We start from the raw sequence: 57,671 nt of genomic DNA on the forward strand, positions 1-57,671 counted from the left end.
GCCCCCGCCCCCGCCGCTGATCCGGTGACACCGGCAGCACCAGCCGTACCGGTCGTCGTCCCAGAGCCCGAGGCGCAGATCTTCTGGGGACGCTATAAGTCGCTGGGTTCGTACGGCGCGGACACGACGTTGACGGCGCTGGTGCAGCAAGGCAGCGAACAGGTTCCCCTGCCGGGTACGGGACCTTTCGCGATGACCCGCGCGCCGCAGACGGAGATGGTGATGCCCACCTCCGGCCTCTTCAAGTTCGGGCTTCAGGCGGCGCAAGCGTTCGTGGTCAATGCAACGACGGGCGCGGCGACAGAGGCGCAGATCAGCAGTCCGCTACTGTCGATCGACTTCGGCACGCATGCCTTTCAGACGAGCATGAGCCTCAGCGCAAACAGCACGAGCTATGCGATTTCGGGAAGCGGCAGCGTGACTCCGGACGGCAAGCTCGTCAGCGAATTCGGCGTTTCGCGGGCGCTCGTCAGAGGTGTGCTCGCAGGCAAGAATGCCACGCAGGCGGGCTATCTATTCCAACAGTCTCTCGACGGGAGCAGTACGGCCTATGGAGCGACCCAGTGGTCCCGGTAGTAGGCCTTGGCACGCTGGACCAAATTCGCCTCACGATATTCGTCCTGATCTCACTGCTAGGCTGTTTGCTGGCGACCGGAGCATGGTCGCCTGAACCATATCGCCGGCTCGGCTACGCGCTCGACGACTGGCAGCAGAAGCAATTGATCACGGCCGCACCGGACTCGCGCATCGCTCTCGTCGACATCGACGAGCGATCGCTCGATGCGATCGGGCCGTGGCCGTGGCCACGCGCCGTGATGGCGCGGCTCGCGCAGACGCTCTTCACGCGTTATCACGCGAAAGCGGTCGGCCTCGACATCATGTTTCCCGAAGCGGGACCGGACGACGGCGATCGCGCACTGCTCGACGTCGCGCATCAGTATCCGCTCGTGTTCGCGCAGGCATTCGCACTATCGGGGGGAGAGGGGGCGCCTCATGCGGGGCATGTCGGCGGCGCGCTGCCGGCAGGCACACACGTCGCCCATGCGCCGGTGGCGTCGGGATTCGTCGGCAATTTCTTTAGCGATCCACAGGTCTGCGTCGGGCATGTGACACCGCACGCCAGTGTGGACGGGGTGGTCCGTTCCGTCGCCCCGGTGATCCAGTACTCAAACGCCGTCTATCCGATGCTCGCATGGCAGTTGATCCATTGCCGCAATGCGAGCACCTTGCCGCTCGCATCGCTCGCCAGCCTGCCGATTGACTCGCAAGGCCTGATGCATGTGCCGTTCCGGCATTCGCTTCAATCGCTCGACGTGGTATCCGCTTTCGATGTGCTCACGCAAAGGGTGCCATCTTCCCTGCTGGCGCACCGTTATGTGCTGGTCGGCTCGTCGGCGCTCGGGCTCACGGATCACGTCGCATCGCCGATCGAACCATGGTTGCCGGCGGTCATCGTTCATGCCGAACTGCTTGGCGAACTGCTCGATCTGGGCTCGCACGACGATACGCAAGCGCAGGCGGCCTGGCTACCGATCGTCTGGGCGGCGTGCTCGATCGTGATCTTCGCAGTGCTGTTCCGCCAGCAACGCGCGACGATTGCACTGGTGTTGATCGTCGTGACCACGTCATTGTGGCTTGGCCTGCTGGCTTCGACACGCAGTGTGCCCATGCAACTGGCCGCACTGCCGCTGGTTCCCGCGGCGGTGTTCCTGCTGGTGCAGGCGCCCGTCGAGTGGATTTACTCACAGGCGGCGATGCGATCGTTCGAGCGCCGCTTCAGCCACTATTTGCCGCCGACGGTGCTGCGCGAAATCATCCGCGAGCGGGGACACGCGACCTTCAGGCCGGAGCGTCGCCAGATATCTGTGTTGTTCGTCGATATCGAAGGCTACACGCGGCTCGCCGAGCAGATGCCACCCGAGCATCTGCTCGCGATGACGGAAGTCGTGCTGACGCGTCTGACAGGCTGCGTGCACGACACGGAAGGAACGCTGGATAAATACATGGGCGACGCCCTAATGGCATTCTGGGGCGCGCCGCTCGCGCAGCCCGACCATGCGGATCGCGCACTCGATTGTGCGAGCGCGATGTTGCGCGAGTTGGCGGCGCTCAATCACAGTGGGCTTCCTGTGTTCGACGGTAGGACGATTCGCGTTCGCATCGGCGTGAATAGCGGACCCGCGGTGGTCGGTGAAATCGGCTCCAGTTCGCGTAAGTCCTACACCGCGATTGGCGACACGGTCAACGTGGCGTCGCGGCTCCAGGAGTATGCGAAGACGCTCGAAACCACATTGCTGATCGGCCACGAAACTGCGCGGCAGAGCGAACGTCATCGTCTGAAGACCTGCTCTCAGGTGGCACTGCGTGGGCGCGACACCGCCGAATGGCTTTATACGATGCACGAAGGCGATACCCATGCGATTCATTGAGCGGCGCATTCACGCGCTGCCGTCGCGTGGTTCATGGCGCGCAATCGTCGGACTGGCGCTGCGTGCGCTCGGCATCGTAGTGACAAGCGCACTGGTATCTCACGCAATGGCGCAGAACCCGGAAAGTCTCTTCGATCAGACCATCGATGAAGATCTGCAAGCGCAGGCCGAGGTTGCGATCAGTGACGGAGATCGCCAGCGCGCGCTATTGCTGCTGAATGAAGTGGTACGGCGTGACCCCCGCCAGGCAGGCGCGCTACTCGATGCGGCGATTCTGTATTGCCAGTTGGGGGAGCGCACCCGCTCGCAAGAAACGCTCGCGCGTATCGAAGCAAAATACGACGTGCCACCCGCCATCGAGAAGCTGATCGTCTTCTATCGCGCGAGCGCGTGCACACCGAGTGGCCCGCGGCCGCAGTTGATCGCGAGCGTCGGAGCGGGCGTCACTTCGAACGCGAATTTTGGACCGTCGAATCCCGTCGTGACTTTCGCGCCCAGTGCGCCAGTCAATTCGCTGACCCTCGCACCCGAAAGCCTTGCGCACGGTGACCAGTACATTGAATCGGCGGTGCAGGGCGAGTTGCCGATCTCGTCCGTGCCGGGTCTGACACTGCTCGCTGGACTAACCAATCGTCAGTACCGCAGTCAGCACAGCTTCGACCAGCGCTCCGCGACGATCGGTCTGGCCGACAGGACTAGTGTGATGCGTGGCGAGCTTTATAACCAGCTCACCGCAGACATGCTGTGGCTCGGCACGCGCGTCTATCAGCGCGATATCGGCTGGCACGCGAATTTCTGGCTGCCGCCGTCGGCATGGCGGTCGATGCTCGCGCGCGGCGGCCTCGATCTGACGGTGCTGGATTCCGCCTATCCCGGCAACTCGCTCTATGACTCGGTGTATGTCGAAGTGCGTGCGGCGTTCCAGGCTCGCATCGGCGAGCGCGCCTCGGTGCAACTATTCGTCGGTCCGGCATGGGACAAGCCGTTGAACGGACGGCCCGGCGGATCGCAGCACGGTTATTCGGCCTGGCTGTCGGCCGATTACGACATGGCCCGTCATGGCCAACTCGAAGCAGTCTTGCAGCAGCGAACGCTAATCGACGCGGATGCGTATGACCCAGTATTCTTCGGCACGCTGGGTCGGCACCAGACCCTACGCGCGGCATCGCTGCGCTACACGTTTCCAATGGTGCGCGGCTGGTCGGTATATGCCCAGGCATCGGCAGGGCGGATCTCCAATTCGATTTCGCTCTTTGCGTACTCCGTGTACAGCGGCTCGCTCGGTCTGTCGTGGAAGTACTAACGCGACAATTGCCGCGCTAATCGCTAGAATAGATCTACTTCACCGCCAGGTTCGCGCAATGAAAAGTCCGATCATAATTTCTGAGTCGAATACCGCAACTAGCCAGGACCAATCCGTGTGTCTGGAATGGCAAGGGTTCCAGCATCAGTCGTATGACTCGGTCGACAATCTGCTGCGCGAGTTCACGCATGCCGCATCGACCCATGCATCGACCCATGCAACGAACGAGGCCGCCGCAGTCGAGGTCACGGTGGTGGGCCAATTCGATGGCTTGCTGCCGCTGAGCCACTATCTGTTGTAGGGCGTACCGCTGGCCGCGGATACGCCTTTCCCATCCCCTTCTACGCCAGCACCTGCGCGAGCGACTTCGAGTAGGCCGCGGCGATCGCGGTCCAATCTCCCTCTGCTTCAACACGGCGGCGCGCATTGCGCGTCATCGCATCACGCTCCGCCTGCGTCAATTGCAACATCGCTTCAATGCCATCGGCGAAGTCGTTGGCTTCTGCGCAAAGGTATTCGTGGCCGGCGCGATAACCGAGGCCGCGCGCCCCAAATTCGGTACTCACCACCGGCAGACCCACAGCAGCGTATTCGAGCAATTTCAGGTTGGTCCCTGAGCCGGAAACTACCGGGTTCAGGCCCAGGTCGCTGATTTCAAGCCACGTAGCCTTTTCTGCATCGCTGACCACATCCACGAGACCGACGTTGGACGGCAGCTCCCAGGTCTGGGCCGAGTGGCATACCGAACCCAGCAACACGAAGTGGACCGAAGGCAAGCGCGTGGCTGCTTCGACGATCAAGCGCGCGGCATCGATGTTCGGGCCGTGCGCGCTGCCCATGAAGAGGGCCAGCGGATGCGCGACACGCAGCGCCGCGCGGCGGCGCTCTATCTGCGCGCCCGCCCGCAACCGCGTCGCCGCAACGTCGATGCCGTTCGGAACGACGATCATCTTCGCGGCATCGTCTGCCGTCCCGTAGAGTTCGCCCATGCGTTCGCGATCCCGCTCCGAGCACGCGGTGACGAGCGCCGCGTCGAGTACGGCACGGCGCTCCAGCGCGAGGACCTGATCGACGGCCCATTGATGTGGGCCGTAAATGTCGGCCTTCAGATCGGCTTCGACATTGTGCGCTTCGTAGACGAAGGGTTTGGACGTGACTTCGCGCAATGCGGGCATTGCGTACGGATGAGAGCACACGATCAGGTCGGCGCGTCGCGCGAGTGCGTCGATCGCGTCTAGCCATTCGGGGGCCGTGGTTGGATGCATGGCGGCCGCGATATCTTCAGCGGAAGCGCCCAGCGAGCGTTCGAGCTGATACTCGGCCTCAGTGAATTCCTGTGACTTCGGCACCAGTTCCTCGGTAAAGCCATCCGCGAGATTGCGCGTACCTCGCATACCCACTGGCGCCAGATTGACGAACTGCACGTCGAAGTGTTCGGCGACCCGTTTGTACAGCCCATGCAGGCGCAGCTTGCCGCCACTGATCACCGGGGTGATCGGATAGGTATTGAGCACGCCAAGCACCGGCTTCGTCCGCCTGGTGACGATCGCCGGGGCGGCGACTGTTGCGTCGGCTGCCTGGCTGTCGGAAGCCACTTGTCGGCCGGCAGCGAGCAGCGCATCGCACAGCGTGGTCCAACTCAGATGCTCAACGCTCTCGCGCCCGGCCAGTCCCATATTCCGCGCTTCGGCAAGATCGCCGCAAACCCGCCGCAACGCGCCGGCGAGCGCAGCCGCATCCGGTTCGACGACCAGTCCCGAGCGCTGATGCTCGATCAGTTCGAGCGGACCGCCCGAATCCGTAGTGGTGATGACCGGCTTCGAGGCCAGCATCGCTTCGAGCGTGATAAGCCCATAGTCTTCGTCACGCGGCACGAACGGCACGCAGACTGCGCGCGCATACTCCTGCGCGAGCTGAACATCGGTAACGCGTCCGAGAAAACGAATGCCGCGATGGCCAGCGGCGGCCGCGCGCAAGCGCGCTTCATCGGGTCCGCTGCCCGCAATATGCAGTGGCACCTCGACCTTGCTCTGCCGGTAAGCCTCGATGATCAGATCGATACGCTTGGCCGGGTCCAGACGGCTGGCGCTGAAGATGGCTTCCTGCGGGCCAGGCGCGAGCCCCTTCAGACCGGTCGGATGATGATGGACCGCGACCTTCACGCCGGCGGGGAAATAGCCTTCCCGCGCCGCGACCACCTGCGAAATCGCGGCATAGTGAACGATCTTGTCAGGCCGCAGCGCGATCGCGTCGAGCAGGCGTATCACCGCACGCGTGACGGGCCCTGGAAACGCCCAGCAAGCCGCTTGCGGCGCGCGCTGCCACGCTGCGTCGAGCGCGTCGAGCAGTTCGTCGAGTTCGAGGTTCGCCGCATCGCGCTTGACGAGCGCGTCCACGATACGCGCCGGCATGCCGAGCGCGAGCAGTGCGTCGGGTTCGAACTGCGTCGGCATAGCCGATGGGTAGCAGTCGTACAGGCCGCGCAGCGTGTGCTGGAGATAGACGACGTGATTGCGATGTCGAATCGCCCAAGCGGGGTACTTGGTGCTGATCACCATGTCGAAGTGATCGAGATCCAGTCGCAAGAACTGCCGATAGCTGGCCAGCAGTTCGCCCATGTTGCCTTCGCGGGTGGGCAGTTTCATCAGTTCCGCCACGATTCCCGGCCGTGCGTTCAGCGCGTCGAGCAAGCCCCACCACAGGTTCTCAGCGCCGCCAATCACAAAGGGGACCGGGCTCGGCGCGACAATCGCAATTCTCATGGGAGATCAGGTTAGAGAGGTTGGGTAAGCTGCTCGATCACGCCGCGCCACGAAATGTTCGCCGCCCGGTAGGCTTCGAGGCCGCGTACGCCGGCGTCGGCTGCCTTGCGCGGATGTTGCGCGAGCCAGTCGAGGCGCTGGGCGAGCGCCTTGGCGTCGGGTGGCTCGATCCAGCCCGTTTCGCCGTCGCGAACGAACTCCAGCGGTCCGCCGGAGTCGGTGCAGGTAATCACGGGTTTCGACGACAGCATTGCTTCGAGTGTGATGTATCCGTAGTCTTCATCGAAAGCCGGAAACACCACGGCCAGCGCGCGTGCGTAAAAGGCGCGCTTTTCGGCCTCGGTCACATGTCCGATCAGCGCGACGCGGCTACCCACGTCATGTTGTTCAATAAGCCGCGCAAGCACCTCGCGCTGACCGCCGTCGCCTGCCAGCAGGATCTTCAGCGGCGAGTGCATATGACGCGCCGCTTCGATCAGCAACGATTGCCGCTTCAGCGTTTCCAGGCGACTCGGAAAAAATACATACGGCAAAGCCTGTTCGCAGCGGAACGACTCCGCGTCTGCGGGCGGATGATAGAGCGGCGTCGCTTCGATCCGGTTGAAGTCGCGCAAGCGTTCGGCGACACGCCGCGAATTCGCGAACACCAGGTTCGCGCGCGAGAGCGCGGCGTTGTCGAACGCGATCACCTGAGCGCGCAGCTGCTTGAGTTCAGCGGTTGCCTGCGCGGCATCGTACAGTTCATAGACCGCGCGATGCTGGTGCATGACCCACACCCGGTGATCCGGGTGGCTGATTCCGTAGCCCGGAAATTGCAGGCTGATCACCTGGTCGATCGTGACGCCGTTCGGACGGATGAAGTCGAGCGACTGCGCGTGTTCCATCGCTCGCGCGATGTCCTTTTCCGGCGAAAAGCGAAACGGCAGACGCAGCAGCTCCACCTCATGTCCCGCCCGCTGCAACTCACGGACTACGCCGGCAATGTGATACGAGGCGCCCCCATGCATGAATGGCACCATGTTCGCGGTCACCAGAATCTTCACGCCGGCGCTCCTGCTGCGGTCCGTTTGCGTCCATACACCGCGAAGTCCTGCGGGCCGCAGAGATGGCCGTTGACGCGCTCGGTTAGCGGATCGTTGCCCGGCACCTTCGCTTCTTCCGGGTATGGGCTGCTGCGAATGATGTCAATCTCTTTGAAGTGGTGATACTTCAGCAGGAACGTAATCGCGCTCGGCGTTATCGGGTTGCGGTGCGTGAAGTCGTGATAGAAGGTGTGACTGCCAACCAGTATGTTCTCCGGGTTCGGCGTTTCGAACAGGACCGAACCGCCTTCCACCAGCACCCGGTAGCTTTCCTGCACGAGCGCGAACAGATAGTCGAATGGCAGATGCTCGATGACATGAAAACCGGTGACTGCGGCGACCGAGCCTGTCGGCAAGCTGCGCAGGTACTTCAGCGCGTCCGTATTGCGGGCATCGAAGCCTTGGGCAACGCAGGCTTTGACCATGACCGGGTTGACGTCGACACCAGTTGCTTCGTGGCCTCGCTCGCGCACATACGAGAGCCATTCGCCCCGACCGCAGCCGATATCCACGATCTGATGCGTGAGTCTGACCGCGCGCGGCACATTCGTCGCGAGCCAGTCGTCGTAGATCGCCAGCTTCGCGCGCACGCTCTCACGCGTGCCGCGATTCGCATCTTCGAATGCAAGGTAATAGGCGTCGATGATTTCCGGCGCCACTGTGTGGTCTTTTCGAAGCTGTTCCTGCAGATCGTGCACGCGTCGCGATAGTTCTTCGGACTGAGCAGATAGCTTTTCGGACTGCGCAGCCTGGCGCATGACCGCGCCGACGGTGTTTTCGAAGCGGCCTCGCCACGCGACCAGTGAACGGGAGAGCAGGCGCCGCGCATAGACGCCGTCGGCGTATCGCCCGGCTCGTGACGCCAGCGCGCTGAGTCCCGCATGGCGCAGCACCTTCTGCGCGAGCGTCACGCCAATGGCGAGCCGGAGTCCCGGCACCTGCACGCCAGTGCGCCTCCCTTCTTCCGACATGCGCAGCTTCGCCAGCAGCACGAGCCGGCTGGCGCCCTTCTTCAGTTGACCGACGTAATTGGCTCGGCCCGCTGGATCGGACTCGCGGCGTAACACGAGCCGATAGGCGCCATCGACGAAAACCTCGTCCTCGGCAATGATCAGCTGTTCGATCGATGCGGGAGCGCAAAGGCCGGCGACATCCAGTCCGGCTCCGGCGGGCGATACGGCATGCCCCAGCGCAGCCGTTGCAGTTGTGTCGCTCGGGCCGGCATGGGCAGCTGCTTCCGCCTTGACACGCGCAATCAGATCTTGAAGTACTGCGTTGGTCATGATTCTCGTAACGTGGGTTGTTCCAATTCCCGTACAGGGTATTGAGCAAATTGCGCCGGCACGTAGCACAGTCCGGAGAAGGGCACATGCTGAAAGCCGGCGATTTCGAAAGTCGCGGCGGCGTCCCACCAGTGCTGGCAATCGTGCACGTGGGTGTCGTCCGAATGCAGGGCGACCGTGACCGTATATTTGCCAGGCGCGAAATTCAGCGGCAGCGAAAAGCGGCAACAAACGCTATTGCCGGCGGAGAAGTGCGCCTGCTTGCGCAACAACGCGGTATTGGTGCCGAACACGTCCTGGCCAAAACGATCGCGAATCAGAATGCCGACTGATAGCTGGACATCCTGGTCAGACTCGCATTCGAGGTCGATCGTCACTTCTTCGCCGGACGCAAATCGCATGGCCGGTCCGAAGTGACCTGACAGCACCACGTTGCGCACGCGGGTGCGCAACGCACCGTATGATTCCGGCGTCGACTGGTTGGCTTGCGGCGCGTCGCTATCGATGCCCGCAATCAGCCGGTAATAGATCTGCGCGGCTTCTTCCGGCAAACCGTCGTAGACGACTTCGCCGCCCGAAAGCAGGATGGCTCGATCGCATAGCAGCTTCACGGAGTTGATGTCGTGCGACACATACAGGATCGAGCCACCAGCGTCGCGAAATTCGCGAATGCGCTTCAGACACTTCTGTTGAAAGCGCGCGTCGCCGACCGCGAGCGCTTCGTCGACGATGAAGCACACCGGGTCCGCATGAATCGCTACCGAGAAGCCGAGCCGCATGATCATCCCGGACGAATAGGTACGCAGCGGCGCGTCGATGAACTCAGCCAGTTCGGAAAAGGCGACGATCGCGTCGAAACGTTGTTCGATCTCTTCGCTCGTCATGCCGATCAGCCGCGCATTCACCGCGATGTTCTCGCGACCCGACAGCTTGCCGTCGAAGCCGGTGCCGAGTTCTAGCAGACCCGCGATTCGCCCCCGCCGCACGATCGACCCGGCATCGGGCAACAGCACGCCACTCACGAGCTTTAGCAAGGTCGATTTGCCCGCGCCGTTCTGGCCGAGCACGCCGATCGCCTCGCCCTGTCCCAGCGAGAACGAAACGTCCCGCAGTGCTGCATGCACACGATGCCGCGGCTTGCGGGAAAAGCTTTCTATCAGGCGGTCAGCGGTGCGGTTGTAGATCTTGAAGCGCTTCGAGAGCCGTTCGATCTCCAGAACTGGTGGACCGTTCTGCGCGTGTGTCGTCACAACGTATCCCTCAGTTCAGATTGCAGACGGGTCAATAGAAGGCGCCCCGCGAGCAGGCTGAGCACCGCGGCGCCGAACAGTGCGAGCAGTTCTTTCGGCTGCGGGTATTGATGCCAGACGATGATCGCGTGCACCGAGTCGATGGCCCAGAAGATCGGACTGAAGTGCAACCCCTTCGCGGCCCACGGTGGCAGGATCGAAGCGAGGTAGACGACCGGCGTGAGCCAGAAGCCGAATTGCAGCACCACGTTCAGCACGTTCTTGATGTCGGGAATGAACACGTCGAGCGTACCGAGGACGATGCCAATGCCGTACGCGAATGCGCTTAGAAGCAGCGCGATGACCGGCAGCATCAGCCATTGCACGCCGATCGGATGACCGATGACGAGCAGGAACATCGCGAAGAACGCCATCGTGATCGCATATACCGCCCACTCGGCGAGCACGATATGCATGGGCATCACCCACAGATCGACGCTTATCTTGCGGATCAGATGCGCCTTCGAGCTATAGACGGGGGTGAGCCGGTTCAGCAGGTTCGCGAACAGGTTCCACGTGAGCAGGCCGCCGATCAGATAGACGGTGTACAGATAGGGATCGGCATCCGCGCCGATGCGCGTGCGCATGAATTGGGAAAACACCGTGCTGAACAGCACCACGAAGGTCAGCGGCTGAATCAGCAGCCAGGCGGCACCCAGCGTATTTTCCCGATGCCGGTCGATGAGATCCTGACGCGACAGCAGCAGGACATGCGCGAGGCTTGTTCTTAATGTATGCATGAAACGGATTCGAGGTGGATGACGGCGCCCGTCGGAACCGGCTTCGTCAGGCGACGACCTGCCGGTAGACGGCGAGCGTTTCCTCGGCAGTGCGCCGCCAACTGAACGATTGCGCACGGGCGGTGCCGGCCGTGATCAACCGCTCACGCAACGCGCGATCGTCGATCAGCGCCTGCATCGCTTCGGTAAATCCTTCGACATCGGTCGGCTCGCGCATGATGCCGGCATCACCTGCCACTTCCCGAAGCGCGTCGGCCGTCGAACACAATACCGGCACGCCAGCCGCCATGCCTTCGATGATGGGTAACCCGAACCCTTCATAGACGGATACATAGACGATCGCGAGCGCGCCCGCGGTCAGCAGCGGAATGTCGTCGTCGGACACATAGCCGAGCTTGCGCACGGAGCCTTCACGCAGACCCGGTTCAAGTGCGCGGTGCAACGCGTCCGTCAGCCATCCTTCTATGCCGATCAGCACGAGCGGGAACTGGCGCCGGACCGCGGCCGGCAGGCGCGCATGCGCGGCCAGCGCGGTGTGCAGATTCTTGCGTGGCTCCAGCGTGCCCACGGCCGCGAAGTACTGGCCATGTGCGAGACCGTGGCGGCTCAGTACTTTACTGGTCGCTTCGGAGGAATGCGGCTGGAAACGCGTCGAGACGCCGTTATACACGACCTTGATCTTCTCGGGCGCGACTGGAAAGCAGGCCTGCAATTCTTGCCGAACGAACTCCGATACCACGATGACCCGATCCGCGCGTTCGAGCGCGCGCGGAAAGTTCGCCCGCAATAGCGCGAGACGTTGGGCAGGGTGGTACTCCGGATAACGTACCCACGAGACATCGTGAGCGGTGATCACTGTCGGCCCGCGAAAGCGGAACGGAATGAAGTTCGGATCGTGATAGACCTGCGGAGCACGCCGCCGCCGGATGCCCGAATCGAAACGATACTGCTCGACGTGTGGCATGAAACGGTATGCGGAGGGCAAATACTTGCGCGCAAAACGTTTGGCACCGGCTGCCGCGATGGTGCGCCACGACTTCGTTGCTCGTGCATCTCCCGCGGCGGGCGCTGTCGTGCCGTTCTCATGCGACGAAGACCAATGCGTGCCGTAAAAGAACCGCACGCTATGTCCCCGATGGACGAATTCGCGAGCCAGATTTGACGCGTACTGGCCAATACCCGTAAGCGGCGTGAGTAAAGCGCGCCCACCCATTGCGATGTCGAGCTGAGCGTCGGAATAGTTGTTGTCGAGCAAGGTACTGTCTGCAATAAGGGTTCTGGGAGCAGCGCAAGTATCGGGTTTGTTTTCGCGAATAGATGTGACGGCCGTCACATTTCACGCGCAATTGATCGAGCAGAATGAGCGCCTTCAGAACGGACCGGCGCACGGGGTGTCGGCCAAAGAATGACCACACTAGAAGTGAATCGAGAGGCGTTGCGAGACCGGCGTAACGAGCAAAGATGACCAGTAAAGTCAGAGTGCCGTCGAATGAAATCATTCAGGCGTTGTTAGGCTACCGCCGCGTGTTTCGCACGCTAGGCGCATTTAGCATGCTCATCAATCTGTTGATGCTCGTGCCGTCCATTTACATGCTGCAGGTATATGACCGCGTGCTGCCAAGCCGCAATGGCGTCACGTTGGCGATGCTGACGCTGATGATGCTCGGCATGTACGGGTTCTCGAGCGTGCTCGAATATGTGCGCAGCTTTATCGTGATCCGCATCGGCGGCAAGCTGGACATGCACCTGAACAGCCGCGTATATACCGCTGCGTTTGAAACGAATCTCAAACAGCAGGGCGTCAATGCGGGGCAGTCTCTCAATGACCTGACCACGATCCGGCAATTCGTGACCGGCAATGCGCTGTTCGCATTCTTTGATGCGCCGTGGTTCCCGATTTATCTGGCGGTTATCTTCATCTTCAACGTCTGGCTCGGCGTGTTTGCATTGGCGGGCTCGGCGATCCTGATAGCACTGGCAATCGCCAACGAACGTGTTTCACGTCGTCCGCTGTCGGAGGCGACTAGCTTGTCGATCCGCTCGACCACACTCGCCACCGCTAATCTGCGCAATGCCGAGGTCATCGAGGCGATGGGCATGCTGCCCAACCTGATGGCGCGCTGGTCAGTCCTGAATGCGGGCTTTCTCTCGCGCCAGGCTGAAGCGAGTGAGAAAGCGGCGCTGGTCGGCAATGTCACGAAGTTCTTCAGGCTCTCATTGCAGTCCCTCGTACTGGGGATCGGCGCGCTGCTCGCTATCGACGGCAAGATTTCTCCGGGCATGATGATCGCGGGTTCGATCCTGATGGGCCGCGTATTGGGTCCTCTGGAAATGGTGATTTCGGTCTGGCGTCAGTGGAGCGGCGCTCGCAGTGCGTATGACCGCCTCGTTGAACTACTCAAGAACAATCCGGTGCGCCGTATCGGCATGACGCTGCCGCCGCCGACCGGACGGCTGACGCTCGAAGGCGTGAGCGCAGCGCCGCCGGGAATCCGTGTGCCGGTGGTGCAAGGCCTGTCATTCACGATCGATGCCGGCGATGTGGTCGGCGTGATCGGACCCAGCGCGTCCGGGAAGTCGACCCTCGCACGGCTGATGGTCGGCGTGTGGCCTGCCGCGGTCGGCACCGTGCGCTTGGACGGCGCGGACATCTATCAGTGGGACAAGGACCAGCTCGGACCGCACATCGGCTACCTGCCGCAAGACATCGAACTGTTCGGCGGATCGATCGCGGAAAACATCGCCCGCTTTGGGCAGATCGAATCGGAGAAGGTCATCGAGGCGGCGAAGCTCGCCGGGGTTCACGAGATGATTCTGCGTCTGCCGCAAGGCTATGACACCTTGGTTGGCGATCGCGGCGCCGGGCTCTCCGGTGGCCAGAAGCAACGCATCGGTCTGGCGCGTGCGCTGTATGGCAATCCGTCGTTCATCGTGCTGGACGAACCGAATTCGAACCTCGACGAGACCGGCGAGGCGGCGCTCAAGCTGGCGATCGAGCGCTTGCACGCAGCCGGCAAGACCGTCGTGCTGATTACGCATCGGACCAGCATCATTGCCGCTACGACCAAGCTGCTGCTGCTCGTCGAAGGCCAGCTCAGGATGTACGGGCCCACCGCGCATGTGCTGGCGGCGTTGCAGAATGCGCCCGCGAATACGGCGGCTGCGCAATCGGCTGCTGCAAAAACGACCGCCACGGCTCAACCTGCCGCGACGGCTCAATCGGCCGCCTCAAACCCGGCTTCGTCCAACCCTCATCAGCCATCCGACGCTCAAACAGCGGATGCGGATGCCACAGTCTGACCCGCAGATTTTCCATGGTTAATTCCACAAGCAAGAAAGCGGCGGCGCCTGCCATCGAGGTGCTCGGCACCGGATTGCCGCCGGTCGTCAATGTCGATGAATCGCGCTACGTCAAGATTGGCTGGACCGTCGTACTGGTCGGCATCGTAGGCTCGTTGCTGTGGGCCGCATTCGCGCCCCTCAGCAAGGGCACAGAGGTTCAGGGAACGGTGGTGGTGGCCGGCAATCGCAAGACGATCCAGCACCCGACCGGCGGCATCATTCGCGACATCCTCGTTCAGGATGGCGATCAGGTGAAGGCCGGGCAAGTGCTCGTCAGGATGAACGACGTGCAGACGCGCTCGCAGAACGCGACCATCCGCTCGCAGTACCTGACCGAGCTCGCCACCAAGGCGCGCCTCGTCGCGGAGGCGACCAATGCGAAGACCATCGCCTTCCCGTGTGAGTTGACGGATGGTGTCGCCGCACACGACCAGGAGGCCGAGGCCGACGTGCAGCTGCAGGAGCAACTGCTGAGCGCACGCCGGCTGGCACTGAAGGCGTCGATTGGCGCGCTGCAGGAGAGCATCGCCGGATACCAGGCGCAGCTGGCTGGCGAAAACGACGCGCATGCTCAACGGCTGCTCGAGCACCAGGCGCTGCAGGACCAGTTGACCGGCGTTCGTGAGCTGGCGATCGAAGGATATGTGCCGCGCAGCAAGCTGAAGGACCTCCAACGTCAGGAAGCCGTGCTGAACGGCGAGATCGCGCGCCAGGCGGGCACCGCCGGGGAATTGGCGAGCCAGTCGGCCGAGGCGCGTCTGCGTATCGCACAAGCGCAGGAAGACTATATGAAAGAGGTGCGCACGCAGTTGAGCGACGTGCAGCGTGACACCGAGGCATTGCGTAGCCGGCTGGACGAAAGCGAATTCAACCTTGCCAACAGCGAGGTCCGTTCCCCGGTTGACGGCACCGTCGTCGGGATGAGCGTCTTCACCGAAGGCGGCACGATCGGCCCCGGCGCGAAGCTGATGGATGTGGTGCCGACTGGCGAACCGCTGGAAGCGGAAGGGCACCTCGAGGTGAACCTGGTCGACAAGGTTCGCACGGGAATGCCGGTCGACATGATGTTCACCGCGTTCAACCAGAACACCACTCCGAGAGTGTCCGGCACGCTGACCTTTGTGTCCGCCGACCGCCTCGTGGACGAACACACCGGTGCCCCTTACTACCGGGTGCGCGCCAAAGTGACCGAGCAGGGCATGAAACAGTTGCGCAAGCTGGATATCAAGCCGGGCATGCCGGTCGAGATATTCATCAATGCAGGTCAGCGTTCGATGCTGAGCTATCTGCTCAAGCCGATCTTCGATCGCGCACACACTGCATTCACGGAGGACTGAAGTGCAGCGCGTTTTTTCACTTCGGTCGTCCAACGCCCGTTCTACCGGCACGGCGCAGGCCGTTCCACGCCTGCGTACGTTGTTGCTGGCGATGTCGGTTGGCGCCGCAATAATCGCGCCGCGTCCAGCGCTTGCGCTCGGCCTCGTCGATGCGTACGAAGCCGCGCTGGGCCATGACCCGATTCTCGCGGGCGCGGCGAAGCAGAAGGAAGCCGATGACGCTAATGTCGGGATTGGCCGCTCGTATCTGTTGCCCAACGTCTCGGCGAATTACGCGCGATACCGCGACATAACCGGTACGAAGAACATGGGTACGCCGTATGGGGACTATTCCACACATCAGGTCTACGGTGCCTATTCCGAAGGCGTTTCGCTGCGTCAGCCACTGATCAACTTCGAAGGCATTGCGCGCTATCGTTACGGCAAGGCAATCGCGCTCGCCGGGGACGCGACGTTCGACGATAGCCGGCAGGATTTGCTAGTGCGCGTGCTAACTGCCTATACGGATACGGTCTTCGCGGAAGATCAGTTGTCGCTCGCGCTCGCGCAGAAAAGCGCGTTCGATGAACAGTACGCCGGCAATCAGGCGATGTTCAAAAACGGCGAGGGGACCCGCACGGATATCCTCGAAACGAAATCGAAAGCCGCGCTGGCAGAGGCCGATGTCGCCGACGCCCGCGATAGCCTGGATAACGCTGCGCATGCGCTCGAAGCGCTGACCGGTTTGCCGGCGTCGCTCGATGTCGCGGGTCTTGACCGTCTGAAGGACGACTTTCAACCGGTGCTGCCCGAGCCGCTCAGTTTCGATCATTGGCACGATATTGCGTTGGAAAACAACGCGCAGTTGATCGCTGGCCGACACTCAGTTGAAGCCGCGCAGCAAAAGATGAAGATCGTGCAGGCGGGCTTTTATCCGCGCGTGGATCTGGTGGCGAGCGTTGGCCAGAATCAGTCGACCCAGACCAATGCGATCGGTGCGCGCTATCTGACCAAATCGGTCGGTGTTGAAGTCACGATACCGCTGTATTCCGGTGGACTCGTGCGCGCTTCGACCCAACAGGAGCAGGCTAATTACGAACGTGCGCAATTCGAATTGCAAGACAAGACCGACAAGGTGTTGCTCGACCTGCGCAAACAATACAACCAGTGCGTGAGCAGCATGACGCGCATCGACTCCCTCAAAAGCGCCGTCGAATCCGCGATGCTGCAGATCGTGGCGACCCGCAAAAGCGTTCAGGCGGGCGTGCGCACAAATGCCGACGTATTGACGGCTACGCAACAGCTGTATTCGGCCAAGCGCGATCTGGCGCACGCACGTTATCAGTTCCTGCTGGCAGAATTGCAACTCAAACACGCTGCCGGGATATTGACCGAGCAGGATCTGGTGGAGATCGCGCAGTCATTCGTTCCACCTGCCCAGGCGGCGCCGCTCGCCAATGCGGTGGTGCCGACAGCTCGGGTTCATTGATCGATACCGTGCGCCACGCCCGATCACGTGTGGGCGTGGCATTGGCGTGGCGGTTGTTTTTACCTATTTTTACTTAAGGATTGTGCTGGCACGCACAATCTTGTTTGGGCATCTGCACTAAATTAGGTGGCATCGTGGTCCGGCAGCATTACCAATTGCCGAGTGCCGCGCAATCTCACCGAAACAGATCATGAAGCCCGATTCAATCACAAAGCGAAAGGCCACAAGCGGCAAAAGACTCGGTCTGCGACGCTGGATCGTGGACTGGACCATCGAGCCGGCTGCGGCCTCAGGCCATATCAGCCTGTCGTTATACGTGGCGGGCGAGTCGGACGACAACGTTGGCTCGTCGACCACCCGGCATTTCCTGCTCCGACAGGATCGGTTAAGCGAATTGATCGACGCGCTCAACTTGACGCTGCAGCATTCAAATGCCAGCCGCCTGCTCGAAGAACAGGCGCGCGCAGCGGATTCTGCCGTGGGTAATGACGCGGACACTGTCGGGGAGTCTGCAGAAAGGGATCAGCCTGATTTGACGTCGAACCACTTCTCACTCGGCGCTTATGGCCTCGTGGGTAATTGACGGCAGCGGGATGCGATTTCTTTGAGTCGTGCTTGATTTTAACGTTTGCGTGTCGCATCCCGCAGTGTTGGGCGTTCCTTCCGTTTGGCAAGGCCGGTTCTAGCCGGAGAGGGGAAACAAGCGCTCATGCGTTACCGCGCCCAGCGCTCGTATTCTTTGCAAGGCTTCTTTAAAGGCTTTTTCCCGCATCAATTGCCTATTTCTCAGGTCTGAGTTGCGCAGAAAAAAGGCAACTCTATCGCCGAGCCTCCAACTATTTGCGCTTTTGTGCGCGCCATCACAATTCGCGAACAACCCGACGTTGAAAATCCCCCTGCGTTGTAGCTTTGTGGAAAACCGTCGGGTGATTCAAGTCCAATGAATCTGACGCGTCGACTCCCTAACGGCTCATGACGTATCACACATGTGTTGATATTCGTACTCTATCGGAGAAGAATCAAATGGCTGCAGCACAATATTACGAAGAAGTACAACAGGCGTATCTGGCTTATTATGGCCGCCCGGCTGACCCCGCAGGTCAAGAATACTGGGCAATGCGTTTGGACAACGCCGGGGGCAACCTGAGCTCGATCATCAACGAGTTCGGTACGTCGACTGAATCGACCGCCCTGTACGGTGGCTCGAACATGGCAGCGCAAATCACCGCGATCTATCAGACGCTGTTCGGCCGTGCTCCTGACGCCGAAGGTCTGAACTTCTATCAACACGGCATTAACAGCGGCGAATTCACGCTGGCTTCGGTCGCGCTGAACATCTTCTACGGCGCGACGGGCACCGACAAAGCTCAACTGGATGCCAAGCTGGCCTACGCTGACGCATTCACGAATGCTCTGTCGGCATCGGTGTCGGCGCAAATCGCCTACTCGGGCAAGACCGCTTCGGACAATGCTCGCGCAGCCGTCGCAGCGGTGATCGACACGGCTTCGGAAGGCACTGCAGTCGGGAAGCTGGACACGACGCTGGCGAATATCAATGCGGGCGCTGTTGGGCAGACGGTTACGCTCACTACGGGCGCGGATGTCATCACGCTGTCGGGCAACAACAATGTCGTTAACGCTGTCCTGAACGCCCCCGCCGCCACGACGAACCAGTCGACGCTGACTGCGCTCGACAAGATTGCTGGCACCGGCACGGGCAATGTCCTGAATATCCAAGACGTCGCCGGCGGCAGCGCACTGCCGACGAGCGCCACTATCTCGGGCGTGCAAACGATTAATCTGGCGTCGGCAGCTGCCGCGACCATTGATGTGACGTCGGCAAGCATTTCGGGCTTGAAGACGCTCAATGTTACGCAATCGTCTGGCGCCGACGTGATTGTCGTCGGCAACGGTACGGCTGTGAACGTAATCGACACGCTGGCTGGGGCTGGTGGCACCGTCAATGTTACGGCTACCGATTCGGCTGTTACCGTCAACGCTCAAGGCGACGTTACCATCACCGGTGGTTCGACCCAGACCGTGAATACGGCGGGCGCCGCTACCCTGAGCAAGGCGACGGGTGACATCGCTGTGACCGACACGGCACAAGGCAACTCCGCTATTAAGATTGACGATGGCGCCAACGTCAGCGTGACCACGACCACCACAGGCACGGGTACGATTACCATCGGCAATTCCGCTGCGGCCAGCCCGGCTGCGCATGCGCCGACCGGCACGGTCACAGTTGTCGAAAACCTGAACGGCACTGGCGCTCTTAGCGGCGGCAACATCACGGTTACCGGTGGCACTGTTGACACCATTACGGTTAACGCAACCCAAGCTACGGCAAACACCACGACCACGGTTGGCACGATTGCCGTCAACGGTACAGCCGCTACCACTTCGGTAACCGTGAACCAGACTGCAGCAGTCGCTCCGGTCGCTGCTGTAACGGCTGTTGCCGGGATCCATCTCACCGACAACGTTACGTTCAGCGCAATTGCGGCCGGCGAAACGGTTACCGTCGGCGGTTTGACTTTCACGGCAAACGTCGCGCTGACTGCGACGCAGGCTGCGGCTGCATTCGCAGGTCTGGCAGCTGGTGCTACGCAGGGCAGCTCCAACCTGGGTACGTATTCGGGCGTTTTTTCGGGCCTCTTTACGAGCGGCACCAACACGGCGGGCGTTGTTACGTTCACCGCAACGACGGCCGATACGGCATCGGTTGATGTGGTTGCCACTGCAACTGGCACCGCAACCGCGACGGCAACCCAGACGGCAGCTGGCCTTACGGCGGTCACTGGCGTTACGGGTGTTGGCGGCATCGCGAACGGCGCAGTGAACATCACGGACGTCAACTACGGTAAGGCAACTGCAGGTACGATTGCAAGCGTGAGCGAAAGTGGCTACGCAAGTGGCTCCATCAAGTCGGACGCGCTCTCGACCCTGTCGCTCGCCAACAGTACCGGCCAGACCGTCTCGGTATATGACAATACGGCCAAGACCCTGGGCCTCACAGTGAACAAGCTGGGTGCTGGCTCCGCATTGAACCTGGATGCTGCTGGCGCCGCTGGCACGTACACGGCTCTGAATATCACGACCGCCGGTGCAGACTCCAAGTTGAATGTGACGGGCGCGGCTGTCCAGACCCTGACTGTTGGTGGCACCAACGCAATCGACCTGACGGGCTCGACGTTCACCGCGCTGAAGACGGCGACGGTCTCCGGTTCGGCAGGCGTTACGGTTGACGTCCACCTCGATGCAAACCTGACGGACTTCAACGCTTCGGCGACGTCGGGTAATAACACCGTGAGCATCGATGCAAGCAAGGCGACGTACGAAGGCGGTTCGGGCGTCGACGACGTCACCATCTCGGGCGCGGTGGCGAAGGCTATCTCCCTGGGCGCTGGTAACGACACGGTGACGCTGGCTGCGGGTACGACTTCGGTTGCTGCAACCATTGACGGCGGCGCAGGTACGAACACGCTGTCGATGGCTGCTGGTGACGCGGTCACGGCGTCGAGCTCGTCGTTGTTCGCCACGAAGGTCACGAACTTCGAGGTTCTGAACCTGACGGGCGGCGCGGCTGCGCAAACGGTGCACGTCGACACGCTGGGCAACTTCAATGCGGTCGTTACCGGTGGCGAAGCTGCTGGTGGCACGCTGACGATGGACGGTTTCACGTCCGGCGGTTCGCTGACGCTGAATTCGGCGTCGACCGGTTCGTATATTGTCTCGAGCGCCGCGTTCGCGACGCCGACCAATGATGTGTTCAACATCAACGTGTCGAATGCTGCAAGCATTGCTGCTGGTTCGGTGACGGCCAACAAGGTCGAGACGGTTAATCTTGTTTCGACGGATACGACGGCAACGCACGCTGCTGGGACGAACACCAACTCGCTGACCTTGGTCGGTGACTCGGTGACGGCTATCACGGTGAGCGGTAACGCCAACCTGAACTTGACCTCGGCGAACACGACCGTGACCTCGGTTGATGCACACACGATGACGGGTGGCCTGACCTACACGACGGCTGGCACGGTTGCGGAAACGGTGACGGGCGGCGCAGGTGCAAACGCTCTGACGGCTCACACTGGCACGACGGCGGATACCCTTATCGGCGGCGCCGGCAACGATACGCTGACGGCGAACGCGGGTCTGGACACGCTGACGGGCGGTGGTGGCAACAACACGTTCGTGATTCAAACGCCGTCGTCGAGCGTCAACACGTACGCGACGATTACCGACGCGCATGCTGGTGACACCATCAAGCTGTTTGGCCTCGGTACGGAAGTCTTCAATTCGACGAAGGTTGCCCTCGGTTCGACGGCAGTGTTCCAAGACTACGCGAACGCCGTAATTGCTGCCGGCGGTGTTACTACCGCGAACGCGAGCGTTGGCTGGTTCCAGTTCAACGGCGACACCTATGTCGTGGAGAGCGTCAACCACGCTGCCGGCGCAACATCGTTCACGAACGGCCAGGACGTAGTCGTGAAGTTGACGGGCCTGGTGGACCTGAGCCACGCGTCCTTCAACAGCGCTGGCACCCTGCAGCTTCACTAAAGCGAATCTGCATCTACCGCCTTCGTGCCCGCGGTGCACCGCAGGGCACGAAGTAATGCCAGTGAGGTTGACTCGCGTATGACTCGTTGCAGCCATCGGGTTCTGCAGAGCAAGTTTCACCGGCAGGTGGATGTGGTCTTGAAGCTCCCGCCCCGCCCTGCGAAAGAAGGGTGGGGCTTTTGTTTTCTTGGATAAGTAGGTGAAGTTTTCCGGTCTTGCCCACGGTGCCAGGCCACGCCTACGACCAAGCAACAAAAAGAACACTTGTCCACGCCATGCAACTCCGGAATTTCATCGTCCTGCTGATGCTGGCCTCCGCTTTGCCCTATGTCGCAGTACCGCTTCTGAATCTCGCACCGAGCGTCACCACCCTCGCCGAGCTTTTGGTACTGATCGAATTTGCCGGCGGCGGCGCACACGTCGCGGCAGGCTACTACTTCTTTCTGGAAAAGGAATGCCGCTCGATCCTGCTTGCGCACTGGCCGCGAACCATCCTCGTGCCGCTGTGCATGGCGCTCGTCTATGGCATGATCTTCATGAAAGGCACGCCGGCGCTGAAAGCCGCCGCGCTGCTCTTCTACTTCATCTGGCAGACCTGGCACTACCAGCGCCAGAACTTCGGCGTCTCGAGCTTCATGATGCGCGCCGGCCAGCAACCACCGCTAAGAAGCAGCGAACGGCTGCCGATGCAGATGGCCGTCATTGCCGCCATCCTCGCGCTGCTCAAGCTCTACAACCTCGGCACCGACCTCGTGCAGCCGTCGGTAGTGCACGTCATCTGGATTGCCGCCGCGTGCCTGCAGGCTATCGCTATCGTGACCGCGCTGGCTGTCGCGCTCTCCATTCGCCATCAGCAGGGTGCAGCCCGCCGCATCACGGTCATCATGCTCGGCACGCTCTTCTACCTGCCAAGCTTCCTCTATACCAACCCGATCAACGCCGTCCTCTCGTACGCGCTGGCGCACGGCCTGCAATATCTCGTCTTCATGGGCTATATCGGTGACCGTCAGGAGCGCCGGCTGAGCAGCTGGGCGCGGCTCATCGTGCTGGCGCTGGCTCTTGGCGGGCTGATGATCGTCATGCAGGCGCGTAACGGTCAGCCCGTTCGGGAGTTTGTTTTCGGTGTGTACCTGTCGATTGTCATGACCCACTTCGTGATGGACGGCATCATCTGGCGCCTGCGCCACGCCCCGCAGCGGGCGTACATGGGACGTATCTTTTCGTTCATCTTCGCCCGGCCCGCATGACCGCAAACCGTTCGCCCGCCCCTCGGGTCGCCTGGCTCGAAGGTCTGCGGGGCGCAGCCACAGTCCAGGTCTTCCTGCTGCATTATCTGACTGCGTTTTTCCCTGGCGCCAATGATCGGAGCGACGCACCGTTTCACTTTGGCTGGGAGGCCTGGATAGCCCGGCCTTCGCCGCTGTTCTGGCTGTTCGACGGCTATTCGGCGGTGTATGTGTTCTTCCTGCTCAGCGGGACAGTGTTGACGTATTCGTTTCGGGCTGCGCCCCTGCAAATACCCCGGCAAGTCGTGCGGCGCGTCGCCCGCCTCATCGGGCCGGTATTCATCGCGGCAGCGCTGGCGAGCCTCCTGTTCTCACTGCTCCCAGGCAGCCACGTCGCCGCAGGCGCCGTCACGGGTTCGACGAAGTGGCTCGCGACCATTGGCCCCGACCCGTTCTCGGTGAGTCACTTCGTGCGCGAAGTCGCCGTTGAATCACTCTTCACCGGCTATCAGTGGAGCACGCTCTTTCCGTCACTCGAACCGCATCTCGATACGATTGCTGGCTCTTTCAACGCGCCGCTGTGGACGCTGCACTGCGAGCTGTGGGGGTCTTTCCTCGTGATGGCGCTCGTGGCGACTCAACACGTGAGCCGCAAGCTTTATCGCGGGTTGCTGATCGCGACGCCAATCCTTTTCTGGAGCCATCCGCTGATGCTGTTTGTCGCGGGCCACCTGTTGGCGGACTTCGCTCAGCGTGAGCGCGATAAATCGATATGGCGATCGCTCGCGGCGGCAGCATCGCTGGCGCTCGGCGTCGCACTGGGCTGCGCTCGCGACTGGCCCGTGGTCGACGGCATTCGTCAATGGCTTACGCCGCTCGCCGTCCGTGGCGACGACCTGTTTCACTTCCAGAGCCAGCTCGGAGCCTTCTTCGTTTATCTTGCCGTACTCACATCGGTTCGTTTGCAACGCTGGCTTTCGTCCCGGCCGTTCCTGCGGCTAGGGAAGCTTTCGTTCAGCGTCTACCTGGTGCACTTTCCCGTGCTATTCACCGTCAGTTGCTCGATATTCCTGATGTTCGCGCCGCTCGGCTATGGAGTGGCCGTCGCACTAGCGTGTGGGGTAGGAGTGGTTGTCACGGCGCTATTGGCACTCGCATTCGAGCGTTGGGTGGACGGCATCGCGGTCCAGTTCGCGCGAAATCTGGGCAAGGTGCGCACTGTGCGCGTACATCAGGGAATCTAGAGCTATTGGGATTAGATTGGGCACGGCCGATACGACTTGCTGGTGGGCTACAACAGTACCATTGGTGCTATCAGTTCGACGACGGGTCACGGTGTGCTGGGTTAGCGTTCACCTGCTGATTCCACAGGTACGGTGGGATCAGCAGGCCCTGAACTCCGCCCCTCGCAAGGAGAGTGGATTTTTTCATTTGACGTGGTTGGATAACTGGGCAAAGTTTTCCGGCCGTGTCCACCGCTCCGTGCTTCGCCTGAGGTGACGGATAAAGATCGTACCCGGCGCTGCGTGAGATGGAAATCTAGTGCGATGAATGGGGACTGAATCTAACCAGTTAAACAGGGGCGGCAAAGGGTGTGGCACTCCAATGCGGCAGGTAAAGCCACGAATGGAAGCGGCTCATCAAGAAACAGGCAGATGAGCTTGTTTCTCTCTTACAGTTCAAGGCCCCGGTCGTGTAGTGGCCGTTCACGCCACATTCGCTTGCGAAAGTACCGAAGATCAACAAGCAGTTAGTTTCGCCAGGAAGGGCGATTTGTCGCAAGCATGTTCAAGCGCAAGTCATTCTTGGCTCGCACGTCAGAATCTGAGCACGTATGGACGATCCACCGACGTATAGAAAGCGCAAACGTTTTCTTCGAGTGAATTTAATTCTTGTGCGGGTCGCCAAAGAACACATGAGAAGTTGCGCTAGTAACTAGCGCAAACCACGATTTTCCCCGGTTACCGCTACGATCGATTCGTTCAACAGGCCGCTACCCGCACCAATAAGCTAACATGCGAAAAAACAGATCATCCGCCTCTAAAGTTAATGTTTGGCTTGTCGTTAACGCATCCACGACCGTTATGCCGTCCCCTTTAACCGGTATGACCTAACTGTCGCATTTTCTATAACAATCAGAAAAGCAAAGAGTGAGAGATAAGAAGGTGCGCGGATTCACGTTCCAAAGGGAACTGGTCGGCCGTCAAAAGGAAAAAATCAATCGGCGAGTGCGGGAAACCTTGTCCGATGCATATCTGCAATGTAAGTTGGAGCTTGCCAGACCAGCGTAAGAAAGCAATTGGTGGCTCCGCAACTCGACGTATCCAAAATGGGATAACAAATCTATGCAGTTTCGCAACTTCCACGTTGCGCCGCTTGCGCTCGTCTTTCTGCTACTCCTTTCGGCTTGCAGGTTCACCAACAAGAGCGAGCCGGGAAGCGAAGCCGAAGCGCCAGTTACTGTCGGTCAGGTTCAATCTGCGCTCGATCAGAAGAATTTTGGGCTGGCCGCCGCGCTATCCGACAAGCTGACGGCAGCTAGCCCGACCAATGCTGACGCATGGCTGATCGCCGCCGATGCAAAAGCTGCGTCGGACAGTCGTATCGGTGCACTCGTCGCACTGGAAAGTGCGTTGAACAACGGCATGCGCGACGTAGCGCGACTTGATGCCGATCACTATCTTGGCCCGCTGCGCTCGTCGAACGAGTACCAGGCGCTGCTCGCGCGCTTCGGACTCGCTCGGCCCGTTGTGCAGGCGGGCGACTCCTCAATCACTGAAACATCCGCCGGCACAGTGGTTCGTGCAGGCGACATCTCTGTCACGCTCCCCAATACAAAATAAGACCTACGAACATGATAGTTTTCAACAAGAAGCTGCTGGGCTGCGCGATGGCGGCGATCGTACTCACGCCCGTCGCACACGCAATGGACATTGAAGCGCGTGGTGTGGGCACGGCCGCCATCACGGGTGATGTGAACTCCGTACGCACCTCCGCACTTCGACAGGCGAAGCGCAATGCAGTGCTCGCCGCATTGGACAAAGTAGTCGGGGCGGGTGCGAGTCGGAACCCGGAAGTGCAGACGAAACTCGACGATCTCGTCGTGCAGGTTGGTGAAAACTCCTTCTTTGATGTAACACCCTCGTCGGCCGATGGGCAATACCAGGTGAGTGTCACACTGCGCATGGACGACAAGGCCCTGCGCGGTGAAATCAGCGACCTGGGTCTTGCGCTGAATACGACTACCACGCGTAGCCAACCTATTCTCGTCATGATGGACGAGTTCTTCACGACGCCGACCAATCTGCGCGCTCCGCTCGAAGAGTTGACCGAGTTCCGTCACGAAGAAGGCTCACATTACAACGAAAATGAAGCCGCCGCGAGCTCGAAAAGTTCGGCCTTTGCGGCGAGCAGCAACGCCGCTTATGCGTCGAAGGAGCAGGCCGCGTTCGCTGTGAACGACAAGTCCGCGAACCGTGTGAGCGCTGCACATGACACGCGCGTCGCAGGCGCAGCACAGGACGGCTATGGCGGCGCAGCGGCTATCAGCGCACGCGACGCGGGGCGTTTCGATGCGTCGGGTGAAAGCAGTCACCAGGCAGCGGGCGCAGCGTCGCGTCAGGTCGCGGCAGCTGCAAGCAGTAAGGTCGCAGCGGCTTCGTCATCACAATCGGCCTACGCTCACAACATCAATGCGGAAGATCACGACAACACGTATTTCCGGAAGCTGGTCAAGTATCAGCCGCAGAACACTGGGCCTGACAGAAAGAACTACACGTATAACGAACTTAAAGGGCAGCTTGGCGATCTCGACATCAAGGTACTGGACAACGCGCTCTTCAGGAGCCGTTACTTCGGCGATCGTGCAATCACGCTCGATCAACTGGAGAACGGCGCAGAACTGACGAAGTATGTCGACTATGCGCGCAAGGACGCGACGGCCGACTATCTGATGATCGGCTCGTCGGTAATCTACGATCTCGGCGTCGACAAGAACTCGGGCCAGGAGTCGTGCACGGGGGTGGCCAGCACGAAGACGTTCTCGACAAAGACGGGCGAAGACATCGGCTCGGCAACGCAGTCGGAAGCGGCTATTGGCGCATCGTCGGACGATTGCCGGGCACGCCTTGCGGTGAAGCTGGCGGGCAGCCTCGGTAACCAGGTCGGCAAGCGCATCCAGGAGTTCGTCAAGAAGCGCACGATGTATGGCGCCGAATTCACGATCCGTCTAACGGGCGACAATCTCTCGCTGATGACGCGCACGGCATTTGCTCAAGCGTTGAAGACGGTGCCGGGCCTCGATAAGGCGGTGCAACGTCAGGCAGGTGCGGGGCAGGTCGAAGTGGTCGCCACCTACAAGGGCAGCGATCCCCTCGATCAAGCGATTGCGACGGCATTGGGCGGCAATCCGCAATTCGCGAGCCTCGACTCGGCGGTCGACGGCAGCATGATCACGCTGTGCATGAACGGCTGCAAGAAGGCGGTCCACTGACATGCGCGCCAAGGCGATCTCTCTTATTGCCGCATTTGCATTCGTGGGCTCTGTGCAACAGGTGCAGGCATCGCCCTCCGTCGGTCTGTACGTCGTGCCCGGTATTTTCTTCGACGATGCCCCTCGCGGCGCGGCGCAGTCACCCGGTGCGAGCAAAATCGACCCGGGTTTCCGTTCATCAATGGATATTGGGCAAACCGTCGCATTGTTGCAGCAGCGGGCTCAAGCGCATTTTCCTGTGCTCGAAGCGACCATCGACAGCAAGAACCGGCTGCGCACACTGGCTCTTTCGGTGCAGGTCACGCGCGTTTCGCGTTACCAAATCGACAAGACGGATGGCACCACGGACATCTATTTGCCGATCACGCTGAGCGTTTATTTCAGCAACCCGGTGACTGGCGAAGTGCTTCAGTCATTTAGCCAGACGCGCTACGACGTGATGACAGTTCAGCGCTCGCTCGCGCGGGCCGATGTCGACGCGAAGGTGAGTGCGACGTTTCGCTCGGGCTTTGCCGCGCTGCTGGACAGCACGCTGACGGCCGCGGCGAGCCAGTTCAACCCCTATGTCGTCGAAGCCACGGCAGCCGACACATGGCGGGGTTTCGTGATTCTCGACAAGGGCTATCAGGCAGGCATCGGCAAGGGCGACGTGCTGGACGCCGGCGATGCGGAAGTCCGGGTGGAATTCGCTGGACAAAACTATGCCGTCGCGGTGCCCGTGCTCGGCACACCGAAGAGCGGCACCGTGTTCAGCCGTGCGAGCACAATGGCCTTGTCCGATGTGAAAAAGCCGCGCGTGCTGGCGCTTGTGAGCGATGGCAACACGGATCTCTCCGATGCAGTCAGCACGCAGCTCTTTACAGACAAGCTCGGCGGCAATGCGCCGTTTGCAACGTTGCCGCTAAATGCGAACTTCAGCCAGGTGCAGGCGTCGATCGACAGCCATACGGATATCGGGCATGAGGTCAACAGTAATCGAGCGCTGCCTGACTACTTTATCCGTATGGTGCTGCCGCCCGCGCGCCACTATTCGCTTGCGACGAACCTCAGTTACAAGACCCGTCAGAGTTATCAGGCATGGGCTTTCGCCGAGTTGCTTTCGCGCGACGGACGGGTGCTGTACTCGGCCGACGTCAATCAGCGTATCGACGATACGGTGACGAACCAGTCGGGTTTCAACGTCGCGGACCGCAAGGAAGTCATTCTGAAAAACGCGCTAAGCGATCTGGCGGACCGCTTTAGCAAGGAGGTGCGTTTCAAGCCGGTGACGCTGAAAGTCACTGACGCATCTTCCGATACGTTTCAGGTGGACGACCCCGGTATGAACCTGCAGCCGGGCGATTCGTTCCGTGTCTATCACGACGCTGGCCGTCCCGGCAACATTGCCGAGAACGCGCTCGTGCCCGTTTGGGATGCGAACGTCGTGAGCCGCGATGACAGCAAGGTCACGGCGTCGGCTGTGTTGCCCGTCGCGGGCAAGCCACCCCGGCCATCGAACGGCGACGTTGTGCTAATCGATAGTGTCGCAAACGCAGGTGTGGGCGCGCAACGCCTCGCGTTCTGTCCGTCGGACAAGAATCAGATCGGCTCTGTTTCGCTCGAGCGCTTCAACCAGCTTGCTTATGCGAGCGCGGCGCGCGCTCCGATCATGCTTGTCGATCCGACGCTCGCTGCACTCGTGAAAGAGCGGGTGAATGGTCAGTCCGGATTTTCGAAGACGCTCGAACTCAAGGCGGCTGTGTACGACCGCTGTCTGGAGGCGTTGAACCGGATCGACCAGAAAGAGCCGCGGTGCGACGGCGGCGTGTGCGCGACGGCCTACAACGTGCGACTTGCCTATCGGCAGAAAGCGGCGGGCACGGTGTTCGGGCAGGCCATTCTCGAACACGGCTTTACAACAGACGGGTTTCCCGCCTCGACCGATGCAGCGAACGTCACCTCTTTGCAGAACATTGATCTCGACGCGGATACGCGTGCGAGCCTCGATGGTGTCATCAAGCAGTTACTCAAAACCAACTAACACGCAATACCCACAAAGGACCACATCAAATGAAGAAGTATTCCGTTCTGCTTGGCGCACTGCTGACGAGCGCGTTGATTACCCAGGCACCGCAAGCGCAGGCATTCGGTATTGGCAATCTGACTGCTGCGATTCCAGGCGTGGGTGGTGGTGCATCGGCAGGGACTGTCTCGGCAGGCGATATCGATCTCTTTATCAAGACCGCGCAGGACGCGGACGCGATGATCGCCACCGCGTCGCGCCACATCTTCCGCGCAGTCGAAACTAGGGAGGACATTGTGAAGCAGGAAGAGGCGCTTGCAACGGCAAACAGCATCGCCGATCCCGCCGAAAAGCAGGCCGCGCTGAACAAGATCCGCGATGACGAAGCGACGGCTGTCCAAAAGGCTCTGGCCAGCAACGACATTCAGGAAAAGCTGAAGGGCATGAGCAAGGACCAGTTGAAGTCGTTCGGCAATGCGGCATTTACGTACATGCTCGGCGTCCTGAAGGACAAGCAACTGGCCGACGGCAGCCAGGCGTTGGTGTCGGGCGTTGCTAAGAACCCCACGTTGCTTCCGCGCCTCGCGGCGCTGAAGGATGTGGCAGCGTCGGTGAGCGCGCAAGCGGTCAGCACGGCGAAGATCGGTGAAGGCCTCGTCAAGCTGGCGAGCGCGGGGAAGATCGCAGCGCTGCCGACGTCGGCTTCGGAAAAGGCAAAGCCGGTGGATTCGCTATAAGTGCCGGATTGACGACTGTCAGTCGAAACTGAAGAAACAGGAGATGCCTGCGATCCAGTTGCAGGCATCTTGTCGTCTGGACTCGGGTGGATATGTTTAAAGCGCTTGCGTTGTTGGCCGTTATGCTCGCACCGCCGTGGGCGAGCGCGACATCGTTCGATTGCCGCAAGCGGAAAAGGCTATTTGTGGCCGCGCACTGCTGTGATATCTGAACGATGCACTTTCCACTAATTATCGCAACTTGTTCACTGATAATCTCGGGGACGGCTGCAAAGGTTTGAAGCGCGAGCAAAAGGAATGGCTATACAAGCGGCAATACATATAAGCCAAAGAAGTGCCTTATCGACGTCTATCGTTCGATTATTGACGAAATCTGCAATACGCCAGTTGTGACCCGCATTCATCCGGATTGCTTGATGTCGGGCGACACCAAGTAAGTGACCAGGAACTGGAAGACTCGATGCATTCCATTCGCGCTAAGTTGTCGTGCGATATCTAACATGAATGCTCACCGCGAACGGTCTTCGCCCGGCGTGGCGTCCCGATAACCGGATCGGGGCGGTTGTAAGAACGCGACTCCGCGAGACAGCACATTCGCCAGTGCCAACCTGCGGATGACTGGAAAGCGACCCTTATCCGAGTGGGCAACCCGATAAGCAAACGACGGCTCAGGGCAATCAATTGTCCTCAATGGACGGAGCGGAGCGACGGTTCCGCTCCGATACCTGCCCCTGGAACGGCACCGGTCCGACTGGCAGCAAGGGGTCAAACTAAGCCGAACGCCGTCGGACTCAACACGGGCCAGGGCCAGTCCATCGAGATGCACACCCAGACCGTCGACAATGTGAAGGAGCATCTTGTACGATCCGTCCTTCCTGATTGCATTGAGGAGTAGCGCGCTCGGTCGATTTATCAGAAGTGGATCGGGGCCTCGCGCCAACAACGATTTCCATGGCTACCGACAAAGCCACACCCTCGACCCCGAATAACACCTATAAGAACTAGCCACATGACTTTAGCGAGTTCACCCAGACTGCACCAAAAATCCTGCTATTCGCCGCTGCTTCCGCTCGACTGTCTCGCCGCAGCGATCCTCGGCACGCTATTATGGTCGGTATTGTCGAATAAACAGTTCTCCGCCGATGGCGCATCATTTTTCATTGAAATCCTGCGTTCACGCGATGTGAACCATATCGCATGGTCGCGGCAGTTTTCGTACGACCTGGGTCAATGGCCGCTAGTGCTGGCCCTTCACTGGGGCTTGTCGAATGCCGTACTGCTCCGCTTCATTTTCGGGCTCGGCTATGTGCTGCCTTTCATAGCCGCCTACCTGATTGTGCGCGTGCAGGTGACAAAAGGGGCAGTCCCCGCGCTGCTACCAGGCTATCTATTCGGCATGCTGTCGATTGCGCTGCCGAGCGACTTTCTGTTGGTCGGCGAAAGTCAGTTCCTATTGCCGCTTGCGTGGCCGATGCTCGCATACTTACTGCAGCCTGGCCGATTTTCTTCGGCCGCATGGCTGTTACCGATTGCGCTATCCGTGCTTCTCACGCGCATGTACGAAACCCAAGCCGTCACACTTGCGCTCTTCGGTTTGATCCTGGTACTTCGTTCACGTGCGCAATTGACTGCTCTCGCACGGCAGCGACGTTACCTGGTGCTGGGCCTTATTTGTCTCTGTATTGCACTATGGGTGCTCGGTGCTGCAATTGCAGCGTATTGGATCATTTATCCGCGTGATCCGGCCAACCGGGGCGCGTTTCTGCATGGGCTCGCTCATACGGTGCAAAACGCAGTATTTGACATGAGTATGTTTGCAGCGTTGTGCTTTTTTATCGGACTGCGAGTACCCAAAACACGTGGGCTGCTGGTCGCGGTGCTGCTTGCGATCAGTTATCTATGCTGGCATGAACGGTTCGATTTCTTCAATGCGCAGATCAGCTTCGACTCGCGCGTGCTGACCCTGCTTTGGTTGCCGCCGCTCATTGCTCTCAGTGTATGGAGGTTCGAAGCGTGCGCCGTGACGTTCGGCGTTGCGCTGTGGTTTGCCGTGGTGTCTGTTGCACCATTGGCCGTCGATCTGGCCAGCACGAATGTGTGGCGCGACTATGCAAGCCAAGTCACGAACTGGGCAGCCAGGAGAGACGACGGACTGGTGCCGGCCAGCGTGCATCGACTGGACCTGCACCCGGCCAGTTGGAACTGGACATTTCCATCATTGAGCATCGCGCTGGGTGCTCCACACGTCGGTTCGGTGCTTGAAAACGCGCCCGGCGTTGCATGGCAGCCCTTCAGCCCAGCCACGGAATTGCCGCTTGCTTCGTTTGCTGGTTATCGCGGCACGCTGGCACGCCAACCGTAACAACGATAGTGGCTGCTGCCGGAACGCAGCAGCTCGGCTGTCTCGTGTTGGGCGAATACCACGAGCCGAACTTCTCGCTCAGAAAGATCATGTCACTGCTCCGTTTGCATAACCGATGTTGTACAATCCGGTCCGCTTCACAAAGCCTGATCCCCGATAGCTCAGTCGGTAGAGCGCCGGACTGTTAATCCGTAGGTCCCTGGTTCGAGCCCAGGTCGGGGAGCCAAATGCGGGAGTAGCTCAGTTGGTAGAGCGCAACCTTGCCAAGGTTGAGGTCGCGAGTTCGAGCCTCGTCTCCCGCTCCAGCGTTACGTCATCTAGACGGCCCATGTGGCTCAGTGGTAGAGCACTCCCTTGGTAAGGGAGAGGTCGGCAGTTCGATCCTGCCCATGGGCACCATTAAACATTCGCACCGGCAATCAATCTGCCTGCTTCTTCGCGATCAATCCCCACGCTCGCTTGTAGATGATCAGTTAGTCACATCGCTTGAGCGGCCGAGTTTTTCACACATCGACGTCCATCGAAAGCCATCCCGCTTGACCAATGATGACCTGTTTGTGATTGCGATCACAGCTTCTCTCGAACGCTGGCGCATATTCTGCGCACACTGACAGAAGCCCTTGGTATGCAACAGGTAAAGAGCGGTACGGCACACGACGAAGACGCACGAAATATGACGCTCGCAACGGTACAGCGATGGCGCATCGATTCGACGAGCCTGAACGTGATCGTCCATCTCGACGCGGACAGGTTTCCGGCGAGCCCTGTCGCACCGAATCAGCGTGGCTTCGTACTGGATGCGGAGCAGGCACGTCAGATGATCCGTGACCTGAGTGCGGCGGTGCTGGCACTGACTCAAAAACCGGTACGGATCTCTGCGCGACCCTGAGTCGCTTCAACTTGGCGTCCGGCCGGTTGCGAGGTGGTGCAACGCGACACGATCCCGAATACGGATCGCCTTGCTTTCCCGTTCGACAATCCCACGCTTTTCGAGCGACGTGATCACACGCGACACCGTCTCGCGGCTCACGCCCGCCATCGCTGCAATCGTGACCTGATTGGGCAGTTCGACTAGCGATGAATCGAAGGACGCACTCTGGTTGATGGCCGCCTCGATCACGGCGGTCACACGCGCATCCGCACGCGGCTGGCTTCGCGAACTGCGCGCCACGAGTAGCGTTTTGGCGCGACTCGCGATCAGGTTATTCAGCGCGCGCGCCACGTCCGGGTCGCTGAGAAGCCGTCGGGCGTGCGCCCGGTCGAGCAGGCCGACGATACTGCCCTTCGTAGCAATTACATTGCCCACGGTCGGCGCGCAGTTGAGGATCGAAATCTCGCCCGTACACTCGTCGGGATTGACAACGTAGAGCGGGAGCTCGACACCATCCTCGGAGTATGTCGACACGCGGAGCTGTCCCTCGACGAGGAAGATCAGCGGCGACTCTATTGCCCCCTGATAGCAAACGTAATCGCCCTCCTTGACGTGTACAACCTTGGTGAGCCTGGTCGTGTTGCCGACTATTTCGCTTCGTGCCTCGCGAAGCAGAATTTGTTTTCTCAACATTATTCGAATTACGTATGCGGCCTACTGAGATAGAGCAGAAAAACTTGGCACGGAGAATACCGGTAACTAAATGTAACGCAAACTAAAAGTAAGTAATGAAGAGAATGGGGCAGCCGCATAAGAAAAAATTGCTTGGTGTTTTCTACGCGGCGCTGCGCCGCTTTTATGCGTGCTGCATGAACCCGCGGGGAGCTTCCTTTAAAACGTGTCCGGACGGACACCATTAGCGAGATTGGCAGGTCAATGCAGTTCACTTCCCAGCATCAGCCGCCGCGCGATGTCGGCCGTCTGCAGCATCCCACGTTCAGTCGGTGAATGGGCCGCGAGATAGCGGACGACTGCAATGAGAATGTGCCGTCCTTCGGCAGTATTGCCCCATGCAGCAAACTGCCGAACGCCTGCCTCCAGCATCTGATAGGCATGAAAGCCGGCATCTTCACGCAACACGGCAAGCGCAAGCGTGGCAATGAGCGCCTGCGGCGGATGACCGAGCGTAAGATGGCGCGCCACCAGCTTCGCCGCAAGATCAACCTGGCGCTGCCGGTCGAAAGCGTCGAGCAAGGCCGTTCGGATCGTCCCCTCATCGGCAGGAAGGTCGTCGAGCGGATCATTGTCCTCGCCCGGGATGCGGGCGGGCGGAACGTTCAGATATCTCGCCAGGTAGAGCGCCATGGCTCCGTGCAGTACGCCGCGAACGCCGATGACCCGAGTGTCGAAGCTTGCGTCCCCGACACGCCTGAGAATCTGATGGAGCGCGTTGGCATGGGTAAACACATGATGCGCGGTCTCCCAGTCGGAGTACTCGTTGGCATTGCCGAAGCGGGCCACGCGCAACGCCGCTGCGTAAGCGAGGGCTTGTCCCAGGTCGGCAGACGCAGCGCCTGCGCGGATCGCCTCCTTTAGCGAGTCAATGATTCTCGCTGGATCGTCTGAAAGCAGTTCCCAGGCAAGCGCCGCGTGATCCGACCAGCCTCGCACGCTGCGCCCGGCAGCGAAGAGGTTCGAGATCTGGCTGGCCGCTTCGTCGCACATCGCGACGAGATCGAGGGGCTGGCGCCACGCGGTCGATTCCTCGGCACCCCGGGCGCTTACCATCTGGGCGATGACAGTGGGCAGCACAGCCGACGCGTGCTCCCAGCCGATCAGATCGAGGCATTCAAACGCCTTGTTGATGAAGTCGAGCAAATGCCCGGAGTCCGCGAAGGCCCGCTCCGTCCCGGCGGACAGCAACGCATCCGCGAGCACGGCGGGTGCGAGACCGGCGGCAATCGCAGTCAACAGCGTGCGCTCGGCCGCCTCGCGGTGGCGCACGTTTGTCCACAGGCGCAGCCAACGATCGAGCATGGCGGGCTCCGGCCGGCTCGCAAGCGGCGTACGTTCGCGCCGCGGCGCCTCGCCGTTGCAGTCCGCCGCTACACGGCGCGCGCCGTGGAACAGGGCGAGATAGGTTTCGTCTGCGGGCAGCACGGACAACAGGTTGCTGAGCGCTGTGAGTACCGTGAGACCAACGCCCCAGCCGTCACGGTTTTGCGCTCCGAACAGCGCGACCTGCCGCACGATATCGACCCTTGGTACATCGGCGGCGAGCTGGCCGTGCACGGCTTTGGCGATGACAAGTCCAAGGTCATGTGTGAGGCCATCCGCAAGGCGTTGACGCCAGTGCGCGGCAGCATCGGGATGATCAGACCTGGTTGCGACCCAGACGTCGCCATTGCGTATTTGGACCGCGTAGCTGGGGACATCATCTGCCCAAAGGTCGAACGTGCAGCCGCTTTCCAGATCGAAGCGGGCATGATGCCAGTGACAGGTCAGGATGCCGTCTTCGACAGTGCCTCGCTCGAGCGGGAATCCCATGTGTGGGCACCGATTATCAACGGCAAAGACACGCTCGCGGTCGCAGATCACGACGATCGGACCATGTCCACCCTGGACGATGCACCGTCCTTTCGCTCGCAGCTCTTTGAGGCTTCCAGCGAGCACGAATTCTTCGTCCCGGGGATCCATGTGCGAGCCTCCCGCGTTAGTCCTACAGGCGTTTCAGATGCGACCGCTTCCCCAAATATAAGCATACTCTCCGGACAAAATGCCAAAGGCGCGGGTAGCGGGCCCAGATCTATACCGATAGGCACAACCTATGCTTTGCGATCTCACCGGGCGTTAGCGCCTTAAAACGCCGTAGAATTCCCCAAGCACAGTTCACCTTCGTAGTTCACCTTCGTGCGATCCAACCGAGTTTGTGCGACCAGCGGTCGCCGGTTATCGGGAGACAGTCATGGCTGCGCGTTCAATTGCGTCTCTGACGCTTTCCTTCGGTCTGGTATCAATTCCGGTCAAGCTCTACTCGGCGACCGACAGTGCTTCAGGTGTGGGATTCCATCTCCTGACGCCTGACGGCGGGCGGGTCAAACAGCAGTACATCTCCGAGGCGACAGGCGAGGTCGTGGCGCGAGCCGACATGAAGAAAGGCTATGAGTTTGAGAAAGGCCAGTTCGTCGTTTTCACGCCAGACGAACTGAAAGCGCTCGAGGAAGGCGCAACGCATGTCGTTGAGATTGTCTCCTTCGTACCGGAGAGGTCAGTGGACCCGCTGTATTACGACAAGGCTTATTTCATCGCGCCAGACAAGCGCGGCGGCAAACCGTACAGTCTGCTTCAGCAGGCGATGCGCGAAAGCGAACGGTGTGCGCTCGCAAAATGGTCATACAAAGGGAAGACGCGCATCGTCCAGATTCGCTCAGCCGAAGATGGCATGGTGTTTCAGCAACTGTTGTTCGCGGACGAGGTGCGCTCGCTGAGCGAATTGCACATCGAGCATGTAGCAGTGACGGGCACCGAGTTGCAGCTCGCGCTGCAAATCATCGACCAGGTTTCCGAAGATTCGTATGACCCAACGGCATACGAAGATGAGGAGAAGAAGCGGATTCTGGCAGCGATCGACCAGAAAATCGCCGGCAAGCAGATCGTGTCTCCGGCCGAACCGGGCATGGAGTCGGGCGCCGAAGTGATTGACCTGATGGAAGCCCTTCGTGCGAGCCTTGGCCGCAACAAGACCAAACAGGCCGCGTCCGCAAAAGCCGCGCCCGTAAAAAAGGCGCCCGTAGCCGCTTCAGATGAGCTCGCATCCAAACCGAGGCGACCGGCGAAGAGGGCGCCCGCCAAGGTTGAAGAAGCGGCTCCGGCCAAGGTGCGGGCGCGCAAGTGAAAAGGCGCAATGCCTCGCACGACTACTCGTTGCGCAGTCTCCAGTCGCTGCTGGGTGTCTCACGACGAGTGCTGTCCGGCCTGATAGACGCTGGATTCGTGCAACCGTCACGTGGTCGTCGTAACGAGCTCCGGTTCACGTTCCGCGACGTCGTGTTGTTGCGCACAGCTTTCCAGCTTCAGTCGGCCAAAATCGCGTCGCGCAAAATTCTACGAGCGCTTGCGCGGCTCAAAGCGGAATTGCCTGAAGAGCTTCCACTGACCGGCATCCGCATCACGGCTGTCGGTGACTCGGTGGTCGTCAAGACAGGTGAATCACAATGGGATGCGACCTCGGGCCAGCTTCTGCTCGATCTGGAAGTGGCGCCTGTCAAGGGCGAAGTGGCGTTCCTCGACGCTGCGCCCCGGAACATCGTTGGCCGGGAAAAGCAAACCGAGGAGTGGTTTGCTCTTGCAGAGGAACTTACCGATAGCGACGTCATCGGTGCTGAACAGGCCTATAAAAAGGTGCTCGAGTTATCGCCGACCCCGCACTACGACGCTTATAACAACCTGGGCGTCCTGCTTTGCGAGGTCGGGATGAAGTACGACGAGGCATTGTCCGTCTTTGACCGGGCGCTCGAGCATTTTCCGCAGGACGCTCTGTTGCACTTCAATCGCGCGGTCGCTCTGGAAGAACTGGAGCGCTACGACGCAGCGGTGCAAGCCTATGAACGATGCATCGAGCTCAACCCCACTCATGCCGACGCTCACTTCAATATTGCACGCCTGAGCGAGATCCGAGGCGACAAGCAGGGACTTCTGAGGCACCTGAGTGCATATCGCCGTCTCAGCAGGTGACGCGCACTCAACTGCTTTGCGGGGCAGGCTATCGAAACCGAAGACTTTCGCGAGAGAGCTCCCTGACCGCGCTACATCCCATCAACTTCATGCCCCGCTCTAACTCTGTTCTCATCAAGGCCAGCGCCCGCTCAACGCCGGCCTGCCCAGCCGCTGCCAGTGGGAACAAATAGTACCGTCCGACACCAACGGCTTTCGCCCCTAGAGCCAGAGCCTTCAGAACATGGGTTCCGCGTTGCACTCCTCCATCCATGATGACGTCCAGCTTGTCGCCCACGGCATCTACAACCTCCGCAAGCTGATCGAACGCGGCTCTCGATCCATCCAGCTGCCTGCCGCCATGATTGGACAGCACGATGCCGGTACAGCCAATTGCGGCCGCACGCTTCGCGTCCTCGACAGACATCACGCCCTTGAGGCAAAACTGGCCATCCCAGTTCCGGACCATCTCGGCGACGTCGTCCCAATTCATCGAAGGGTCCAACATTTCCGTGAAGTAGCGGCCAATCGACATCGCACCGCCGCCAAAGTCGACGTGGGTCTCCAGTTGCGGCATGGAAAAGCGCTCATGCGTGACGTAGTTCAGAACCCATTTCGGCTTCAGCGCGAATTGGAGCATACCGCTCAAGGTGAGTCTGAAAGGGATGGTGAAGCCTGTACGCAGGTCGCGCTCGCGGTTTCCACCAGTGATACTGTCGACCGTCAGCATCATCACATCGATGCCAGTCTCTTTGGCGCGTTGCATCATTGCACGGTTTAAACCGCGGTCCTTATGGAAGTAGAACTGGTACACCTGCGGTGTCGGGAACGCTTTGCGCAACTCTTCCATGCTGACCGTGCCGAGCGAAGAAACGCCGAACATCGTTCCATACTTCGACGCCGCGGCGGCCACTGCGCGTTCGCCTTCATGGTGAAAAAGGCGTTGCAGTGCGGTCGGGGAACAATACACAGGCATCGCCAGCCGCTGGCCGAGCACTTGCACCGAGAGATCCACGTCACCGACTCCCCGCAACACATTGGGTACCAGGTCACATTGCTGGAAGCTCTCGGTGTTCCGGCGATAGGTCACTTCGTCGTCGGCGGCGCCATCGATGTAGTTAAAGATCGGGCCCGGCAGTCTGAGCCGTGCCAGTTCACGGAAGTCGTGAAAGTTATGGCAATCGCTTATTTGCATATTGCGAGGTAGCCGCCGATTTGGCCTGCTGGAAGCCAAATTTCACGGACGGTCAATTCTCATGCCGCGTTTTTTTCATCGTCGCCGGATCGCGCACGATGGTGACCGCGCATGGCGCGTAGGCGAGCACCTGGCGGGCGACCGAGCCGATCAGCCAGCGATCGAACGGCGTATGTCCGCGATGCCCCACCACGAGATGGTCGATAGCATGCCGCTCCGCATACAGCACGATCTCTTTCGCCGGCGGCCCGACCACGAGATCGAACTCCACGGCCCCGTTCGAAGCGGCGAGCTTCGCCTTCACGTCGTCGAGGATCTCGTTGGCATGGCGCACTTCCAGCTCGATCAGACTTTTTCGCTCGACTTCGATCGCGCCCCAGTCCGGCGTGCGCGCGACGACGAGCACATGCAAGCGCGCGTCGAAACGCTTGGCCAGATCGACCGCGAAAGTCACGGCATATTGCGCGGATGCCGACCCGTCATAACCTACCAGCACGTTCTGCATGATCTGCTCCTGTGCGGTTCCCACCGGGTCGCGACTTCGTCTGACGAAATCCATCGGGCCGTTTGCGTGAACCGCGAACTCTCCCCGACTTCGCGGCGTCGGCGCGAAAGCATGTGCGATCCACTCGCGAACCCACGGCGTGGATCGTCACGCGGACGGCGTCGGCACCTGTGGTGTTGAATCAGTTGTCGTCGCTTCTGGACGGGAGATGCTCGTGAGGCTCGGGCTCTGCCGCGTCCGCATTAGGAAGGTCGTCTGGGGCCGGTTTTTGCGAACCCTTCGGACCGGGATGGCCAGTCGTGCCGGCGGAAGATTGCGCGGGGTCGCGAGAGGTGCCGGTCGGCTCAGCGGATGGATTGGAGGTCATGATGTGCTCCTGCGCTGATGAATGCAGCTTTTATCATCATAGTCCCCTGGCCAGTTTGAGTGATAGACGCCGTGACGCCGGCGCTGTCACGCCGCCGGCACTTTCTAGCCACGGTCGGGCGATTCTTGAACTAGACTTTAAATCTTGCTGAATTGCATAGACAGTTTCAATGCAAGTTGATGCGGCGATCGATAAGCAAAAGGAAGGTTTTATGGCTATCGTCGTACACAACATCACTGTGGTTTCTTCGAGCTGGGGCGTAGCGTGACGGCGAGCGATGCCGCGCGCGCTACGAGCGCCTGGCGACATATCGTGCGCGCGCAGGGCATCAGCCTGTCCTACGGCAAGATACGCGCGCTGTCCGGTATCGACCTCGCCATTGGGCGCAACGAGATCGTCGGCCTGATCGGCGACAACGGCGCGGGTAAATCGACGCTTATCAAGGTGCTGACCGGTGTCGTGCGGCCGAGCACGGGCAAGCTTTTCATCCGGGACGAGGAGGTCGACTGGAGCCGCTTTTCCGTGCGCGAGGCGCACCGATTGCGCTTCGAGACGGTCTATCAGGAAAAATCGCTGGGCGAGAAGCAGCCGCTGTGGCGTAATTTTTTTGTCGGCCGGCAAATCACCAACCGGTTCGGTTTCATCAATGTCGCCGAACAACGGCGCATCGCCAACGAAATCTTGAAGCACCAGCTCGGTTTCCGCGGCGTGGGGATCGACGCGGATTCGTTGATTGCGAAACTCTCCGGTGGCGAGCGCCAGGGCATCGCGATCGGACGGGCAATGTATTTCGAAAGCGATCTGATCATTCTCGATGAACCGACGGTGGCGCTAGCCATCAGCGAGGTGCGCAAGGTTCTCGACTTTGTGCGTTCGATCAAGGAATCCGGCCGCGCTTGCATCTACATCGAACATAACCTCGCCCATGTGCACGAGCTCGCCGATCGACTGGTGGTGCTCGATCGTGGCCGGATCGTCGCGGAATTCAAGTCCGGTGAGATGAGCCTCGAGGAACTCACCCGGTTCCTGATTTCGCTACAGCAGAGCGGGCACGGGCCGGCGCCGGTTGCGGGGACACGGACGTGAGCGATCCGATAAAAGAAAAACGGCCGGCGCGGTTAGTGTTTTTTCGCCTGCCAGCTTTTGCTCGCGTGGAGGGATTGCCGAGCGTGGTCGTGTTTGCGTTGGTGGTCGGCCTGTTCATGGCGACCGCACCGCGGGTCTTTTTAGGTTGGCCAATCTACTTCTCCTTCCTGACGACCGTGCCGCCGCTGGTGGTGTTGGCGATCGGGCTGACTCTGGTGATTGCGGCCGGCGAGATCGATCTGTCGTTCCCGTCGGTAATGGCATTCGCGGGCTTTCTATTCGCCTGGTGCGTGAACACCACTGGATCGGCCTGGCTTGCCGTCATTGCGGCGTTGGCTGGCGGCGCGCTGGTCGGCGTGGTGAACGGGGTGCTGGTCGCGGTGGTCGGTGTGCCGTCGATCATCGTGACGATTGGCACGCAGTTCCTCTGGGCCGGTGTTGCTTCGATCCTTTCCGGCGGGCTTTCCAATGCGCTACAGCAACTCGCCAGTGGTTCGGCTTATGCAGTATTCGCGGGCACGCTGTTCGACGTGGTCCCGATGCAAGCGCTCTGGGCGCTCGGGCTCGCAGTATTCATGTGGTTCATCCTCAATCGCCATCGTTTCGGCGAGCACGTGCTGTTCATCGGAGACAACCGCAACGTGGCGAAGGTCGTGGGCATCAACGTGCCGCGTGAGACGGTAAAACTGTTCACGCTGATGGGGGTGCTGGCCGGATTCGCAACGGTTCTGCTCACGCTCGAGAATCTGAACTACTTCTCGACCCAGGGGCAAGGCTACCTGCTGCCGGCGCTGGCCGGCGTGTTCATCGGTGGAACCTCGGTGTTCGGTGGCACGGCGACGATCGTGGGTACGTTCTTCGGCACCTTCGTGATTGGCATGCTGGAGGCGGGAATCGTTGCGACAGGTATCGCCGGCTTCTGGGTACAGGCGATCGAAGGAGTGGTGTTCATCGTCGCCGTGATCCTGCATCTGTTGGTCGAGAATCCCGCCAGGCTGCGTGTATTGCGCGAAAAACTCAGGTTTGGCGGGAGATAATGCCGTTAAATCAGGAGATAGGAGCAGAAATGATCAAGATCATGACGGGATTCCTGCTAGGGGCGAGCTTTGTTGCGTTCGGCCTCGCGCCAACCGCCGGTGCCACCGAGCCGACCACGACGGGGCCGCTCGGCGCCGGTATGACGATGTATATGCAGATGGGCGGTAACCCCGGCGACGGCGCGACGCTGCCACGTCAGACCGGCGCTGCGGACGCGGGACATGCCCTCGGCATCAAGGTGATCGAGCAGTTTTCGGCCTGGAGTCCGGAGACGATGCTTGCGCAGTTTCGCCAGGCGATGGCGGCGCATCCGACGTGTATCGGCATCATGGGCCATCCTGGCGATCCAGCCTTCGCACCACTGATCAAGCAGGCGGTAGACCAGGGCATCATCGTTACCGTCGGCAATACGCCGCTGCCGGAAAACCAGAAGCTCTACGACGCGAAGGGCTTCGGCTACGCCGGCGTCGAACTCTACATCGGCGGGCAGATCACTGCTCAGGCGATGCTCAACGCCGGCCTCAAGAAGGGCGACGAGGCGCTCGAATATGGCGTCTTCAACGAGAGTGTGCGCAGCCAGTCTGACCGTGGCCTTTCCGAGACGCTGGAAAAGGCCGGTGTGAAGGTGACGAGGCTCAATATCTCACCCCAGGTGGATGCCGATTCATCGCTCGCCGTGCCGATCCTGGTCGCCTTTATCCAGGCGCACCCTGATCTGAAGGCGATCGGCACGCAGCACGGCGGCGTGACCGGGTTCATTCCGCAGGCGCTCCAGCAGGCCGGCAAGAAGCCGGGGCAAATCATCGTGGGCGGCATCGATCTGGCGCCCGCCACGATTTCCGGGCTGCAGAACAAGTACCTCACTGCGACGCTCGACCAGCAGCTTTATCTGCAGGGTTTCCTGCCGGTTACGCAATGCGTGCTCTCGGCTGCCTATCATTTCGCGGGACTGACCATCAACACCGGCGCAGGCGTGCAGACACCCGCGACGATCGACTCGCTGATTCCGCTGATCAAGCGCGGGATCCGCTAGGAACTCGTGCCCTCCAGACGCGGACCGGTTACCTGCGCACCGTGTCCGCGAGCATCAAGAAGGTCTCCTTAAAGGGCGTTCTCCGCTCGTCAGGACGCTATGACGGCGCGTTGCCGCCAGCGGACAGTTCAGCCCAGTCCAGCTCTTGCACGAGTGTTCGGTACGCGTGATCCCCGATGACGTCTCTATTACGAAGGTCGATAGCCTTCGCGCGGCCGGCTGCAATGGCACGCCTCCTCAGTGGGCCGCCGGGGACTTCGCTCAGTGGGCTTCGAGCGCCGAGTGCAGCGTGGCGATGCTTTCGGTGCGATCCGCAGGACCGTAGAAATCCGACATGCCCATGCAGCCCAGCCCAAGTGCGGAAACCGTGGGGCCGTTGCGGCCCAGAGTACGCATCTTCATGCTGTTTCTCCGCGGTGTATTGGTTAACGAACGGCGTCCACCCCATCAATGCAATACACGCACGATGCTACTCCTGAAAGTTATGGTTAAAAATTGCCAACCCCAGAAGATTTGGTTAATTGTCCGGAATGCGAAAAGACATCCGACAGGTAAAGCGAGCTCTCCGCACACCTGGACGGACGAATTGAAATAGCAGACCAAAAATGGGAGCCGGGAAAGCGGCAAATGTTATGGCTATTACAGCGCCGATGTACGCTTCATACTTGAAACGCGCATAAGGACGCATTGAAAGTGAAACTGGCTCTCGTCACGGGACGGCCGTTCGTTGAAGCTCAGGACAGCCTCGGAGTTCGCAAACGAACCGGCCTTTCGAGTCACGGAGCGGGCGCGCCAAGTTTGAGCGTGCCCGTCACGAACTCGCGGACGGTCTTCCTTGCATTGATCGCGGCCTTTTCGTCGTACGCGAGGGTCGGTCCATACTCGACGCAAGGATCGCTGTACGTAAAAGGCTGGCCGGTCGCTGCGTCCATGATTTGGCCGTTCTGTGCTTCGCTCAGTTGACAGCTTCTGATGGTTTGCGCCTTGGCGAGAACGATTGGCTTTGCCGCGGCTTTCCAGTCAAACATATGCTGGGCACCCGAATACTCGATGAACTTGATGTCCTTCCCCTTGGCTCGCAGCCTTTCGACGTACGCGCGGCATGACGCGACGGGAGCATAGTCATCTGCGGTGCCATGAAAAACGAGCACTGGCTTGTCGTCGAAATCGTCATCGGCTCTATAGGTCGTGTTGCAGTTCGGATAGAACGCGATGTACCCGGCGAAGCCCTTGCCGGAAGTGGAGCCGTGCAATTGTTGAAACCGTTTGAGATCGGCATATAACGCTGGTTGTCCGCCGCGTGATTCGCCCATCAGTATCACCCGCTCCGGATCGACTCTTGGATGCTTCTGGAGCAGGTCGAGTGCGCGATACGCGTCCTCGAGCTGCACGAGCCGGCCCAGTTGCCCCTGGTCGTTGAACGTGTTGACGACACCGCGCCCCGCGAAGCTGTCGACGACAAAGGTGGCGACGCCCATCGCAAGGAATTCCTGCTGCCAGTCGGTGATGCCGCTGTTGATGCCTCCCGATGGATGAAGAATGACGATCGCAGGAAGACGATCCGAACCCGCCTTGGGTAGACTCAGCACCCCGGCAACGGTGACCGGCTTGCCCGCTTCGTGTCCGCCGAGGAACTGTTCGTCGGTGAGTGTGACCGACTGCAGCGGTAAAACCTCTGTCCGCACTACCTGCGCAGCGATTGAAGCGGGAAAGGCCGCAGCCACACTTATCGATGCGACCAGACATAGGTGCCGCAGTCCAGCACCGGATTGCGCGAGTAATGACATGGCGACATCCTCCTGACCGCAACGGCGCGTCTGCCCAATAACGTCTCTTTGAACATAGACGATTGAATGGGCTTCTCAAGATCGAGGCGGCGCCTAGCTTCGGCGCTCTGAAGAATGTCTTATAAGTTCTGGCCCGGGACTGGTTCAAACATTGCTGACCGATGCCGTGGACCAGTCGCGCGGTGTGAATGGCAGTGACCCATTGGCGTATCTACACTCGGCTACGCGCCCTATGTCGTATTATTCGTGATGAGTCCGCTGCTGACCGTGGTCGTGAGGTGCCCTCGCTCGTGGCCGGCCCCCCGGCGCGCGATGCGTTTCCAACCTGGTGCAAGCGTTCTTCCACCCGACGAACCGGGCACGCACTCTAACCGGCAGTCGGCAATACTGTAAGGAGCAGTCACGATGAAAATGCAACGAAACGCTCCCCGGATCGCGTCGAGCCTGCTCGCCGCGGCGTTCACACTGGTTCAGGCAGGCGTCGCGGTCGCGCAGACGGCTGCTCCGCAGAGCGCCAGCGAGATCCACAGGACCGGCATGCCACCGACGCAGCAGCAGGGCGACATATCGTTCGTGACCGGCGGAGTTGGTCGCGACGAGTCGACCGCGCTGCGGCAGGCACGCAGGCAGTGGCCGCTGTCTCTGCAGTTCACGGGACCCGGTGCGAGCTATGTGGCCGACGTCCAGGTGCAGATCGCCAAAGGCGGCGCTTCCGTGTTCGAGGCCACGTCGAAGGGGCCGTACATGCTCGTGCGGCTGCCTCAAGGGCGCTATACGATCAGCGCCACTTACAGCGGCGTGACCAGAAAGCAGACGGTGAACGTCCGCGGCAATGGCAGCGCGCGCGCGACGTTCTCGTTTCCGTCCGGCGGCCACTGAGCGCAGTCCCGGCGCCGCGCCGAAGATCGCGCGGCGCGTACGTTTGTTAACGCGAAAGCCATCACGCCTCGAGCATCTTCTTGCCGTTCGCCCCGAGCAACGGCAAGTCGCGGATCCGCACACCCGTCGCGTCGTCGATCGCGTTCGCGAGCGCCGCGGCGGCCGGGCCTTGCGCCGCTTCTCCGACACCCAGGAATGGCAAGCCAGGCCGGTCGATCAACAGCACGTCGACGCGTTTGGGTACGGACGAGAAGCGCATGATCGGATAAGTGCTCCAGTCATAGCTCGTGATGCGTTGCGGATCGAATTGCGTTTCTTCATAGAGCGTCCAGCTCGCGGTTTGCAAAATGCCGCCTTCGATCTGATTGCGCACACCGTCCGGATTCACGATCTGTCCGCAATCGACGGCTGCGACGACGCGCTCGATGCTGAGCTCGCCGGTATCGCGCATCACCGTCACGTCCATCGCGACGGCAAAGTAGGCCATCAGGTTCTTGTATTGGGCAAACGCAAAGCCGGTACCGTGTGAACGCGGGCTAGCGTCACCCGTTAGCGCGCTGTGAGCATGCCAGCCGAATTGATCGGCTACGGCGCGAATCACGCCATGTGCGCGCGGATCATCGAGATGTTTGAGGCGAAACGCAATGGGATCGGCGTGCGCGGCTCTGGCGAGCTCGTCGATGAAGCTCTCGATCGCGAACACGTTCATGTGCGCGCCGAGCGAACGCATCGCAGAGACGCGGATCGGCATCGTGGGCACGAAATGATGCTGCACGTGCAGGCTGGGCACGCGGTAGAGCGGAATGCTGTTGCGGTCGCCTCCGCCTTCCGGCATCGGAATCGGCTTCGGCGGCGCGGGGGTGAACGGCTGCGCAAGTAGCTGCGCGGGCAGCAGGCGGCCCGCATTCTCGATGCGGTTGTTATGCGTATTGCTCCATAGCTCGTAACGCCAGTCGGCAATCATGCCTGCCGCATCGAGCGTTGCCTTTGCGTCGACTGTCATGGCCGGGCCGAACGGCTCCCACATGTGTTCCTGTTCGCGCATCAATTGCACCCGCACCGGGCGGCCAGGCAGCTCGCGTGCGATCAGGGCGGCGTCGGCCGCGACATCGTCCGCGCCGTTGTGTCCGTAGCAGCCCGAACCTTCCACATGCACGCAGCGCACCTTGCCGGGCGGCATCGCGAGCATTTCGGCGATGCCGGCATGCAGCGGATAGACGCCTTGCGTGTGCGTCCAAACGGTCATCACATCGTTGTCGAGTCGCGCGACCGCGCACGATGGCCCAATCGAGCCATGCGTCAGATACGGCCTCGAATAGCGCGCCCGCAGCGTCGCCATCGGTGCGGCCGCGCCGCTCGCCGCGCCCCGATCGGCCACCGCGATTTCCTGTGCAGGCAGGTTCATCAGCAACGCGTGGACGTTCGCCGGATCGGGCAGCGGCGGCCCCGACCGCCACTGCGCGGCGAGCGCCAGCTCACGCATCGCGAGGATCGCGCGCCATTCGTCGTCGGCGGCCACCGCGAGGTAGTTGCCGTTGCGCACGACCTTGACGACCCCGGGCAGCGCCTCGACGCGCCCGCTATCGAATGCAACGAGGCTCGCGCCATAAGACGGCGGCCGCACGACGCGGGCATGCAGCATGCCGGGCAGCCGCAGGTCCTGGACATAGCTCGCGCCGCCCGTCACCTTGCCCGGGATATCGACGCGCGGCAGCATATGGCCAATCAGCGCGTAGGCCGATGGCGGCTTTCTCGGCGCGTCGGGCTGGGCGTTCTGATGCAGGTCCGCGTGTTGCACGGCTTCGCCATAGCTCACGCGTCTTCCGTCGGCGGCAATGACGGCGCCGTCGCGTGTCGTCAGGGTCGCTGCGTCGAGGCCCAACTGCGAGGCCGCGCTCGCGACCAGCAGCGCGCGCACTTGAGCCGCGGCGTTGAGGATCGCGGTGCCGCTATCGGCCATCGTGTGACTGCCGGCGGTGTAGCCTTCGTTCGGCGTTCTGGTGGTGTCGGCGGTGATCAGCTCGATCGCATCAGGCGCGAGATCCAGCTCTTCCGCGGCGACCTGCAGCAGCGCGGTGCGAATGCCCGTGCCAAGCTCCGCTTTGCCCGTGAATACGCTCACGTGGCCGTCGGGGGCGACCTTGATCCACGCATCGAGCAACGGCGTGGTCTTGAGACTGCCCGGCAGCTTCGGGGCGCTCGCGTTGAAGGTGCCCGCTTCGGTGGTGGTTTGCGCGAGCGCGGTCATGACTGGCACGATCGCGAAGCTCACCATCAGCGAGCCGCCAACGAGGAAGCGGCGCCGCGCGGGGTCATCCGGACCGCTGCCGTGGGCGGCGGACAATGGGCGGCCGTCGCTCACGATTGCGCTCCCCCGCCCGTACGCGGCGAACCGCTCGCGACTTGCCGGATCGCCGCGAGAATGCGCATGTGCGTGCCGCAGCGGCACAGGTTCGGCTGCATGTAGCGGCGGATCTGTTCATCGCTTGGATGCGGCACTCGGTCCAGCAGCGTTTGCGCTCGCATGATCATGCCGGCGATGCAATAGCCGCATTGCGCGGCCTGTTCGTCGATGAAGGCTTGCTGAAGTGGTCCAGGATGTTGCGCGCTGCCGAGTCCTTCGACGGTTCGCACTGGCCGCTCGCCCACGGCCACGACCGGCATGAGGCACGAGAACACCGGTTTGCCGCCGACGCTGACCGTGCATGCGCCGCATTGACCGAGACCGCAGCCGAACTTCGCGCCGTCGAGCTGCAATTCGTTGCGCAGCACATAGAGCAGCGGCGTGGACGGGTCGACATCGACCGTCTGACTGACGCCGTTGACGTTGAGTGTGATCATCGTGGCAGGCCGTCCCTGCGAAATTGCGCGACCGCACGGGCATCGAGCGTGGGCCACGCGTCGCGTGCGGTGAAGCGTTCGCGCGTGTAGTTGGCGAGCTCCGCTATCTGCGCATCCGTGAAGGTGTTGGCAAATGATGGCATGAAGGGCTCGCTATCGCTTTCGTGCCAGTCGATGCCATCGAGGATGAAACGGACCATATTGCGAGGGCTGTCGGCGTTGACGGCCGTGGAAAGGGACAGCGACGGTCGAGCGCCCCCGTTCGACATCGGCGCGCCTTCGGCGTGGCACGATGCGCAGGCCGCGGCGAACAGATTCGCGCCGCCGCCGGGCGCGGGGGACACGGGCGCGGAGGTAGCGGAGGGCGAGGCGACCGGATGCTCCGGCGCGCCTCGGCCCCCGGATGGCAACGCCAGCAGATACGCGGCCATCGCCTCGACGTCGGAGGAGGATGCGTCGGCGAGCGTGCGCGTGACGGGGCGCATCGGACCCGCCGCCGCGCCATGGGCGCTGGCGAGGCCCGTGCGCAGATAGCCGACGAGTTGAGCCTGCGTCCAGGGCGTCGGGCGTGAAGCGAGGTCCGTCAGCGCGGGCGCGTCCCATCCGTCGATCGTGCCGCCTTGCAGCGCGTGGTCGCGGCGCTCTGCGCCGAGGCGGTCGAGCGGCGTGTGGCACGCACCGCAATGACCGAGGCTTTCGACCAGATAACGCCCGCGTGCGAGGTCCGGCGCTCCGGTCGGCGACGGTGCGGCTTCGCTGCCGGTATGCAGGTAAAGAAGATTCCACACGGCGATGAGGGGCCTGAAGCCGAACGGGAAGATCAGCTCGTTGTGCGGCGCAGGCGCGTTGACCGGAGCGCGACTCATCAGCCATGCATACAGCGAGCCGATATCGGCATCGCTCAGGTGCGTGAAGTGGGGATACGGGAACGCGGGGTAGAGCAGATGACCGTCGCTGGACACGCCGTGCCGCATCGCACGTTCGAACGCGTCGAGCGTCCAGCCTCCGATGCCGGTTTCGTTGTCCGGGGTGATGTTGGTCGAGTAAATGATGCCAAAAGGTGTTTGCAGCGGCAGTCCACCCGCGAGGGGCGGGCCGCCCGTCGCGGTGTGGCACGTGACGCAATTGCCAATGGCCGCGAGCTTCGCGCCGCGCGCCGCGGCCGCGGTATCGCTGGCTGCCGCGATCGGCGCAGTGACGGCACCCGTCGCGGGCTCCCGTGCATGCGCAGTGAGGCCGTGCGCGGCCATGAGGGCGACCACAACGGCCACGCCCGCACTTGCCACCCGTCCTTTCATCTGGCCTCCATCGCCGAACCGTCCGCGCATCGTTGCAGAATGCGTCGCGCGGCTCTATGTCGCGCAAGCGGCGTTCCCGATAGCGGCGGGTCGCGATAACGGCTTCTTCTAGCCGGCAGCGACCGCGATGGCGATCTGCACGAACAGCACCTTGACGATGGTCATCGACGGAAAAATCATCGCGTACATGACGTCGGGCTGATCCGTCGGCGCGATGCGGTTGGCGAAGGCGAGAATCGCGGGATTGCCGGTCGCGCCGCAAATCACGCCGACCGACGTATCGAAAGACAGTCTGAAGATCCACAGGCAGCACACAGCCGTGACGCCGACGAGCACCAGCAGCGTGATCACGCCATAAAGCAGCAGCAGCGGTCCGGCGGTGCCGACGGTCGCAACGAACTTCGGTCCGCAAGACAGGCCCACCTGCGCGAGAAAAATCGTCAGCCCGAGATTGCGCAGCACGAGATTTGCGGAGAGCGGCATCACCCACACGAAAGGTCCGCTGCGGCGCACCTTGCCGAGGCACAGCGCGACCAGTAGCAACGCCGCGAGCCCCAGGCTGAACGCGCCGAGACCGGGCGCGCGCAGCGGGATCGCACCGACCAGCAGCCCCGCTGCCGCGCCGATGCCCAGACAGATGAAACTCAGCTCGGCCGTGCCCTTGATCGAATCGCCGAAGAACGCGCGGACCGTCGCCCGATGCGCGTTGTCGACGAGCAGGCCGACGCGGTCGCCTGCCTCGAGAATCAGATCCGGGGTCGACAGCAGATCGGTATCACCGCGCCGCACGTGCGCGATCGCGCAGTTCACGCCGTCCGGATAGCGCAGATTGCCGAGCGCCGTGCCGACGACCGCCGGGCTAGACGCGAACACGCGCAGATAGTCGAGGTCTTCGCGATGACTCGAAATACGCCCGGGCTGCGACTCGCCGCATAGCGCCGTCGCTTCGTCGAGCGGACGGCGCTCGGTGGCCGTGGCAAGGAGGACGTCGTCGGCGCGCAGCGTGAAGTCGTCGCTGGGCAACTGATTGTGATGCGCGCGCCGCACGGCCGCGATCACTACGCCGGCAGGCAGGCGGGTCGAGAGCTCCGACAGCCGGAGACCGAAGAGACTGGCGTTGCGCAGCGCGATTTCCGCGGTCTCCAGCACCTTCGCGGTCGGCTTCGGTATTTTGGCTTTCAGGGCCGCGTTCAGCACATAGAGGAACAGGATCGGCCCAGCCACGCCGAATGGATAGGTGACGCTATAAGCCACGGCGGCATTGCTGCTTTTCATCGATGCGATGGCAACCTGCAGGCTCGCCGTGCTGGTGCCGCTGCCCGCGAACATGCCGAGAGCATCGGCGAGCGTGATGCCAAAGTGGATGAAGGCGCACGCCACCAGACCCGAAGCGATCACGCCCAGACAGGCGGCCGCGTTGGCCTTCATGCCTTCCCGGCTCGTCAGTCCGCGGAAGAACTGCGCGCCGTACTGAATGCCGATGCCATACAGAAACAGCAGCAGACCGAGCGTGCCCAGCAACGCCGGCGGCGCGGATTTCGGCGCGAACGCGCCGAGCCCGAGTCCAACGAACAGCACGGCCCCCGAGCCCAGAGCCACGCCCTTGATAGTGATTTCGCCGACCAGGTAGCCGAGCGCAATGGTCAGAAAAAGCGCGAGCAGCGGCTGAGTTTCGAGGAAAGTTCTGACTGCTTCCATGCGGCCCCCTATGAACGCATCGCTCCTATCGCATTGCGCCTGCGAGGCTGCCCGAGCCGAGACCCACGATCAGATCGAGTGCACCGTTCTTCAATGCTTGCGTGGCGGCCACGCCCGCCGCTTTCAAGCCGGCCGCGTCGATGCGCGACGCATCCAATAGCTCGACACGCAACCGCGTGGCCGCCAGCGCGTCGAGCTTCAGGATATTGGCCGCGCCGCCCAGCGCCGCACGAATCTTTTCAGCGCGCTCCGTTTCCTGCGCAGAGTGTTGCGCCGAGGCGGCCACGGCCGCTGAAGCCGCGGCAGTCGCGGCTGCTGCGCCTTCCACGCCGGGTGCGCCGGCCGCCGGCAGATCCGCTTCTGCGCCCGCTGTCTTCAGATAGTCCTGCATGTCGGTTTTCATGTTCTCCGACAACGGCCCGAAGATCGCCTGCACGCCGTTGCCCACGCGCACCACACCCGCCGCACCGAGCGCCTTGAGCTTGTGTTCGTCGACGCGCGCCGGGTCCTTCACGGAGATGCGCAGCCGCGTGATGCAAGCGTCGAGACTGGTGATATTGGAGCGGCCGCCAAAGGCGAGCACGAGTTCGCGCGAGCGTCCGCCCGCGCCGCTCGCGGCGACCGCCACGGTATCCGCCGTGTCGTCCTCGCGGCCGGGTGTCTTGAGGTTGAAGCGCGTGATGACGAAGCGGAACACGCCGTAATAGATCACCGCGTAAATTGGACCGAGAATGAAAACATACCAGGCGTGCGTGGCCTTTCCGCCGATCAGGTTGAACATCAGAAAATCGATGCCGCCTTGCGAGAACGTGAAGCCCATGCGCATGCCCAAGGTGTTCGCCACGAACTGCGCCGACGCCGCGAGGCATGCGTGAATCAGGTACAGCACCGGCGCGACGAACAGGAACGCGAATTCGATCGGCTCGGTGATGCCGGTGAGAAAAGAAGTCAGCGCGGCCGAAACCATCATGCCGCCGACGGCCACCTTCTTCTCCGGCTTCGCGCAATGCCAGATCGCGATCGCCGCGGCCGGCAGGCCGAACATCTTGAACAGGAACGCCCCCGCGAGAATGCCGGCGGTGGGGTCGCCCGCGAAATAGCGGGTGATGTCGCCGTGAACTTCCTTGCCGGTCGTCGGGTCGACGAAGCTGCCCATTTCGAAGAAGAAAGGCACGTTCCAGATGTGATGCAGACCGAACGGAATCAGCAGACGTTCGACGAAACCGTAGACCGTCGCGGCGGTGCGCGGGTCCGAAACCGCCGCCCAATGCGAGAAAGCCTTGATTGCGCCGCCGATCGGCGGCCACACGAAGGACAGGATCGCGCCGAGCACGATCGAGCCGATCGCGGTCACGATGGGCACGAAGCGCTTGCCGGCGAAGAAGCCGAGATACGGCGGCAACGTGATCCGGTAGTAGCGGTTGAACATCCAGGCCGCAAGACCACCGGCGAGGATGCCGCCGAACACGCCGGTCTGGATCGACGGAATGCCCATGATCGTGTCGGTTTCGATGCCCTGTATTTTCGCGATCACACCCAGCGTGGCCGTCATCACCAGATACCCGATCGTTGCGGCGATACCCGAGACGCCATCGTTCTCGGTGAAGCCGAGCGCGACGCCGATCGCGAAGATCAGCGGCAGGTTGGCGAAGATCACGTCGCCCGCGTTCTTCATCAGCGCGAGCACGACGGTCGGCACGTAACCGTGGAAGTCGGTGGCGCCGAGACCGAGCAGCAAGCCGGCCACCGGGAGTACGGCGACGGGCAGCATCAGCGATTTGCCGATCTTCTGCAAGACTCCGAACGCATGCGAGAACATGACTGATCTCCTGTTGATCCGCTCAGTCGGCAAAGCGCGACAGATGCGCGCGAACTTCCGCGGCGGTGCCCAGACGCAGCACCTCGGCGGCGAGTTTCTTTGCTTCGTCGGTCGTGATGCGTGCAAGCTGGGCCTTGATCGAACCGACCGCCGGAATACTCACCGATAGCTCGTCGATGCCAAGGCCGACGAGCACCGGCACCGCCATCGCATCCGACGCGATGCCGCCGCAAATGCCGACCCATTTGCCGTGCTGATGCGCACCGTCGACCGTCATGCCGATCAGACGCAACACGGCGGGGTGCAGCGCGTCGGCCTGCTTTGCGAGTTGCGGATGGCCCCGGTCCATCGCGAGCGTGTATTGCGTGAGGTCGTTCGTGCCGATCGAGAAGAAGTCGACTTCGCGTGCGAGCGGCTCGGCGATCAGCGCGGCCGCCGGGACTTCGATCATGACGCCCACTTTCACGCTCGCCGCGCGATCGCCGGCTTCTTCGAGCAGGATCTTGCGCGCCGCCCGCACTTCCTCGACCGTCGTGATCATCGGGAACATCACGTGCAGGTTGCCGAGCGGCGCCGCGCGCAGGATCGCGCGCAGTTGGGTGCGGAAGATGTCGGGACGCTCGAGGCTCACGCGCACACCGCGCAGGCCCAGAAACGGGTTGTCTTCCTTCGGCAGCGGCATATACGACAGCGGTTTGTCGCCGCCGACATCGAGCGTGCGGACCACGAGCGTGCGCTCGCGGCCGAGCGCTTCCGCGACGGCGCAATATTCGGTGGCCTGTTCGTCTTCGCTTGGCGCGGTGTCGCGCGCGTCGAACAGGAACTCGGAACGCAACAGACCCACGCCTTCGGCGCCGCCCGCGACCGCGTCGCGCGCTTCCTGCGCATTGCGGATGTTCGCGACGACTTCGACGCGGTGACCGTCGGCCGTCATCGCGAGCTTGCTTGCCGCGAGCTTTTCGTCTTCGCGTTTGGCGGCCTGGCGCCTGATGCGTTCGCGCGCCTTTTCCAGTTCGTCGGCGCTCGGGTTGCGCCGCAAGGTTCCGCGCGAACCGTCGAGCACGACGGGCGTGCCGTCGGCGAGTTGCAGCGCGCGCGCGTCGATACCGCAGATCGCCGGAATGCCGAGCGAGCGCGCGAGGATCGCGACGTGGCTCGTCGCGCCGCCGGTCGTCGTGCAAAAGCCGAGCACCTTGCTGCGATCGAGCGACGTGGTGTCGGACGGCGACAGTTCCTCAGCGATCAGGATCGACTCTTCCGGCACGTCGATCTGCGCCTGCTTCACGCCGGCGAGCAGCGCGAGCACACGGCGGCCGACGTCGCGGATATCGCCGGCGCGTTCGCGCAGCAGCGGATTGTCGAGCTTTTCAAGCATGCTTGCCTGGTTCTGGAACGCATCGCGCCACGCGAACCCCGCGCCCTTTCCCTCGCTGATGCTGCTGATGGCGGCGTCGTTCAGGTCGGGATCGTCCAGCAGTTCGAGATGCGCGTCGAGAATCTGCGCTTTCGACGGATCGGTGAGCGTCGCCTTGAGCCCCTCGATCTGCTGACGCGCCTGATGCTGCGCCGCTTCGAGTTGCGCTCGTTCGCGTTGCGGCGACTCGCCCGCTTCGTTCACCTCGATCACTTGCTGACGGAACTGCACGATCTTGCCGACCGAAAGCCCCGGCGAAGCGGAGACGCCGATGAATTCGTTGGCGTCGGCGGGAGCCGCCTCGCTCGGTGCCGGTACTGGCGCAGCCGGCGCGCTTGACGCGGCCGCCGCGGGTGCGGGCGCATCGCCGGGCTTTTCGCCCGATCCCTCGGCAAGCAGTCGCGCGACGTTGCTGGCCGCCTCCGCCGCGTCGGGACCGCGGGCCTCGACGCGCAGCTTGTCGCCGAACTTCGTTGCGAGTCCCATGAGCGCGACGACGGACTTGGCATTTGCGCTGGCGTCGCCGCGCAGCAAGCGGATCTCGGACTTGAATTTCTTCGCCTCGACCGCGACGACCGCGGCGGGCCGCGCATGCAGGCCCGCCGGATTCGGCAGCGTGATTTCGCCGGAGAGGATCGCGCCGGTGGCGCTGGCCGTATCCTTGTTCTCCACGCTGCCGACCAGTTCGACGTACAGCGCGACGTCGGTGCCGGCGACGACGAGCCCTTTCGCGGGAAGGTAGCGCGTGACGAGATCGCCGTTGGCGATGACCATTTGCGTGAGCAGGCTGGTTGCTTTTGCACCGACCACGATCGGGTCGAAGCGGATCAGCGGCGTGCCCGCCGCGACGGTGTCGCCTTCCTTGACCAACGGCATGAAGCCCTCGCCGCGCAGCAACACGGTGTCGAGCCCGATGTGCAGCAGCACTTGCAGACCGTTGTCGCCGGTGATCGTTGCGGCGTGGCACGAGCTGTGGAGCTGCGTGACCTTGCCGGCAAGCGGCGATAGCAGTTCATCCGAGGTCGGATCGATCGATACGCCATCGCCGACCATCTTCTGGGCAAAGACCGGATCGGGCACGCTGTCGAGAGGAACCAGTACGCCCGACAGTGGCGCCATCAACTCGATGCGCTGAGGACGCTGAGGAGCTTTCATCGCCAAGACTCCTTGTACATTGACGCTCGCCTGCGGTGGTTCGACTCGAGCCGCGTGAGCGCGACATTCATCCGTGCGGTCGGCATCATTGCCGGTTACGCCGCTCACCCACTTGTGAGCGGCGCACGTTACAAAAGCTCGGTGACAGAAACTCGGGAAACCCAACTAGGTCGCGCACGTCGCCCGTATGCGCAAACTGCTGCTTACCCCTCGATGCGATTGCTCTCACCGGAAAGACTCGGCAGTCTGATTTCGTTTGCGCGCGACATGTCGGCTTTCAGGATGGTTGCCGCCCACGCAGCCTCGACCGGGGGTGGGCGGAGAAACGTCGGGCGCGCTGCGACGGCCGACACACGCAAACAACGCCGTCGCCTCGCGCCTGAGGGCGACCGGCTTGCACCGTGGTCCCGGAAAAAGGACCCGGAAAGCGCTCTGAAAGAGAGCATATGTTACTGAGCGCAGATTGCAAGACGAGACCATTTCGGAAGGGGATTTTCCGAATTTTTCTAATTCCAGGCGGAAGACCGGCACGGCAATTATTAATTGGCGCGTCGCGCGGTTTTTACTTCTCTGTTTTATTCGCTTAGCGAAAGGCAGCGTCTGCTTTCATCTGCAACGACGTTCACCGTATCGAACTCGACAAGCAATTCCGCGCCCAATGAGGCGGTTATGGATGCAATCGGCATATTGGGGCGGTTTTCTTTTCGGAGATACGTGCATTGAATTTGTTGATCAGGTCCATTCGAGCAAAACGGAATTGTTACGCTGACGCGGGGTGCCAAGTGAGCTTTAAGGTACCTTCAGGGCGCAGACTTGCCGTTTAGATGCGTTATTCCGGTCGTTTCTGCGGCTCTTGCGTGACCGACGACATGAGCGGCACTAATTCGGGTTTGTATCGAGCCAGGCAGTTGAGGATGGCGACACCGAAACGGCGAGCGATTTCGTCGTCAATCTTGTCGCCAAAGTCTGACAACAGAATGGGGAAGACCGTCCCGGTCAAAAGTGGCTGGAGAGCCGCCTCATCAACCATCTGAATGGTCAGTTCCATGTCCTCAGGAACGAAGCCGACAACGATTGATTTTGGTGGCTGGGGTGAGCGTGGAGTGTTCATATTGCTGAGTGAATCCCATGCAAATGTTGTAGTTGTAGCGCGCACGGTCCATGCACGCCTGGACTGTTCCGTATCCGCCCATTGGCTTCCCGATAGCCCAACACAAATTGTGATCGTCTTCCCATCGTTGCATGCACTCGGTCTTTTCGGCCGGAGAAAGCCGAAAGGAGGCCGCCTCCTGGTTGATGTCATTAGGGGAAGATTGGAAGTGCGGGGCTAGTTGGCTCGCGTCGCGCGTGAGCTCCCATGGACTTGCTGAAGCAATGAGCTGGCGGCCGGTGCGCACCTCGTCGCTGGACGTGCTGCCGCGATATTCGTGCCGCGTATGGAGCGTGCAACTGCGGTGGGCTCCCACTTTCAAATCAATCGCCATCCGTCTCCCAAGTACTGATCAGGCCAGTCGGTATAACTATCACGGAGCCCTATTGGACACGGCGAAAAACG

Annotated in this window: 41 protein-coding genes, 3 tRNA genes and 2 pseudogenes; 26 read left to right on the plus strand and 20 right to left on the minus strand. The window is 61.4% G+C overall.

Going from position 1 to position 57,671, the window contains the following annotated elements; genetic code table 11:
* The 4 genes and pseudogenes from AB3X95_RS15790 to AB3X95_RS15805 form a co-directional block, all read left to right on the plus strand.
* Nucleotides 1–576, plus strand: a pseudogene (locus AB3X95_RS15790) (hypothetical protein); the annotation flags it as partial.
* Nucleotides 564–2,429: a CHASE2 domain-containing protein gene (locus tag AB3X95_RS15795; RefSeq protein WP_368621840.1), complete on the plus strand. Its 1,866-nt coding sequence runs from the start codon at nt 564–566 to the stop codon at nt 2,427–2,429. The pseudogene AB3X95_RS15790 and the gene AB3X95_RS15795, both read left to right, overlap by 13 nt.
* Entirely contained in the window at nt 2,416–3,732 is a 1,317-nt protein-coding gene (locus tag AB3X95_RS15800) for a tetratricopeptide repeat protein (RefSeq protein WP_368621841.1), read from the plus strand. Before AB3X95_RS15795 ends, AB3X95_RS15800 begins: the two co-directional genes overlap by 14 nt.
* Before the next feature lie 115 nt (nt 3,733–3,847).
* A complete protein-coding gene (locus AB3X95_RS15805; protein WP_176368505.1) occupies nt 3,848–4,033 on the plus strand; it encodes a hypothetical protein in 186 nt (61 codons plus the stop codon).
* Between the two features lie 40 nt (nt 4,034–4,073).
* Here AB3X95_RS15805 and AB3X95_RS15810 read toward each other — a convergent pair whose 3' ends face one another.
* From AB3X95_RS15810 to AB3X95_RS15835, 6 genes are read right to left on the minus strand one after another with little or no spacing between them, the layout of a single operon-like run.
* Nucleotides 4,074–6,494 carry a glycosyltransferase family 4 protein gene (locus tag AB3X95_RS15810; RefSeq protein WP_368621842.1) on the minus strand — a complete coding sequence of 807 codons (2,421 nt, stop codon included), beginning with the start codon at nt 6,492–6,494 and terminating at the stop codon, nt 4,074–4,076.
* A gap of 11 nt (nt 6,495–6,505) precedes the next feature.
* Nucleotides 6,506–7,537: a glycosyltransferase family 4 protein gene (locus tag AB3X95_RS15815; protein ID WP_368621843.1), complete on the minus strand. Its 1,032-nt coding sequence runs from the start codon at nt 7,535–7,537 to the stop codon at nt 6,506–6,508.
* A complete protein-coding gene (locus AB3X95_RS15820; protein WP_368621844.1) occupies nt 7,534–8,859 on the minus strand; it encodes a methyltransferase domain-containing protein in 1,326 nt (441 codons plus the stop codon). The genes AB3X95_RS15815 and AB3X95_RS15820 overlap by 4 nt, the downstream gene beginning before the upstream one ends.
* A complete protein-coding gene (locus tag AB3X95_RS15825; RefSeq protein WP_368621845.1) occupies nt 8,856–10,109 on the minus strand; it encodes an ABC transporter ATP-binding protein in 1,254 nt (417 codons plus the stop codon). Before AB3X95_RS15825 ends, AB3X95_RS15820 begins: the two co-directional genes overlap by 4 nt.
* A complete protein-coding gene (locus AB3X95_RS15830) occupies nt 10,106–10,888 on the minus strand; it encodes an ABC transporter permease (RefSeq protein ID WP_368621846.1) in 783 nt (260 codons plus the stop codon). The genes AB3X95_RS15825 and AB3X95_RS15830 overlap by 4 nt, the downstream gene beginning before the upstream one ends.
* A 46-nt stretch (nt 10,889–10,934) precedes the next feature.
* Nucleotides 10,935–12,101, minus strand: a complete 1,167-nt coding sequence (locus AB3X95_RS15835) for a glycosyltransferase family 4 protein (protein WP_368622109.1) — start codon at nt 12,099–12,101, stop codon at nt 10,935–10,937.
* 248 nt (nt 12,102–12,349) lie between these two features.
* Here AB3X95_RS15835 and AB3X95_RS15840 point away from each other — a divergent pair, with 248 nt between their 5' ends.
* From AB3X95_RS15840 to AB3X95_RS15915, 16 genes are all read left to right on the plus strand, one after another.
* Nucleotides 12,350–14,188 carry a type I secretion system permease/ATPase gene (locus AB3X95_RS15840; RefSeq protein WP_176368455.1) on the plus strand — a complete coding sequence of 613 codons (1,839 nt, stop codon included), beginning with the start codon at nt 12,350–12,352 and terminating at the stop codon, nt 14,186–14,188.
* Between the two features lie 74 nt (nt 14,189–14,262).
* Complete coding sequence (locus tag AB3X95_RS15845) at nt 14,263–15,567, plus strand: HlyD family type I secretion periplasmic adaptor subunit (protein WP_368621847.1); 1,305 nt, start codon at nt 14,263–14,265, stop codon at nt 15,565–15,567.
* A gap of 1 nt (nt 15,568) precedes the next feature.
* Nucleotides 15,569–17,035: a TolC family outer membrane protein gene (locus AB3X95_RS15850; protein ID WP_368621848.1), complete on the plus strand. Its 1,467-nt coding sequence runs from the start codon at nt 15,569–15,571 to the stop codon at nt 17,033–17,035.
* A gap of 190 nt (nt 17,036–17,225) precedes the next feature.
* Nucleotides 17,226–17,618, plus strand: coding sequence for a hypothetical protein (locus AB3X95_RS15855; RefSeq protein WP_368621849.1), 393 nt, complete (start codon nt 17,226–17,228; stop codon nt 17,616–17,618).
* Between the two features lie 440 nt (nt 17,619–18,058).
* A complete protein-coding gene (locus AB3X95_RS15860; RefSeq protein ID WP_368621850.1) occupies nt 18,059–21,598 on the plus strand; it encodes a DUF4214 domain-containing protein in 3,540 nt (1,179 codons plus the stop codon).
* Between the two features lie 275 nt (nt 21,599–21,873).
* A complete protein-coding gene (locus AB3X95_RS15865; protein WP_368621851.1) occupies nt 21,874–22,845 on the plus strand; it encodes a hypothetical protein in 972 nt (323 codons plus the stop codon).
* The gene (locus tag AB3X95_RS15870; protein WP_368621852.1) at nt 22,842–24,068 is read left to right on the plus strand and encodes an acyltransferase family protein; all 1,227 of its coding nucleotides are present in this window, start codon (nt 22,842–22,844) and stop codon (nt 24,066–24,068) included. Before AB3X95_RS15865 ends, AB3X95_RS15870 begins: the two co-directional genes overlap by 4 nt.
* 1,101 nt (nt 24,069–25,169) lie before the next feature.
* A complete protein-coding gene (locus AB3X95_RS15875) occupies nt 25,170–25,667 on the plus strand; it encodes a hypothetical protein (protein ID WP_368621853.1) in 498 nt (165 codons plus the stop codon).
* An 11-nt stretch (nt 25,668–25,678) separates the two neighbouring features.
* Entirely contained in the window at nt 25,679–27,316 is a 1,638-nt protein-coding gene (locus AB3X95_RS15880) for a hypothetical protein (protein WP_368621854.1), read from the plus strand.
* 43 nt (nt 27,317–27,359) lie between these two features.
* Nucleotides 27,360–29,336, plus strand: a complete 1,977-nt coding sequence (locus tag AB3X95_RS15885; RefSeq protein WP_368621855.1) for a hypothetical protein — start codon at nt 27,360–27,362, stop codon at nt 29,334–29,336.
* A 29-nt stretch (nt 29,337–29,365) separates the two neighbouring features.
* Nucleotides 29,366–30,055, plus strand: a complete 690-nt coding sequence (locus tag AB3X95_RS15890; protein WP_368621856.1) for a hypothetical protein — start codon at nt 29,366–29,368, stop codon at nt 30,053–30,055.
* A gap of 1,009 nt (nt 30,056–31,064) precedes the next feature.
* Nucleotides 31,065–32,417 carry a hypothetical protein gene (locus AB3X95_RS15895; protein ID WP_368621857.1) on the plus strand — a complete coding sequence of 451 codons (1,353 nt, stop codon included), beginning with the start codon at nt 31,065–31,067 and terminating at the stop codon, nt 32,415–32,417.
* Nucleotides 32,418–32,567: 150 nt separating this feature from the next.
* Nucleotides 32,568–32,643: transfer RNA gene (locus AB3X95_RS15900), tRNA-Asn, on the plus strand.
* 3 nt (nt 32,644–32,646) lie between these two features.
* Nucleotides 32,647–32,722, plus strand: a tRNA-Gly gene (locus AB3X95_RS15905).
* A 19-nt stretch (nt 32,723–32,741) separates the two neighbouring features.
* Nucleotides 32,742–32,816: transfer RNA gene (locus tag AB3X95_RS15910), tRNA-Thr, on the plus strand.
* A gap of 226 nt (nt 32,817–33,042) precedes the next feature.
* Nucleotides 33,043–33,306: a hypothetical protein gene (locus AB3X95_RS15915; RefSeq protein ID WP_368621858.1), complete on the plus strand. Its 264-nt coding sequence runs from the start codon at nt 33,043–33,045 to the stop codon at nt 33,304–33,306.
* A gap of 6 nt (nt 33,307–33,312) precedes the next feature.
* Here AB3X95_RS15915 and AB3X95_RS15920 read toward each other — a convergent pair whose 3' ends face one another.
* Nucleotides 33,313–33,981, minus strand: coding sequence for a Crp/Fnr family transcriptional regulator (locus AB3X95_RS15920; protein ID WP_176368464.1), 669 nt, complete (start codon nt 33,979–33,981; stop codon nt 33,313–33,315).
* Nucleotides 33,982–34,221: 240 nt separating this feature from the next.
* Complete coding sequence (locus AB3X95_RS15925; protein ID WP_176368465.1) at nt 34,222–35,985, minus strand: Rieske 2Fe-2S domain-containing protein; 1,764 nt, start codon at nt 35,983–35,985, stop codon at nt 34,222–34,224.
* Between the two features lie 268 nt (nt 35,986–36,253).
* On the opposite strand from AB3X95_RS15925, the gene AB3X95_RS15930 reads away from it, so the two are divergent.
* Complete coding sequence (locus AB3X95_RS15930; RefSeq protein ID WP_368621859.1) at nt 36,254–37,183, plus strand: Ku protein; 930 nt, start codon at nt 36,254–36,256, stop codon at nt 37,181–37,183.
* Complete coding sequence (locus tag AB3X95_RS15935) at nt 37,180–38,022, plus strand: tetratricopeptide repeat protein (protein ID WP_176379767.1); 843 nt, start codon at nt 37,180–37,182, stop codon at nt 38,020–38,022. Before AB3X95_RS15930 ends, AB3X95_RS15935 begins: the two co-directional genes overlap by 4 nt.
* A gap of 28 nt (nt 38,023–38,050) precedes the next feature.
* Here the strand turns inward: AB3X95_RS15935 and AB3X95_RS15940 are convergent, their stop codons facing one another.
* Together AB3X95_RS15940 and AB3X95_RS15945 are read right to left on the minus strand one after the other, a co-directional pair.
* Entirely contained in the window at nt 38,051–39,196 is a 1,146-nt protein-coding gene (locus AB3X95_RS15940) for an alpha-hydroxy acid oxidase (protein WP_368621860.1), read from the minus strand.
* A gap of 52 nt (nt 39,197–39,248) precedes the next feature.
* The gene (locus tag AB3X95_RS15945; protein ID WP_018437423.1) at nt 39,249–39,701 is read right to left on the minus strand and encodes a universal stress protein; all 453 of its coding nucleotides are present in this window, start codon (nt 39,699–39,701) and stop codon (nt 39,249–39,251) included.
* 631 nt (nt 39,702–40,332) lie between these two features.
* On the opposite strand from AB3X95_RS15945, the gene AB3X95_RS15950 reads away from it, so the two are divergent.
* Genes AB3X95_RS15950 through AB3X95_RS15960 form a run of 3 tightly spaced genes read left to right on the plus strand, consistent with a single transcriptional unit; the run spans nt 40,333 to nt 43,225 of the window.
* Nucleotides 40,333–41,154 carry an ATP-binding cassette domain-containing protein gene (locus AB3X95_RS15950; RefSeq protein ID WP_176120496.1) on the plus strand — a complete coding sequence of 274 codons (822 nt, stop codon included), beginning with the start codon at nt 40,333–40,335 and terminating at the stop codon, nt 41,152–41,154.
* Nucleotides 41,151–42,191 carry an ABC transporter permease gene (locus AB3X95_RS15955; protein WP_368367219.1) on the plus strand — a complete coding sequence of 347 codons (1,041 nt, stop codon included), beginning with the start codon at nt 41,151–41,153 and terminating at the stop codon, nt 42,189–42,191. Before AB3X95_RS15950 ends, AB3X95_RS15955 begins: the two co-directional genes overlap by 4 nt.
* A gap of 29 nt (nt 42,192–42,220) precedes the next feature.
* Nucleotides 42,221–43,225: a substrate-binding domain-containing protein gene (locus tag AB3X95_RS15960; RefSeq protein WP_368621861.1), complete on the plus strand. Its 1,005-nt coding sequence runs from the start codon at nt 42,221–42,223 to the stop codon at nt 43,223–43,225.
* A 270-nt stretch (nt 43,226–43,495) separates the two neighbouring features.
* Here AB3X95_RS15960 and AB3X95_RS15965 read toward each other — a convergent pair.
* A pseudogene (locus AB3X95_RS15965) lies at nt 43,496–43,627 on the minus strand (aldo/keto reductase); the annotation flags it as partial.
* A 374-nt stretch (nt 43,628–44,001) separates the two neighbouring features.
* The gene (locus tag AB3X95_RS15970) at nt 44,002–45,012 is read right to left on the minus strand and encodes a dienelactone hydrolase family protein (RefSeq protein WP_368621862.1); all 1,011 of its coding nucleotides are present in this window, start codon (nt 45,010–45,012) and stop codon (nt 44,002–44,004) included.
* A gap of 405 nt (nt 45,013–45,417) precedes the next feature.
* Between AB3X95_RS15970 and AB3X95_RS15975 the strand changes: the two genes are divergently transcribed.
* Nucleotides 45,418–45,891: a carboxypeptidase regulatory-like domain-containing protein gene (locus AB3X95_RS15975; RefSeq protein ID WP_368621863.1), complete on the plus strand. Its 474-nt coding sequence runs from the start codon at nt 45,418–45,420 to the stop codon at nt 45,889–45,891.
* A gap of 61 nt (nt 45,892–45,952) precedes the next feature.
* Here AB3X95_RS15975 and AB3X95_RS15980 read toward each other — a convergent pair whose 3' ends face one another.
* From AB3X95_RS15980 to AB3X95_RS16015, 8 genes are all read right to left on the minus strand, one after another.
* Nucleotides 45,953–48,253, minus strand: a complete 2,301-nt coding sequence (locus AB3X95_RS15980; RefSeq protein WP_184226787.1) for a molybdopterin cofactor-binding domain-containing protein — start codon at nt 48,251–48,253, stop codon at nt 45,953–45,955.
* Nucleotides 48,250–48,732, minus strand: a complete 483-nt coding sequence (locus AB3X95_RS15985) for a (2Fe-2S)-binding protein (RefSeq protein WP_184226788.1) — start codon at nt 48,730–48,732, stop codon at nt 48,250–48,252. The genes AB3X95_RS15980 and AB3X95_RS15985 overlap by 4 nt, the downstream gene beginning before the upstream one ends.
* Complete coding sequence (locus AB3X95_RS15990; RefSeq protein WP_368621864.1) at nt 48,729–50,030, minus strand: cytochrome c; 1,302 nt, start codon at nt 50,028–50,030, stop codon at nt 48,729–48,731. The genes AB3X95_RS15985 and AB3X95_RS15990 overlap by 4 nt, the downstream gene beginning before the upstream one ends.
* Nucleotides 50,031–50,138: 108 nt before the next feature.
* Entirely contained in the window at nt 50,139–51,728 is a 1,590-nt protein-coding gene (locus tag AB3X95_RS15995) for an aspartate:alanine exchanger family transporter (RefSeq protein ID WP_368621865.1), read from the minus strand.
* Nucleotides 51,729–51,753: 25 nt separating this feature from the next.
* Nucleotides 51,754–53,547, minus strand: a complete 1,794-nt coding sequence (ptsG, locus tag AB3X95_RS16000) for a PTS glucose transporter subunit IIBC (protein ID WP_368621866.1) — start codon at nt 53,545–53,547, stop codon at nt 51,754–51,756.
* 22 nt (nt 53,548–53,569) lie between these two features.
* Nucleotides 53,570–56,116, minus strand: a complete 2,547-nt coding sequence (ptsP, locus tag AB3X95_RS16005; protein ID WP_368621867.1) for a phosphoenolpyruvate--protein phosphotransferase — start codon at nt 56,114–56,116, stop codon at nt 53,570–53,572.
* 829 nt (nt 56,117–56,945) lie between these two features.
* Nucleotides 56,946–57,164: a hypothetical protein gene (locus AB3X95_RS16010; protein WP_246391999.1), complete on the minus strand. Its 219-nt coding sequence runs from the start codon at nt 57,162–57,164 to the stop codon at nt 56,946–56,948.
* 4 nt (nt 57,165–57,168) lie between these two features.
* On the minus strand, nt 57,169–57,600 hold the full coding sequence (locus tag AB3X95_RS16015) for a hypothetical protein (protein ID WP_368621868.1): 432 nt from the start codon (nt 57,598–57,600) through the stop codon (nt 57,169–57,171).
* Nucleotides 57,601–57,671 lie beyond the last annotated feature (71 nt).

This window comes from Paraburkholderia sp. BR13444 (assembly GCF_040948755.1).
In the GTDB taxonomy this organism is placed as follows: Bacteria; Pseudomonadota; Gammaproteobacteria; order Burkholderiales; family Burkholderiaceae; genus Paraburkholderia; species Paraburkholderia youngii.

Excerpts from the sequence above, each read along its gene's own strand:
- AB3X95_RS15800 (WP_368621841.1), top strand. The coding sequence starts at position 2,416 with ATGCGATTCATTGAGCGGCGCATTCACGCGCTGCCGTCGCGTGGTTCA.
- AB3X95_RS15810 (WP_368621842.1), bottom strand. The coding sequence starts at position 6,494 with ATGAGAATTGCGATTGTCGCGCCGAGCCCGGTCCCCTTTGTGATTGGC.
- AB3X95_RS15820 (WP_368621844.1), bottom strand. The coding sequence starts at position 8,859 with ATGACCAACGCAGTACTTCAAGATCTGATTGCGCGTGTCAAGGCGGAA.
- AB3X95_RS15830 (WP_368621846.1), bottom strand. The coding sequence starts at position 10,888 with ATGCATACATTAAGAACAAGCCTCGCGCATGTCCTGCTGCTGTCGCGT.
- AB3X95_RS15835 (WP_368622109.1), bottom strand. The coding sequence starts at position 12,101 with ATGGGTGGGCGCGCTTTACTCACGCCGCTTACGGGTATTGGCCAGTAC.
- AB3X95_RS15840 (WP_176368455.1), top strand. The coding sequence starts at position 12,350 with ATGACCAGTAAAGTCAGAGTGCCGTCGAATGAAATCATTCAGGCGTTG.
- AB3X95_RS15855 (WP_368621849.1), top strand. The coding sequence starts at position 17,226 with ATGAAGCCCGATTCAATCACAAAGCGAAAGGCCACAAGCGGCAAAAGA.
- AB3X95_RS15860 (WP_368621850.1), top strand. The coding sequence starts at position 18,059 with ATGGCTGCAGCACAATATTACGAAGAAGTACAACAGGCGTATCTGGCT.
- AB3X95_RS15865 (WP_368621851.1), top strand. The coding sequence starts at position 21,874 with ATGCAACTCCGGAATTTCATCGTCCTGCTGATGCTGGCCTCCGCTTTG.
- AB3X95_RS15870 (WP_368621852.1), top strand. The coding sequence starts at position 22,842 with ATGACCGCAAACCGTTCGCCCGCCCCTCGGGTCGCCTGGCTCGAAGGT.
- AB3X95_RS15875 (WP_368621853.1), top strand. The coding sequence starts at position 25,170 with ATGCAGTTTCGCAACTTCCACGTTGCGCCGCTTGCGCTCGTCTTTCTG.
- AB3X95_RS15880 (WP_368621854.1), top strand. The coding sequence starts at position 25,679 with ATGATAGTTTTCAACAAGAAGCTGCTGGGCTGCGCGATGGCGGCGATC.
- AB3X95_RS15890 (WP_368621856.1), top strand. The coding sequence starts at position 29,366 with ATGAAGAAGTATTCCGTTCTGCTTGGCGCACTGCTGACGAGCGCGTTG.
- AB3X95_RS15895 (WP_368621857.1), top strand. The coding sequence starts at position 31,065 with ATGACTTTAGCGAGTTCACCCAGACTGCACCAAAAATCCTGCTATTCG.
- AB3X95_RS15915 (WP_368621858.1), top strand. The coding sequence starts at position 33,043 with ATGCAACAGGTAAAGAGCGGTACGGCACACGACGAAGACGCACGAAAT.
- AB3X95_RS15920 (WP_176368464.1), bottom strand. The coding sequence starts at position 33,981 with ATGTTGAGAAAACAAATTCTGCTTCGCGAGGCACGAAGCGAAATAGTC.
- AB3X95_RS15925 (WP_176368465.1), bottom strand. The coding sequence starts at position 35,985 with ATGGATCCCCGGGACGAAGAATTCGTGCTCGCTGGAAGCCTCAAAGAG.
- AB3X95_RS15930 (WP_368621859.1), top strand. The coding sequence starts at position 36,254 with ATGGCTGCGCGTTCAATTGCGTCTCTGACGCTTTCCTTCGGTCTGGTA.
- AB3X95_RS15940 (WP_368621860.1), bottom strand. The coding sequence starts at position 39,196 with ATGCAAATAAGCGATTGCCATAACTTTCACGACTTCCGTGAACTGGCA.
- AB3X95_RS15945 (WP_018437423.1), bottom strand. The coding sequence starts at position 39,701 with ATGCAGAACGTGCTGGTAGGTTATGACGGGTCGGCATCCGCGCAATAT.
- AB3X95_RS15960 (WP_368621861.1), top strand. The coding sequence starts at position 42,221 with ATGATCAAGATCATGACGGGATTCCTGCTAGGGGCGAGCTTTGTTGCG.
- AB3X95_RS15970 (WP_368621862.1), bottom strand. The coding sequence starts at position 45,012 with ATGTCATTACTCGCGCAATCCGGTGCTGGACTGCGGCACCTATGTCTG.
- AB3X95_RS15975 (WP_368621863.1), top strand. The coding sequence starts at position 45,418 with ATGAAAATGCAACGAAACGCTCCCCGGATCGCGTCGAGCCTGCTCGCC.
- AB3X95_RS15985 (WP_184226788.1), bottom strand. The coding sequence starts at position 48,732 with ATGATCACACTCAACGTCAACGGCGTCAGTCAGACGGTCGATGTCGAC.
- AB3X95_RS15990 (WP_368621864.1), bottom strand. The coding sequence starts at position 50,030 with ATGAAAGGACGGGTGGCAAGTGCGGGCGTGGCCGTTGTGGTCGCCCTC.
- AB3X95_RS15995 (WP_368621865.1), bottom strand. The coding sequence starts at position 51,728 with ATGGAAGCAGTCAGAACTTTCCTCGAAACTCAGCCGCTGCTCGCGCTT.
- ptsG (WP_368621866.1), bottom strand. The coding sequence starts at position 53,547 with ATGTTCTCGCATGCGTTCGGAGTCTTGCAGAAGATCGGCAAATCGCTG.
- ptsP (WP_368621867.1), bottom strand. The coding sequence starts at position 56,116 with ATGAAAGCTCCTCAGCGTCCTCAGCGCATCGAGTTGATGGCGCCACTG.
- AB3X95_RS16010 (WP_246391999.1), bottom strand. The coding sequence starts at position 57,164 with ATGGAACTGACCATTCAGATGGTTGATGAGGCGGCTCTCCAGCCACTT.
- AB3X95_RS16015 (WP_368621868.1), bottom strand. The coding sequence starts at position 57,600 with ATGGCGATTGATTTGAAAGTGGGAGCCCACCGCAGTTGCACGCTCCAT.